Source organism: Thiopseudomonas sp. SA1F2-1K (assembly GCF_057443035.1).
Map to the genome: position 1 here is coordinate 1,005,001 of NZ_CM172014.1, position 55,783 is coordinate 1,060,783.

Annotated in this window: 58 protein-coding genes, 2 tRNA genes and 2 rRNA genes (2 of these 62 running past the window's edge); 34 read left to right on the forward strand and 28 right to left on the reverse strand. The window is 47.3% G+C overall.

The annotated features are described in order from the left end of the window. The 8 genes from AC2T15_RS04795 to purT form a co-directional block, all read left to right on the forward strand. Positions 1-65 (forward strand) — tRNA-Ile (locus tag AC2T15_RS04795); it begins 12 nt to the left of the window's first position. Positions 66-227: 162 nt separating this feature from the next. Beyond that, positions 228-303: transfer RNA gene (locus AC2T15_RS04800), tRNA-Ala, on the forward strand. A gap of 265 nt (positions 304-568) precedes the next feature. After that, positions 569-3,460 (forward strand): 23S ribosomal RNA (locus tag AC2T15_RS04805). Between the two features lie 156 nt (positions 3,461-3,616). After that, positions 3,617-3,732, forward strand: a 5S ribosomal RNA gene (rrf, locus tag AC2T15_RS04810). Between the two features lie 172 nt (positions 3,733-3,904). After that, on the forward strand, positions 3,905-4,504 hold the full coding sequence (locus AC2T15_RS04815; protein ID WP_053099422.1) for a CoA pyrophosphatase: 600 nt from the start codon (positions 3,905-3,907) through the stop codon (positions 4,502-4,504). 4 nt (positions 4,505-4,508) lie between these two features. Beyond that, complete coding sequence (locus AC2T15_RS04820; RefSeq protein ID WP_053099423.1) at positions 4,509-5,030, forward strand: gamma carbonic anhydrase family protein; 522 nt, start codon at positions 4,509-4,511, stop codon at positions 5,028-5,030. 8 nt (positions 5,031-5,038) lie between these two features. After that, on the forward strand, positions 5,039-5,215 hold the full coding sequence (locus tag AC2T15_RS04825) for a DUF1289 domain-containing protein (protein WP_486778874.1): 177 nt from the start codon (positions 5,039-5,041) through the stop codon (positions 5,213-5,215). An 80-nt stretch (positions 5,216-5,295) separates the two neighbouring features. Further along, positions 5,296-6,477 carry a formate-dependent phosphoribosylglycinamide formyltransferase gene (gene purT / locus AC2T15_RS04830; RefSeq protein ID WP_486778875.1) on the forward strand — a complete coding sequence of 394 codons (1,182 nt, stop codon included), beginning with the start codon at positions 5,296-5,298 and terminating at the stop codon, positions 6,475-6,477. Between the two features lie 84 nt (positions 6,478-6,561). On the opposite strand, the gene AC2T15_RS04835 is transcribed toward purT, so the two are convergent. Together AC2T15_RS04835 and nth are read right to left on the reverse strand one after the other, a co-directional pair. After that, positions 6,562-6,747 (reverse strand): PA3496 family putative envelope integrity protein, encoded by a 186-nt coding sequence (locus AC2T15_RS04835; RefSeq protein ID WP_486778876.1) that lies wholly within the window; start codon positions 6,745-6,747, stop codon positions 6,562-6,564. A 105-nt stretch (positions 6,748-6,852) separates the two neighbouring features. Then, a complete protein-coding gene (nth, locus tag AC2T15_RS04840) occupies positions 6,853-7,488 on the reverse strand; it encodes an endonuclease III (RefSeq protein ID WP_053099427.1) in 636 nt (211 codons plus the stop codon). 146 nt (positions 7,489-7,634) lie between these two features. On the opposite strand from nth, the gene AC2T15_RS04845 reads away from it, so the two are divergent. After that, positions 7,635-9,005 (forward strand): alanine/glycine:cation symporter family protein, encoded by a 1,371-nt coding sequence (locus tag AC2T15_RS04845; protein ID WP_486778877.1) that lies wholly within the window; start codon positions 7,635-7,637, stop codon positions 9,003-9,005. 18 nt (positions 9,006-9,023) lie between these two features. Continuing rightward, complete coding sequence (tpx, locus tag AC2T15_RS04850; RefSeq protein WP_053099429.1) at positions 9,024-9,524, forward strand: thiol peroxidase; 501 nt, start codon at positions 9,024-9,026, stop codon at positions 9,522-9,524. A 36-nt stretch (positions 9,525-9,560) separates the two neighbouring features. Here the strand turns inward: tpx and AC2T15_RS04855 are convergent, their stop codons facing one another. Both AC2T15_RS04855 and AC2T15_RS04860 read right to left on the reverse strand, forming a co-directional pair. Then, positions 9,561-9,743, reverse strand: coding sequence for a hypothetical protein (locus tag AC2T15_RS04855; RefSeq protein WP_486778878.1), 183 nt, complete (start codon positions 9,741-9,743; stop codon positions 9,561-9,563). Positions 9,744-9,996: 253 nt separating this feature from the next. Further along, complete coding sequence (locus AC2T15_RS04860; protein WP_486778879.1) at positions 9,997-10,686, reverse strand: crotonase/enoyl-CoA hydratase family protein; 690 nt, start codon at positions 10,684-10,686, stop codon at positions 9,997-9,999. A 249-nt stretch (positions 10,687-10,935) separates the two neighbouring features. Between AC2T15_RS04860 and tusA the strand changes: the two genes are divergently transcribed. From tusA to AC2T15_RS04915, 11 genes are all read left to right on the forward strand, one after another. Beyond that, positions 10,936-11,205, forward strand: coding sequence for a sulfurtransferase TusA (tusA, locus tag AC2T15_RS04865; RefSeq protein WP_053099432.1), 270 nt, complete (start codon positions 10,936-10,938; stop codon positions 11,203-11,205). A 58-nt stretch (positions 11,206-11,263) separates the two neighbouring features. After that, on the forward strand, positions 11,264-12,154 hold the full coding sequence (locus tag AC2T15_RS04870) for an NAD(+) kinase (protein WP_053099433.1): 891 nt from the start codon (positions 11,264-11,266) through the stop codon (positions 12,152-12,154). Beyond that, a complete protein-coding gene (locus AC2T15_RS04875; RefSeq protein WP_486778880.1) occupies positions 12,154-13,116 on the forward strand; it encodes a metallophosphoesterase in 963 nt (320 codons plus the stop codon). The genes AC2T15_RS04870 and AC2T15_RS04875 overlap by 1 nt, the downstream gene beginning before the upstream one ends. Positions 13,117-13,150: 34 nt before the next feature. Then, positions 13,151-14,014: a rhomboid family intramembrane serine protease gene (locus AC2T15_RS04880; RefSeq protein ID WP_486778881.1), complete on the forward strand. Its 864-nt coding sequence runs from the start codon at positions 13,151-13,153 to the stop codon at positions 14,012-14,014. A 6-nt stretch (positions 14,015-14,020) separates the two neighbouring features. Next, complete coding sequence (locus AC2T15_RS04885) at positions 14,021-14,296, forward strand: YeaC family protein (RefSeq protein WP_053099436.1); 276 nt, start codon at positions 14,021-14,023, stop codon at positions 14,294-14,296. Next, positions 14,296-15,144, forward strand: a complete 849-nt coding sequence (locus AC2T15_RS04890; RefSeq protein WP_053099437.1) for a DUF2797 domain-containing protein — start codon at positions 14,296-14,298, stop codon at positions 15,142-15,144. Before AC2T15_RS04885 ends, AC2T15_RS04890 begins: the two co-directional genes overlap by 1 nt. 33 nt (positions 15,145-15,177) lie before the next feature. Further along, the gene (pepN, locus tag AC2T15_RS04895) at positions 15,178-17,817 is read left to right on the forward strand and encodes an aminopeptidase N (RefSeq protein WP_486778882.1); all 2,640 of its coding nucleotides are present in this window, start codon (positions 15,178-15,180) and stop codon (positions 17,815-17,817) included. Positions 17,818-17,843: 26 nt separating this feature from the next. Continuing rightward, positions 17,844-18,962 (forward strand): S-(hydroxymethyl)glutathione dehydrogenase/class III alcohol dehydrogenase, encoded by a 1,119-nt coding sequence (locus AC2T15_RS04900; protein WP_053099439.1) that lies wholly within the window; start codon positions 17,844-17,846, stop codon positions 18,960-18,962. Positions 18,963-19,065: 103 nt separating this feature from the next. Continuing rightward, a complete protein-coding gene (fghA, locus tag AC2T15_RS04905) occupies positions 19,066-19,908 on the forward strand; it encodes an S-formylglutathione hydrolase (protein WP_486778883.1) in 843 nt (280 codons plus the stop codon). A 79-nt stretch (positions 19,909-19,987) separates the two neighbouring features. Continuing rightward, on the forward strand, positions 19,988-20,461 hold the full coding sequence (gene greB, locus AC2T15_RS04910) for a transcription elongation factor GreB (RefSeq protein WP_053099441.1): 474 nt from the start codon (positions 19,988-19,990) through the stop codon (positions 20,459-20,461). A 68-nt stretch (positions 20,462-20,529) separates the two neighbouring features. Continuing rightward, positions 20,530-21,189 (forward strand): hypothetical protein, encoded by a 660-nt coding sequence (locus tag AC2T15_RS04915; protein WP_053099442.1) that lies wholly within the window; start codon positions 20,530-20,532, stop codon positions 21,187-21,189. Between the two features lie 26 nt (positions 21,190-21,215). Here the strand turns inward: AC2T15_RS04915 and AC2T15_RS04920 are convergent, their stop codons facing one another. From AC2T15_RS04920 to AC2T15_RS04935, 4 genes are all read right to left on the reverse strand, one after another. Continuing rightward, positions 21,216-22,145, reverse strand: coding sequence for a pirin family protein (locus tag AC2T15_RS04920; RefSeq protein WP_231692714.1), 930 nt, complete (start codon positions 22,143-22,145; stop codon positions 21,216-21,218). Between the two features lie 104 nt (positions 22,146-22,249). Continuing rightward, positions 22,250-22,879, reverse strand: a complete 630-nt coding sequence (gene ycaC / locus AC2T15_RS04925) for an isochorismate family cysteine hydrolase YcaC (protein WP_486778884.1) — start codon at positions 22,877-22,879, stop codon at positions 22,250-22,252. A 214-nt stretch (positions 22,880-23,093) separates the two neighbouring features. Continuing rightward, positions 23,094-25,583, reverse strand: coding sequence for an ABC transporter permease (locus AC2T15_RS04930; RefSeq protein WP_486778885.1), 2,490 nt, complete (start codon positions 25,581-25,583; stop codon positions 23,094-23,096). Next, entirely contained in the window at positions 25,583-26,257 is a 675-nt protein-coding gene (locus AC2T15_RS04935; protein WP_373331684.1) for an ABC transporter ATP-binding protein, read from the reverse strand. Before AC2T15_RS04935 ends, AC2T15_RS04930 begins: the two co-directional genes overlap by 1 nt. Positions 26,258-26,267: 10 nt before the next feature. Here AC2T15_RS04935 and AC2T15_RS04940 point away from each other — a divergent pair, with 10 nt between their 5' ends. Then, on the forward strand, positions 26,268-26,888 hold the full coding sequence (locus AC2T15_RS04940; RefSeq protein ID WP_486778886.1) for an arylesterase: 621 nt from the start codon (positions 26,268-26,270) through the stop codon (positions 26,886-26,888). Positions 26,889-26,950: 62 nt separating this feature from the next. On the opposite strand, the gene AC2T15_RS04945 is transcribed toward AC2T15_RS04940, so the two are convergent. The 10 genes from AC2T15_RS04945 to pyrC all read right to left on the reverse strand — a co-directional run bounded on the left by AC2T15_RS04945 (position 26,951) and on the right by pyrC (position 36,201). Further along, on the reverse strand, positions 26,951-27,286 hold the full coding sequence (locus AC2T15_RS04945; RefSeq protein WP_053099447.1) for a hypothetical protein: 336 nt from the start codon (positions 27,284-27,286) through the stop codon (positions 26,951-26,953). 27 nt (positions 27,287-27,313) lie between these two features. Further along, positions 27,314-28,639, reverse strand: a complete 1,326-nt coding sequence (locus tag AC2T15_RS04950; protein WP_486778887.1) for a TRZ/ATZ family hydrolase — start codon at positions 28,637-28,639, stop codon at positions 27,314-27,316. Positions 28,640-28,897: 258 nt separating this feature from the next. Continuing rightward, the gene (locus tag AC2T15_RS04955; RefSeq protein ID WP_053099449.1) at positions 28,898-29,179 is read right to left on the reverse strand and encodes an HU family DNA-binding protein; all 282 of its coding nucleotides are present in this window, start codon (positions 29,177-29,179) and stop codon (positions 28,898-28,900) included. 34 nt (positions 29,180-29,213) lie between these two features. After that, on the reverse strand, positions 29,214-29,918 hold the full coding sequence (locus AC2T15_RS04960; protein ID WP_053102310.1) for an ABC transporter ATP-binding protein: 705 nt from the start codon (positions 29,916-29,918) through the stop codon (positions 29,214-29,216). Positions 29,919-29,920: 2 nt separating this feature from the next. After that, complete coding sequence (livG, locus tag AC2T15_RS04965; RefSeq protein WP_486778888.1) at positions 29,921-30,688, reverse strand: high-affinity branched-chain amino acid ABC transporter ATP-binding protein LivG; 768 nt, start codon at positions 30,686-30,688, stop codon at positions 29,921-29,923. After that, positions 30,685-31,941: a high-affinity branched-chain amino acid ABC transporter permease LivM gene (locus AC2T15_RS04970; RefSeq protein WP_053099452.1), complete on the reverse strand. Its 1,257-nt coding sequence runs from the start codon at positions 31,939-31,941 to the stop codon at positions 30,685-30,687. The genes livG and AC2T15_RS04970 overlap by 4 nt, the downstream gene beginning before the upstream one ends. Further along, positions 31,941-32,867, reverse strand: coding sequence for a high-affinity branched-chain amino acid ABC transporter permease LivH (livH, locus tag AC2T15_RS04975; RefSeq protein ID WP_053099453.1), 927 nt, complete (start codon positions 32,865-32,867; stop codon positions 31,941-31,943). Before livH ends, AC2T15_RS04970 begins: the two co-directional genes overlap by 1 nt. A 108-nt stretch (positions 32,868-32,975) precedes the next feature. Beyond that, positions 32,976-34,100 carry a branched-chain amino acid ABC transporter substrate-binding protein gene (locus AC2T15_RS04980; RefSeq protein WP_053099454.1) on the reverse strand — a complete coding sequence of 375 codons (1,125 nt, stop codon included), beginning with the start codon at positions 34,098-34,100 and terminating at the stop codon, positions 32,976-32,978. Positions 34,101-34,471: 371 nt separating this feature from the next. Beyond that, the gene (rnt, locus tag AC2T15_RS04985; protein ID WP_053107765.1) at positions 34,472-35,158 is read right to left on the reverse strand and encodes a ribonuclease T; all 687 of its coding nucleotides are present in this window, start codon (positions 35,156-35,158) and stop codon (positions 34,472-34,474) included. Then, positions 35,155-36,201 (reverse strand): dihydroorotase, encoded by a 1,047-nt coding sequence (gene pyrC, locus AC2T15_RS04990; protein WP_486778889.1) that lies wholly within the window; start codon positions 36,199-36,201, stop codon positions 35,155-35,157. The genes rnt and pyrC overlap by 4 nt, the downstream gene beginning before the upstream one ends. A 188-nt stretch (positions 36,202-36,389) precedes the next feature. Here pyrC and AC2T15_RS04995 point away from each other — a divergent pair, with 188 nt between their 5' ends. Next, the gene (locus AC2T15_RS04995; protein ID WP_053099457.1) at positions 36,390-37,604 is read left to right on the forward strand and encodes an argininosuccinate synthase; all 1,215 of its coding nucleotides are present in this window, start codon (positions 36,390-36,392) and stop codon (positions 37,602-37,604) included. A 78-nt stretch (positions 37,605-37,682) separates the two neighbouring features. Then, positions 37,683-38,075: a lactoylglutathione lyase gene (gene gloA / locus AC2T15_RS05000; protein ID WP_486778890.1), complete on the forward strand. Its 393-nt coding sequence runs from the start codon at positions 37,683-37,685 to the stop codon at positions 38,073-38,075. Positions 38,076-38,129: 54 nt separating this feature from the next. On the opposite strand, the gene AC2T15_RS05005 is transcribed toward gloA, so the two are convergent. From AC2T15_RS05005 to AC2T15_RS05040, 8 genes are all read right to left on the reverse strand, one after another. Next, entirely contained in the window at positions 38,130-38,276 is a 147-nt protein-coding gene (locus tag AC2T15_RS05005) for a hypothetical protein (protein WP_158487747.1), read from the reverse strand. After that, positions 38,260-39,477, reverse strand: a complete 1,218-nt coding sequence (locus tag AC2T15_RS05010; RefSeq protein ID WP_486778891.1) for an MFS transporter — start codon at positions 39,475-39,477, stop codon at positions 38,260-38,262. The genes AC2T15_RS05005 and AC2T15_RS05010 overlap by 17 nt, the downstream gene beginning before the upstream one ends. 64 nt (positions 39,478-39,541) lie before the next feature. After that, positions 39,542-40,186 carry a lipopolysaccharide core heptose(II)-phosphate phosphatase PmrG gene (gene pmrG / locus AC2T15_RS05015; RefSeq protein WP_286593703.1) on the reverse strand — a complete coding sequence of 215 codons (645 nt, stop codon included), beginning with the start codon at positions 40,184-40,186 and terminating at the stop codon, positions 39,542-39,544. A gap of 117 nt (positions 40,187-40,303) precedes the next feature. Next, on the reverse strand, positions 40,304-41,047 hold the full coding sequence (locus AC2T15_RS05020) for a YciK family oxidoreductase (protein WP_486778892.1): 744 nt from the start codon (positions 41,045-41,047) through the stop codon (positions 40,304-40,306). Between the two features lie 24 nt (positions 41,048-41,071). Beyond that, positions 41,072-41,755: an HAD family hydrolase gene (locus tag AC2T15_RS05025; protein ID WP_053099462.1), complete on the reverse strand. Its 684-nt coding sequence runs from the start codon at positions 41,753-41,755 to the stop codon at positions 41,072-41,074. Further along, positions 41,752-42,453 (reverse strand): bifunctional 2-polyprenyl-6-hydroxyphenol methylase/3-demethylubiquinol 3-O-methyltransferase UbiG, encoded by a 702-nt coding sequence (gene ubiG / locus AC2T15_RS05030; protein WP_053099463.1) that lies wholly within the window; start codon positions 42,451-42,453, stop codon positions 41,752-41,754. Before ubiG ends, AC2T15_RS05025 begins: the two co-directional genes overlap by 4 nt. Before the next feature lie 130 nt (positions 42,454-42,583). After that, positions 42,584-43,591 (reverse strand): sulfate ABC transporter substrate-binding protein, encoded by a 1,008-nt coding sequence (locus AC2T15_RS05035; RefSeq protein WP_486778893.1) that lies wholly within the window; start codon positions 43,589-43,591, stop codon positions 42,584-42,586. Positions 43,592-43,782: 191 nt separating this feature from the next. Beyond that, positions 43,783-45,075, reverse strand: a complete 1,293-nt coding sequence (locus tag AC2T15_RS05040) for an NCS2 family permease (protein WP_486778894.1) — start codon at positions 45,073-45,075, stop codon at positions 43,783-43,785. 191 nt (positions 45,076-45,266) lie between these two features. Between AC2T15_RS05040 and sodC the strand changes: the two genes are divergently transcribed. Then, entirely contained in the window at positions 45,267-45,827 is a 561-nt protein-coding gene (gene sodC / locus AC2T15_RS05045) for a superoxide dismutase [Cu-Zn] SodC (protein WP_486778895.1), read from the forward strand. A gap of 31 nt (positions 45,828-45,858) precedes the next feature. Here sodC and AC2T15_RS05050 read toward each other — a convergent pair whose 3' ends face one another. Continuing rightward, positions 45,859-46,737, reverse strand: a complete 879-nt coding sequence (locus tag AC2T15_RS05050; RefSeq protein WP_053102323.1) for a LysR family transcriptional regulator — start codon at positions 46,735-46,737, stop codon at positions 45,859-45,861. 179 nt (positions 46,738-46,916) lie between these two features. On the opposite strand from AC2T15_RS05050, the gene leuC reads away from it, so the two are divergent. The 4 genes from leuC (at position 46,917) to asd (ending at position 51,317) form a co-directional block, all read left to right on the forward strand. Next, a complete protein-coding gene (leuC, locus tag AC2T15_RS05055) occupies positions 46,917-48,341 on the forward strand; it encodes a 3-isopropylmalate dehydratase large subunit (protein WP_053099467.1) in 1,425 nt (474 codons plus the stop codon). Positions 48,342-48,351: 10 nt separating this feature from the next. Further along, positions 48,352-48,999 carry a 3-isopropylmalate dehydratase small subunit gene (gene leuD, locus AC2T15_RS05060; RefSeq protein WP_053099468.1) on the forward strand — a complete coding sequence of 216 codons (648 nt, stop codon included), beginning with the start codon at positions 48,352-48,354 and terminating at the stop codon, positions 48,997-48,999. Positions 49,000-49,053: 54 nt separating this feature from the next. Next, complete coding sequence (gene leuB / locus AC2T15_RS05065) at positions 49,054-50,136, forward strand: 3-isopropylmalate dehydrogenase (protein WP_053099469.1); 1,083 nt, start codon at positions 49,054-49,056, stop codon at positions 50,134-50,136. Positions 50,137-50,204: 68 nt separating this feature from the next. Next, a complete protein-coding gene (asd, locus tag AC2T15_RS05070) occupies positions 50,205-51,317 on the forward strand; it encodes an aspartate-semialdehyde dehydrogenase (RefSeq protein ID WP_486778896.1) in 1,113 nt (370 codons plus the stop codon). Positions 51,318-51,381: 64 nt separating this feature from the next. On the opposite strand, the gene AC2T15_RS05075 is transcribed toward asd, so the two are convergent. Continuing rightward, entirely contained in the window at positions 51,382-52,521 is a 1,140-nt protein-coding gene (locus AC2T15_RS05075; RefSeq protein ID WP_486778897.1) for a cation diffusion facilitator family transporter, read from the reverse strand. A 143-nt stretch (positions 52,522-52,664) separates the two neighbouring features. Here AC2T15_RS05075 and AC2T15_RS05080 point away from each other — a divergent pair, with 143 nt between their 5' ends. From AC2T15_RS05080 to AC2T15_RS05100, 5 genes are all read left to right on the forward strand, one after another. Beyond that, on the forward strand, positions 52,665-53,072 hold the full coding sequence (locus AC2T15_RS05080) for an MliC family protein (RefSeq protein ID WP_486778898.1): 408 nt from the start codon (positions 52,665-52,667) through the stop codon (positions 53,070-53,072). A gap of 63 nt (positions 53,073-53,135) precedes the next feature. Continuing rightward, positions 53,136-53,972, forward strand: a complete 837-nt coding sequence (locus AC2T15_RS05085) for a mechanosensitive ion channel family protein (RefSeq protein ID WP_486778899.1) — start codon at positions 53,136-53,138, stop codon at positions 53,970-53,972. 268 nt (positions 53,973-54,240) lie between these two features. Continuing rightward, complete coding sequence (gene ccmA / locus AC2T15_RS05090; RefSeq protein ID WP_486778900.1) at positions 54,241-54,846, forward strand: cytochrome c biogenesis heme-transporting ATPase CcmA; 606 nt, start codon at positions 54,241-54,243, stop codon at positions 54,844-54,846. After that, complete coding sequence (gene ccmB / locus AC2T15_RS05095) at positions 54,846-55,514, forward strand: heme exporter protein CcmB (protein ID WP_053102328.1); 669 nt, start codon at positions 54,846-54,848, stop codon at positions 55,512-55,514. The genes ccmA and ccmB overlap by 1 nt, the downstream gene beginning before the upstream one ends. Positions 55,515-55,571: 57 nt before the next feature. After that, positions 55,572-55,783 carry the 5' portion of a heme ABC transporter permease gene (locus AC2T15_RS05100; RefSeq protein WP_053099476.1) on the forward strand. The gene runs 538 nt beyond the window's last position, so 212 of the gene's 750 nt are visible here — the first part of the coding sequence; its start codon is at positions 55,572-55,574; the stop codon falls past the right edge of the window.

Sequence of the window (55,783 nt, forward strand, 5' to 3'; positions counted from 1 at the left end):
CAGTTGGTTAGAGCGCACCCCTGATAAGGGTGAGGTCGGCAGTTCAACTCTGCCCAGACCCACCAATTTTGCGTAAATCGTCGTTATTTTACTGCTTGCTTAGTTTACTAAGCGGCGCACTAAAATGCCTTGCTTTACACAAAATTCAGTGTTCTAAGTACTTGTTAATAAGTGCTTAAATACTGTCAGTTATCAGATGGGGTAACGGTTCTTCAATACGTTGTATTGGGGCCATAGCTCAGCTGGGAGAGCGCCTGCCTTGCACGCAGGAGGTCTGCGGTTCGATCCCGCATGGCTCCACCAATACATTACATGTAACTGTGACGAGAGATCAGAAATGAGTATTTCTTTGCTTGATTGAAATATTGATTTCTGATTTTTTAATCAGAACTGTTCTTTAAAAATTTAGGTATGTGATAGAAGTAAAAAAGACTAATTCATTACTTTCACTGGTAATGATTAGGCTAAGGTAAAATTTGCGAGTTCAAGCGAATTTTCGGCGAAAGTATCAAACCATTCACGACTGACTTTGAATAATCGCTGTGAAGCAGATTGTTTGGGGTTATATGGTCAAGTGAATAAGCGCATACGGCGGATGCCTTGGCAGTCAGAGGCGATGAAAGACGTGATAGCCTGCGATAAGCTTCGGGGAGGTGGCAAATAACCTTTGATCCGGAGATCTCTGAATGGGGAAACCCACCTAACATAAGTTAGGTATCTTGTACTGAATACATAGGTGCAAGAGGCGAACCCGGGGAACTGAAACATCTAAGTACCCGGAGGAAAAGAAATCAATTGAGATTCCCTTAGTAGTGGCGAGCGAACGGGGACCAGCCCTTAAGCTTCTTTAACGTTAGTAAAACACGGTGGGAAACGTGACCATAGTAGGTGATAGTCCTGTATACGAAAACGTTATAGAAGTGAAATCGAGTAGGACGGAGCACGAGAAACTTTGTCTGAATATGGGGGGACCATCCTCCAAGGCTAAATACTACTGACTGACCGATAGTGAACCAGTACCGTGAGGGAAAGGCGAAAAGAACCCCGGAGAGGGGAGTGAAATAGAACCTGAAACCGTATGCGTACAAGCAGTAGGAGCAGACTTTGTTCTGTGACTGCGTACCTTTTGTATAATGGGTCAGCGACTTATATTCAGTGGCAAGCTTAACCGAATAGGGAAGGCGTAGCGAAAGCGAGTCTTAATAGGGCGAATAGTCGCTGGGTATAGACCCGAAACCGGACGATCTATCCATGGGCAGGTTGAAGGTTGGGTAACACTAACTGGAGGACCGAACCCACTAATGTTGAAAAATTAGGGGATGACCTGTGGATCGGAGTGAAAGGCTAATCAAGTCCGGAGATAGCTGGTTCTCCTCGAAAGCTATTTAGGTAGCGCCTCATGTATCACTGCTGGGGGTAGAGCACTGTTTCGGCTAGGGGGTCATCTCGACTTACCAACCCGATGCAAACTCCGAATACCAGCAAGTGCGAGCATGGGAGACACACGGCGGGTGCTAACGTCCGTCGTGGAAAGGGAAACAACCCAGACCGTCAGCTAAGGTCCCAAAGTTATGGTTAAGTGGGAAACGATGTGGGAAGGCTTAGACAGCTAGGAGGTTGGCTTAGAAGCAGCCACCCTTTAAAGAAAGCGTAATAGCTCACTAGTCGAGTCGGCCTGCGCGGAAGATGTAACGGGGCTCAAACCATACACCGAAGCTACGGGTGCACTCTTTTGAGTGTGCGGTAGAGGAGCGTTCTGTAAGCCTGTGAAGGTGAGTTGAGAAGCTTGCTGGAGGTATCAGAAGTGCGAATGCTGACATGAGTAACGATAATGGGAGTGAAAAACTTCCACGCCGAAAGACCAAGGTTTCCTGCGCCACGTTAATCGACGCAGGGTGAGTCGGCCCCTAAGGTGAGACTGAGAAGTGTAATCGATGGGAAACAGGTTAATATTCCTGTACTTCTAACTATTGCGATGGAGAGACGGAGAAGGCTAGGCCAGCGCGGCGTTGGTTGTCCGTGTTTAAGGCAGTAGGCTGAGATCTTAGGCAAATCCGGGATCTTAAAGCCGAGAGCTGATGACGAGTCCTCTTATGAGGATGAAGTGGTTGATGCCATGCTTCCAAGAAAATCTTCTAAGCTTCAGATAGTTAGGAACCGTACCCCAAACCGACACAGGTGGTCGGGTAGAGAATACCAAGGCGCTTGAGAGAACTCGGGTGAAGGAACTAGGCAAAATGGCACCGTAACTTCGGGAGAAGGTGCGCCGGCTAGGGTGAAGGACTTGCTCCGTAAGCTCTGGCTGGTCGAAGATACCAGGCCGCTGCGACTGTTTATTAAAAACACAGGACTCTGCAAACACGAAAGTGGACGTATAGGGTCTGACGCCTGCCCGGTGCCGGAAGGTTAATTGATGGGGTTAGCGCAAGCGAAGCTCTTGATCGAAGCCCCGGTAAACGGCGGCCGTAACTATAACGGTCCTAAGGTAGCGAAATTCCTTGTCGGGTAAGTTCCGACCTGCACGAATGGCGTAACGATGGCGGCGCTGTCTCCACCCGAGACTCAGTGAAATTGAAATCGCTGTGAAGATGCAGTGTATCCGCGGCAAGACGGAAAGACCCCGTGAACCTTTACTATAGCTTTGCACTGGACTTTGAAGTTGTTTGTGTAGGATAGGTGGGAGGCTTTGAAACTGTGACGCCAGTTGCAGTGGAGCCATCCTTGAAATACCACCCTGGCAACTTTGAGGTTCTAACTCAGGTCCGTAAGCCGGATCGAAGACAGTGTATGGTGGGTAGTTTGACTGGGGCGGTCTCCTCCTAAAGAGTAACGGAGGAGTACGAAGGTGCGCTCGGGCCGGTCGGAAATCGGTCTAAGAGTATAAAGGCAAAAGCGCGCTTAACTGCGAGACCAACAAGTCGAGCAGGTACGAAAGTAGGTCTTAGTGATCCGGTGGTTCTGTATGGAAGGGCCATCGCTCAACGGATAAAAGGTACTCCGGGGATAACAGGCTGATACCGCCCAAGAGTTCATATCGACGGCGGTGTTTGGCACCTCGATGTCGGCTCATCACATCCTGGGGCTGAAGCCGGTCCCAAGGGTATGGCTGTTCGCCATTTAAAGTGGTACGCGAGCTGGGTTTAGAACGTCGTGAGACAGTTCGGTCCCTATCTGCCGTGGACGTTTGAGATTTGAGAGGGGCTGCTCCTAGTACGAGAGGACCGGAGTGGACGAACCTCTGGTGTTCCGGTTGTCACGCCAGTGGCATTGCCGGGTAGCTATGTTCGGAAACGATAACCGCTGAAAGCATCTAAGCGGGAAGCGTGCCTCAAGATGAGATCTCACTGGGATCTTGAATCCCCTAAAGGGCCGTCGAAGACTACGACGTTGATAGGTTGGGTGTGTAAGCGCTGTGAGGCGTTGAGCTAACCAATACTAATTGCCCGTGAGGCTTGACCATATAACACCCAAACAATTTGGGTCTGGTTGATACCAAAACAACGAAAATTTAGTTGAACTCAAAACACCGAATCAACTACTATTACATACCTAATTCGAAGGCACGACCAAGCCGAGGCACAATTGCCCAGCCCACAACGGAACTTCTAAAGAATTGCTTGACGACCATAGAGCGTTGGAACCACCTGATCCCTTCCCGAACTCAGTAGTGAAACGATGTATCGCCGATGGTAGTGTGGGGTTTCCCCATGTGAGAGTAGGTCATCGTCAAGCGCCAAACAAAAATCCCCTGTACGCTCATCGCGACAGGGGATTTTTTTTGCTTAGGATTTATTAGTTTTTAAGGTTAACTTTTCATTTGCTATATTTTAAAGCGTTCGGCTTACTCATTAGTTTAGTTTTCTCAGCGTGTAAAGCATGGCATGATGAAACAAAAAGGTGGGCTATGTTAGATCAAGTGGTAAATAAAGTTAAAACGCATCGGCCAAGACAACTAGCAGCTGCTGCTCGAGCGGAGGCAGCTGTCCTAGTGCCTATGACTCGCACAGAATCCCCTGAAATTATTCTGACCTTGCGAGCGAGTGGCTTGTCTACGCATAGTGGTGAGGTAGCCTTTCCTGGTGGTCATCAAGATGCAACAGATCCTGACTTGATATACACCGCGCTACGGGAAGCGGAAGAAGAAATCGGCTTGGCTCCAGGCCTTGTCGAAGTAGTGGGGCCAATGAGTCAACTGGTCTCTTTGCATGGGGTGAAAGTCACGCCTATTGTCGGTATCGTGCCTAGTTTTTTAGAATATAAGGCCAATGAAGCTGAAATCGCTTCAGTGTTTAGTGTGCCGCTGGATTTTTTTGCCAATGACCCTCGTAGTATCACTCATCGTATCGATTACTTAGGTGAAAGTTGGTACGTGCCAAGCTATTTTTTCCAAGGCTACAAAATTTGGGGGCTAACCGCAGTCATGATCGTTGAGCTGATCAATGTGATTTATGGGCTCAATATTGATTTGCGGGTCCCTCCTGCTCAACTTACAGAAAGAGAATAATAAAATGCTTTATGCTTTAAATGAGAATACTCCTGAGATTGATCCTAGCGCTTGGGTTGCTGAAACAGCAGTGGTAATTGGTAAGGTGCGTTTAGCACAAGACAGTAGTGTTTGGTTTGGTGCGGTGTTGCGTGGCGATAATGAGTTAATCCAGATCGGTGTCGGCAGTAATGTCCAAGATGGCGCGGTTATGCATACCGATATGGGATATCCCTTGACCTTAGGTCAGCATGTTACAGTCGGCCATAATGCAATGCTGCATGGCTGTAGCGTCGGTGATGGGAGTTTAATTGGAATTAATGCGGTGATCTTAAATGGGGCGATCATCGGCAAAAACTGCATCATTGGTGCTAATACTTTAATTGCTGAGGGTAAAGAAATTCCAGACAATAGTTTGGTGGTTGGTTCACCGGGTAAAGTGGTTAAGCAGTTAACTGAACAGCAGGTTACTCAATTGAAACTGAATGCTATCCATTATGTGGAAAATGCTAAGCGCTACCAACAGAGTTTAATCCGATTAAAATGAGTGCTGAGATGAATAGTAAAGAACGTCCAGTGAAATCGCCTTGTGTCAGTATTTGTGCTTTAGATATTAATGATATTTGTATGGGGTGTTTACGTTCTGGGCAGGAAATTAGCCAGTGGGGGAAGATGAATAACGAACAGCGTTTGGCCGTTTTAGAAAGAATTAAGCAACGGGCACAAAAGTAGTCAACTGACTTATTGGTTATTTCTAACTAGGCTTTATTTGGTGTATTGTACTGCCATGTTTACGGTACGTTGAGGAATGTATGCCCTGTTTAGGAACGCCGCTATCTGATAGCGCAACGCGAGTTTTACTCTGTGGCTCAGGTGAGCTAGGTAAAGAAGTAACTATTGAACTGCAGCGATTAGGTGTGGAAGTCATTGCCCTTGATCGTTATGCCAATGCGCCGGCCATGCAGGTAGCGCATCGTAGCTATGTAGTCGATATGCTTGATGGTGAAGCGCTACGCGCAATTATTGAGCAGGAGGAGCCGCATTTTATTGTCCCAGAAATTGAGGCGATTGCGACTGAGACCCTTAAGCAGCTAGAGGATGAGGGTTTCACCGTTATTCCTACCGCGCGTGCTGCTCAGCTCACCATGGATCGGGAAGGTATCCGTCGTTTAGCTGCAGAAACACTCGAGTTACCTACTTCTCCCTATTTTTTTGCTGATGATTATGATGACTATCAGTTAGCCGTAGAGAAACTCGGTTATCCTTGTGTGGTTAAGCCGTTAATGAGCTCTTCTGGTAAAGGTCAAAGCGTACTGCGTAGTGCTGCAGATTTAGCCAGTGCTTGGCAGCACTCACAAGAAGGCGGGCGTACAGGAGCTGGGCGTGTCATTGTTGAAGGCTTTATTGACTTTGACTATGAAATTACTTTACTCACAGTGCGTCATGCGCAGGGCACCTTATATTGTGAACCTATTGGGCATCGTCAAGAAAATGGTGACTATCAGTCGTCTTGGCAGCCTCAAGCAATGTCTACAGTTGCCCTTGAACAAGCGAAATATATTGCTAAAACCATTACCGATGATTTAGGCGGACGCGGGGTATTTGGTGTCGAGCTATTTGTGAAAGGTGATGAAGTATGGTTTAGCGAAGTCTCGCCACGGCCCCACGATACAGGTTTAGTCACGCTGATTTCGCAGGATCTCTCAGAGTTTGCATTGCATGCGCGGGCTATTTTAGGTTTACCGATTCCCAATATTGTCCAGCATGGCCCCAGCGCCTCTTCAGTGATTTTAGCCAGCGGCTGTTCTGAAGAAGTGAGCTTTGCTAACTTAACCGTGGCTTTATCTGAACCAGATACCAGCTTGCGTTTATTTGGTAAGCCAGACGTTGATGGCGAGCGACGCATGGGCGTTGCTTTAGCAAGAGCGGAGAGCATTGAATCAGCGGTTGCTAAAGCAGAAAAGTCTGCTAAAAGTGTTCGCATAGAGCTTTAACTCAGGCACGGCTGGAAACTCGGCTCAATAACGGCGAGTTTCCTAGCTAGCAGCAGATTAATAGCGTGATTCTACTCAGGTTGATTAATCGTCAAAGTCGAAATCAAAGTCTGCAAGTTCTTTTTGTAGACGTCTTTCTTCAAGTAAGTTATCTATAACTCGGCGTCTGGTTAGACTGCTTTTACTGGTTTCTGCTGGTGTGTCTTCTTCAACTACGGGATCTGCATCATCATCTAAAAAATCGTCATCTAGCTCAATATCATCACTCATATTTATCTCCTAACGGCGGGCGTTGGCGCACCTTATATCTATTATTTTTATCTAGGTAAATATGAAAAAATCTATCGGTTCTATTAATTTATTAGATTAGATTAATTAATCAGAGGTTTTCTCTTTGAACTCGCATAGATCCTCAATCCGGCAGCTCCCGCAGCGTGGTTTCCTAGCCTGACAAACGTAACGGCCATGCAGGATTAACCAATGGTGTGCATCTAGTAAAAACTCTTTAGGCACCAAGCGTAGAAGTTTTTTTTCAACCTCTAATACGTTTTTACCCGGTGCAATTCCGGTGCGATTACTTACTCGAAAGATATGAGTATCAACAGCCATGGCGATTTGCCCAAAGGCGGTATTAAGCACCACATTTGCCGTTTTTCTGCCTACGCCAGGTAGCGCTTCTAGTTCAGCCCGAGTTTGCGGCACTTGACTGTTGTGCTGCTCGATCAGTATTTGGCAAGTTTTAATAATATTTTTGGCTTTGGTTGGATAGAGGCCAATGGTTTTGACGTATTCGCATAACCCATCATAGCCTAAGGCAAAGATTGCTTCTGGGGTGTTAGCTACGGGAAATAGCTTATCGGTGGCTTTATTAACACCTACATCGGTGGCTTGTGCCGATAAGATTACGGCAATCAGTAGCTCGAAAGGGTTGCTGTAGTTAAGCTCGGTTTCTGGCTTAGGATTATCTTCGCGAAAGCGACTAAAAATTTCGTAGCGTTTTTGCGCATTCATAATAGATTGTCCATGAAAAGGAGCGATCTTACTAAAAAACGGACAGTTTTGCTGCTGCACAGCTGAAGAAAAAATACCAGATAGAACTTGACCCGATAAAATCCTGCTGCAAACTACTGAGCTGTCTTTATGAGTGGGTGCAACTAATGGAATTGATTTCGGAGTGGGTAACAACGATTAACGGCTTGGTCTGGGGTGTTCCCATGCTGATTGCCTTGTTGGGTACCGGGTTTTATCTAATGCTGCGTTTAAAAGGCATGCCGCTGTTAAGGATCAGTTTGGGCTTTAAAGAGCTATGGCGAGGCCGTGAAACAGGGGCGGCGCACTTGGGACATATCAGTCCTTTTGCCGCACTTATGACGACGTTAGCCGCTACGGTGGGCACGGGAAACATTGCTGGAGTGGCGACAGCAATTGCCTTAGGTGGGCCGGGTGCGCTGTTTTGGATGTGGTGTACAGCATTGGTTGGCATGGCAACAAAATATGCAGAAGTGGTCTTAGCCGTACATTTTCGGCAGAAAAATGCTCAAGGAGAGTTTGTTGGAGGGCCGATGTATGCCATTAAAAATGGTTTACATCAGCGCTGGGCTTGGTTAGGCGCAGCCTTTGCTTTATTTGGCGGTTTAGCCAGTTTTGGGATCGGTAATCTGGTGCAAGTCAACAGCATGGCCGATGCCTTAGCCAATGTGTTTGCGGTGCCATTATGGATAACCGGTTTAATCGCAATGGTTGCAGTAGGCTTAGTCGTACTGGGTGGCATTAAGCGCATTGGGGGAGTGGCTCAAACTTTAGTGCCCTTTATGTGTGTAGCCTATGTAATGGCCGCCTTGGTGGTGCTGGCGATTAATTATACGGCAATTCCAGGGGCATTTAAGCTGATTGTAGAGTCAGCCTTTAATGGTCATGCGGCCGTAGGTGGTTTTGCTGGTTCAGCAATGATTGTGGCGATTCAAATGGGCGTGGCTCGGGGGATCTTTTCTAACGAAGCAGGGCTGGGTAGTGCGGGGATTGCCCAGGCCGCTGGCACCAGTAATAGTCCTGTGCGCTCTGGCTTAATTGGCATGATGGGAACCTTTATTGATACCTTAATTGTATGTAGCATGACTGGCTTAGCCATTGTTTGTACTGGTGTTTGGAGTTCAGGTGAGAGTGGTGCAGTGCTGTCTTCTGCGGCATTTGAAAGTGCTTTGCCTGGAGTTGGCGGCTATATTCTTACACTGGCCTTAGTGGTGTTTGCTTTTACCACGATTTTAGGTTGGTGCTATTACGGTGAGCGCTGCTGGGAGTATTTGCTTGGGACTAAAGCGGTAGTTCCGTACCGCGTGCTGATGGTGTTAGCGTTGCCGATAGGCGCCTTAGTTAAGCTGAAGTTTGTCTGGCTGTTGGCCGATACTCTGAACGGATTAATGGCGTTGCCAAACTTGCTGGCTTTACTCTTATTAAGTCCTTTAGTCATTCAATTAACCCGCCAATATTTTGCGGATCAAAGCCATAGTATTTCTTCCAATCAACGATAACTGTTTAAGGTGAGTGGTATGTCTCAAGTAACATTTAAAAATAGCCCAGTACGCATTGATGGCAACTTTCCACGACCAGGCGATACCGCGCCAGGCTTTAGCTTGGTCGGCTCTAATTTGGAGGAAGTGAGTCTTGCTAGTCTAGATGGACAGCGTAAAATTATTAGTATTTTTCCAAGTATTGATACACCGACCTGTGCTACTTCAGTGCGTAAGTTTAATGAGAAAGCGTCGGAGTTAAAAAATACCCGCATTTTGTGTATTTCAGCGGATTTACCCTTTGCTCAAGCGCGCTTTTGTGGCGCCGAAGGCTTAGAGCGAGTGGTGATGTTATCCACTATGCGTGATCCAGACTTTTTTCAAGCCTATGGAGTTGATATTGCCGAAGGGCCGTTAGCCGGTTTAGGTGCGCGGGCGGTGATTGTGCTCGATGAAGATAACGAAGTGCTTTACAGTGAGTTAGTAGCAGAAATTACTGAAGAGCCAGATTACCTAGCGGCATTGGCGGCACTGGCTTAGTCCAGCGTTTGGCGGTGATCTGAGCTGGGGTAGCCGTTAGAAGACAAAGGTTTCATCCTCTTCAGCGTATGCTACTTCAGCCTCAGGCAAGACAAACTCGCTCTGGGGTTGCAAGGTGGTGGTACTGAGTTGTTCGGTAAGGGCGGGAAGATGGTGGGTGAGTTGCGCTTCGATAGCTGTTTCAGGGGGGTGTGAAATCAGCTTCAGCCAAGCAGCCATGCAGTAATAAACAGGTTAATAGCAAATAGCCTAAACGCTCTGCGGCTGCAGGAAAGCAAATTCTCATAACAGTCTCCTTTTCTGCATAATGACTCTATGGTTTCCTAAACAGCTTTGTAGCTGATTTGCTAAGAGAAAGCTACTCTCAGCCGACTAAGCAACCTTAAGGTAACGATCAAAATGCAGTAAAGGAGCTAATATCTAGCTCCTTATTCTATTTCGGAATAACTGTATAAGAATAAACGCGCTAGAATTAACCTAAGTGCGCTTTATCTAACTCTACCGCTTGGGCGAGATCTGCTAAAAGCTGCTTGCGTACTTTGAGTTTAGTGTTTTTATGTGCATTCATATTCAGCTTTTTCATCATTTCTGCTGTGGCTTTTGCAGTGGCCATCAGTGCTTCAGGGGCGACTACCTGATCTAAAAAGCCTGCAGCGACTGCTTGCTCTGGGCTAAAGGGTTCGGCATTAATCACCGAGCGTTCAAAGCTAGCCGGTGTTAAGCGATTTTTCGCCAACTCAATACCGGCATGGTGCATGGTCATGCCAATTTGCACTTCATTTAGTTGAATATTGAAAGGACCGCTGACACCAATGCGATAATCAGCACTGAGCAGTAAAAAAGCGCCTTTAGCTACCGCATGTCCAGAGCAGGCCACAATGACAGGAAACGGATGGGCCAATAAACGGGCTGAGAGGGTGGAGCCTAGGCTGACTAAGTTTACTGCGTGCTCAGGGCCGGAAGTCATTACTTTAAGATCGTAACCGCCTGATAAAATACCTTCTTTACCAGTGATGATCACTACGGCACGGTCTTTTTCTGCTTGATCTAAGCACTGATTAAAGCAGGCAATTACATCAGGTGAGATGGCATTCACTTTACCGTTTTGCAAGGTTAGGGTGGCAATGCCATTGTCTAGGGAGTAATCAACAAGTTCGGTCATGGTTCATTCTTCTTTCATGCTGTAGATTAATGCTCTGCCGATGCAGACAGGCAGAGGAAGGGATAGAATGAGGCTAACCTTACCGAGGTCTAATGTTTTGGTAAAGACCATAAGCTGACTATTTAGTCTGATGTGGTCACAGATATACGGCATCAAACGTGACGGGCGTCGGTTGAATCAGTTGCGGGCGATGGCGAGTAGTCAGCCAGCCGCTGGGCGCGTGAATTAATATAATGTAGTGAGTACCGTATGAATCATAACCAACAAGCAGTGGATCCCCAGCAACTAATGATTGCCAGCGAATTAGACGCGCGAGGCTTGTTTTGTCCTGAGCCAGTGATGATGCTGCATAATAGTGTGCGCCAATTGCAGGCGGGTGAAGTGTTACACGTCATTGCTACTGACCCTTCAACCCAACGTGATATACCTAAATTTTGTACATTTTTGGGGCATGTGTTGTTGGCACAACAAGTGCAAGACTCAGAGTTTGAATATTGGATTCAAAAGAAAGCTGACTAAGTGGTTGGCGTGAGCCGCTGAGTATTCATTATTTTTCTTCGAGCTGGGCAGGAGCCTTATGGAACAGTTTCGTAATATTGGCATTATTGGGCGCATGGGCAGTGCGAAGGTACTGGAGACTATTCGTCGACTCAAGCGCTATTTGCTCAGTCGGCATTTGCATGTGATTTTAGAAGACACCATTGCCGAGCTGTTGCCCGGTCATCATTTGCAAACCTGCTCCCGAAAAATGTTAGGTGAAATCTGTGACTTAGTCATTGTCGTTGGTGGTGATGGCAGTATGCTTGGCGCAGCGCGGGCTTTGGCCCGCTCTAAAGTGCCGGTGCTCGGGATTAATCGTGGTAATTTAGGTTTTTTGACCGATATTGCGCCCGATGAAATGGAAGAAAAAATTGCCGAGGTATTATCTGGGCGTTATACCACCGAACAGCGCTTTTTACTGGAAACCGAAGTGCGCCGTGATGGTCAGCCAATTGGACAAGCCGATGCGCTGAATGATGTAGTGCTGCATCCAGGTAAATCAACGCGTATGATTGAGTTTGAGCTATTTATTGATGGCCAGTTTGTGTACAGCTTAAAAGCCGATGGACTCATTATTTCTACGCCAACTGGCTCTACGGCTTATGCTTTGTCTGCAGGCGGCCCGATTATGCACCCTAAGCTAGATGTCATCGTGGTGGTACCGATGTATCCGCATACCTTATCTAGTCGCCCAATTGTAGTCAGTGCAGACAGTGAACTGAAAGTGGTGGTGTCAACGGATTTAACCATTTACCCCTTGGTGTCTTGTGATGGGCAAAACCATGTTACCTGTGCACCAGGCGATACGCTGCATATTCAGCGTAAACCACAAAAACTGAACTTAATTCATCCCCTTGATCATAATTACTACGCAGTCTGCCGCGATAAATTGGGTTGGGGCAGTCGATTAGGTAAAGGGCAAGACTAATGTGGTTAGATTCTGCTCGTGGCTATGATGTAGTAGGTGACATCCATGGATGTGCCGCTACCTTAGTGCGTTTATTAGAGCAGCTGGGGTATCGGCGAATTAAAGGCATTTGGCAGCATCCAACGCGGCAAATGCTGTTTCTAGGCGATATTATTGACCGTGGCCCACAGATTCGTGAAGCCTTGCACCTAGTCCATGACATGGTGGATCGAGGGCAGGCGCATTGTATTATGGGCAATCATGAATTTTATGCACTGGCGTGGAATACGCCAGCGCCAGCTGGTAGCGGTAAACTTTTTGTGCGAGAGCATACTAAACGTCATGCCCGTTTACAGGCGGAAACCCATACGCAGTTTGTTGCCCATCCTTATGATTGGAAGGATTTTGTCACTTGGTTTCATAGCTTACCGTTATTTCTTGATGCGGGGCGTTTTCGTTTAGTTCATGCTTTATGGGATCAGCCTTTAATTGATACGCTGCGTAGCAGTTATCCTGATGGACGAATTGATCGTACGTTTTTACAGCAAGCAGCCTTTCAAGGCAGTTTTGCTGATCAAGTGTTTAACCGATTATTACGTGGCATTAATTTACGGTTACCCCATGGCGCATCACAAGTCAGTAGTGATGGCTATATTCGCTCGTTTTTTCGCAGCAAGTTTTGGGAAGAGGAGCAAGAGCCTGAAACTTACGGTGATTTAGTGTTTCAGCCGGATGCACTACCTGAGGCGATTGCCAATGAGCCTTTGCCTATGAGCTATCGTGCATCTTTGATGCGCTATGATCGTTTGCAGCCGATATTGTTTGTTGGTCATTATTGGCGTAAAGGGCATCCAACGATGATTCGGCCTAATGTGGCGTGCTTAGATTACAGTGCAGTCAATGGGGGTAAGTTAGTCGCTTATCGACTTGATGCAGAAGACGTCTTGCTACCCAATAAGTTTGTTTGGGTGAATGCGGTTTAATTTTAGGATGCTTGGCATCAGCTAAAGAGGGTGTATGCAGTTTGTAAAAGCGTTAGCGCTACCACTGGATCAAGATCTAAGCCCATTACTGGCTTTACTTAATGCGCAGCAGATTATGCATCGGGTGATTGAGCATGCAGGGCAGCAAGAACTATGGATACTGCAGGCTCAGCAACAGCAAGTAGAGGCTTTGTACCAAGCGTGGCAAGCCGGGGAGTTGACGCATACCCAAACCTATCAGCGTTCATCGCTGACTCGTCCTGTATTAGGCCAATTAAAACGTGCGCCTATGACAACGACTGTTTTAATACTGACGGCGTTAGTTGCATTAATCACCCAAGTGGGCGAGAACTTTCACACCTTAAGCTATTTCAGTTTTACTGACTTTTATGTACAAGCCCCTTACCTATATTTTTCAAGCTTAAATGCTAGCTTAGAAAGCGGGCAGTGGTGGCGATTAATCAGTCCGATTTTGATTCACTTTGGTTTTTTACACTTGGCAATGAACAGTCTGTGGTTTTGGGAGCTAGGTAAACGTATTGAGTTGCGGCATGGCGGCTTATTTCTCTTGCTATTAACTCTAGTTGCCGGTGGACTATCGAACTACGCGCAATATTTTTTTTCTGGACCCAGTTTATTTGGTGGGTTGTCTGGCGTGCTGTATGCCTTACTGGGCTATTGCTGGTTGTATCAGCGGCAAGTGCCGAGTGCCTTTACTAGTTTGCCTAAAGGCGTGGTCGTCATGATGTTAGCTTGGTTAGTGTTATGCTTAACCGGCATTGTGACTTGGCTCGGTTTTGGGGCAATTGCCAATGCGGCGCACGTCAGTGGGCTTATCGTAGGATGCTTAGCTGGCGCAGTCGGCGGCTGGCGAGCAAAACAACAACAGGTGCGGTAATTATCTATGCAGAATTTTTTAGCGATGATTCAAAATATTACTCCTGAAATCTATCAAGAGTTAAAGTTAGCAGTGGAGATTGGCAAGTGGTCGGATGGCCGTAAACTAACCCAAGAGCAAAAAGAAATTAGCTTGATGGCAATGATCGCCTGGGAGCAAAAAAACTTACCTGAAGAGCAACGCACTGGGTATATGGGCGGACAAGCCTGTGCCTCACAGAGTAAAAAACTAGCCGAAGTAGATGACAGCTTGTTTGCACCGGCTGCAGGTACGCTCCATTGATGCAAGAGTTAAGCCGTGGAACGTTGCATAAAATGCACATTGCCCTTGGTGATCCAGTGGCAGAGTACCAGCTCAATTTAGGCAATCAAACGATTGCGATGAACGAGCTGATTGGTAAGCAGTTAAAACTGACGCATTTAGGTGAGATTCATTGCATTCACTGCCAGCGAAAAACCAAAAAAAGTTTTGCCCAAGGTTATTGCTGGCCATGCTTTAAGGCTTTACCGCAATGCGATACCTGCATTATGAGCCCTGAAAAGTGCCATTTTGATCAAGGCACTTGCCGTGATGAAACTTGGGCTAGCCAGTTTTGCATGACCGAGCACATTGTGTACTTGGCTAATTCGACTGGGGTTAAAGTAGGTATTACGCGAGCTAACCAAGTGCCGACGCGTTGGCTAGATCAGGGCGCTGCTCAAGCCTTGCCGATTTTTCGCGTAGCGACTCGCCAACAATCGGGATTGGTAGAAGATATTTTGCGCAGCCAAGTCACCGATCGCACGAATTGGCGTGCTTTGCTACGGGCAGAAGCAGAACCTTTAGATTTGCCGCAGATACGCGATCAGATTACCCAAACTTGTCAGCCAGCACTGACTGAACTCCAACAACGCTTTGGTCTCCAAGCCATTCAGCCGATTAACAGCGCAACTGTGTTAGAAATTAGCTATCCCGTTGAGCAGTACCTGAGCAAGATCAGTAGTTTTAATTTAGATAAGCAACCCGCGGCTGAAGGTACATTGCTGGGTTTAAAAGGGCAGTATTTAATTTTTGATACTGGCGTCATTAATTTGCGTAAATATACCGCTTACCAAACGGCACTCAGCGTGCAAGCGTCTGTGAGTGTCTAAACGATTGTTATCTTATTTCGCAACGAGGAACCTATGCGTACAGAACAACCGCAAATGATTCGTTTAAGTGCTTATCAGCAGCCTGATTACTTAATTAACGAAACCCATCTTACGTTTGAGTTATACGAAGAGTACGCGTTAGTTCATGCGCAGCTGGTAATGCAGCGTAACCCCGCTTTAGACACGAATTTACCGCCGTTACATTTAGACGGACAGGAACTCAGTTTGCAGCGGCTGGCACTGAATGATCGTGAGCTCAGCGCCGACGAGTATCAGCTCAGCCCTTATCAGCTTAGTTTGCAGCCTGATAGTGAAGCCTTTGTGATCGACAGTACCGTGCGTATTGAGCCGCAAAACAATACCGCGCTTGAGGGTTTATATAAGTCCGGCGGTATGTTCTGCACCCAGTGTGAGGCGGAAGGCTTCCGTAAAATTACCTATTACCTTGATCGTCCAGATGTCATGAGTCGCTTTACCACGACCTTAAGTGCGGATAAAAACCGTTATCCGGTCTTACTCTCAAATGGCAATTTAATTGCTAGTGGTCAAGCTGAGGAGGGACGGCATTGGGCGACCTGGGAAGACCCATTTAAAAAACCAGCGTATTTATTTGCTTTAGTCGCTGGTGATTTATGGTGCGTTGAAGATCGCTTCACTACGCTCAGTGGTCGTGAGGTGACACTGCAGCTGTATGTCGAACCAAAGAATATTGATAAATGCCAGCATGGTATGGATAGCTTAAAAAAATCCATGCGCTGGGATGAAGAAAAGTATGGGCGTGAATACGATTTAGATATTTTTATGATCGTGGCCGTGGATGATTTCAATATGGGCGCAATGGAAAACAAAGGGTTAAATATTTTTAACTCCAGTTGCGTGTTAGCTAAGCCCGAAACCGCGACTGATGCGACTTATCAGCGAATTGAAAGCATTGTGGCCCATGAATACTTTCATAACTGGTCAGGTAACCGAGTAACCTGTCGTGATTGGTTTCAACTATCACTAAAAGAAGGCTTTACGGTCTTTCGTGATATGCAATTTTCCGCGGATATGAACTCGAAAGCGGTAAAGCGAATTGAAGATGTAGCTTATCTGCGTACCCATCAATTTGCTGAAGACGCGGGTCCCATGGCGCACCCAGTGCGACCAGAGGAATATCTAGAAATCTCCAACTTCTATACCTTAACCATTTATGAAAAAGGTGCTGAAGTTGTTCGGATGATTCATACCTTGTTGGGTGAGCAAGCCTTCCGTCAAGGTTCGGATTTGTATTTTGCAAGGCATGATGGGCAAGCTGTTACTTGTGATGACTTTATTGCCGCCATGCAAGATGCTAGCGGGCAAGATTTAACCCAGTTTAAGCGCTGGTATAGTCAAGCCGGTACGCCTGTATTAAACGTGACTGATCACTATGATCCACAGCAGCAGGTTTATCGCCTTAAGGTAAAACAAAGTTGTCCAGCGACTCCGGGGCAGCCTGATAAAGCGCCCCTGGTGATTCCTTTAGCTGTGGGACTCTTAGATGCTAAGGGGCGTGATTTACCGTTACAGCTGGCAGGCGAGACTCAGGCGAGCATTGGTACTCGAGTATTGGTCGTTACTGAAGCAGAACAAACATTTGAGTTTATAAAGGTAACAGACGCGCCGGTGCCCTCATTGCTGCGCGATTTTTCTGCCCCGGTAAATTTAATCTTTGCTTATAGCACTGAACAATTAGTATTTTTGCTCAAGCATGATAGTGATGGCTTTAATCGTTGGGAGGCAGGACAGCAATTAGCGGTTAGGGCGATTAAAGCGTTGATGGCTGATGCCAAAGCCGATCTTAGCGTTTTTATTCACGCGTTGGGAGCCGTTGCTCAAGATCCAACCCTGGATGTGGCTTTAAAAGCTGAAATTTTTAGTTTGCCAAGTGAAAGCTATCTGATTGAGCAGTTCACTCAAGCAGACGTGCAAGCCATTCACCAAGCGCGTGAGGCGTTACGCTTGCAAATAGCGGTACAGTTAAAAGATGTGCTGTGGACTCGTTATCAGTCGGCCCGTCATATTTCACAAGAAGTGGAGTATTCAGCCCAGGCTGACCATGTGGCGCGCCGCCGCTGGCAGAACGTAGCACTTAGTTATTTAATGCTCACTGAGTTACCTGAAATTGTTTTAGCCTGCGTTGATCAGTTTGAGCATGCCGATAATATGACCGAGCGCTTCGCTGCGTTAACCTGCCTGGTTAACTCCAGTCTATGCTATGAGAAACAGCAAGCATTAGCGGCATTTGAGCGGGAGTTTGCCGATGATGCGCAAGTCATGGATCAATGGTTTAGTGTGCAAGCGGGTAGCTTTTTAAAGGGTGGTTTAGGGCGAGTGAAAACCTTGATGCAACACCCTAAATTTAGCATTAAAAATCCGAATAAAGTGCGTTCAGTAATAGGTGCTTTTGCCAATCAGTCCTTAGTGAACTTTCACCAAGCTGATGGCAGTGGTTATGCTTTCTTAGCTGAGCAAATTTTACAATTAGATCGATTAAACCCACAAATGGCGGCTAGGATACTTGCTCCGCTAACGCGCTGGCAGCGCTTTGCTGAGCCGCAACGCAGTGCGATGAAAAAACAGTTACAACGCATTCAACAGGCCGCGCAGTTATCGCCTGACGTGTATGAAGTAGTGAATAAAAGCCTGTAATTAACAGACTGTATCGGAGAGTGAAGATGAAAACGATTAAATCCCGTGCGGCCGTGGCCTTTGGTCCAAAGCAACCTCTAGAAGTGGTTGAAGTGGATGTGGAAATGCCTAAAGCAGGCGAAGTCTTAGTCAAAATTGTCGCTTCTGGGGTGTGCCATACTGACGCTTACACCTTGTCTGGAGAAGACCCAGAGGGAGTGTTTCCTGCGATTTTAGGCCATGAAGGGGGCGGAATTGTCGAAGCTGTGGGTGAGGGCGTCACGTCACTTGCGGTAGGCGATCATGTAATTCCTTTGTATACCGCTGAATGCCGTACCTGTAAGTATTGCACGTCCGGTAAAACTAACTTATGCCAAGCCGTACGCGAAACCCAAGGTAAAGGCTTAATGCCGGACGGCACCACGCGCTTTTCCTATAAGGGAGAGCCCATTTACCACTATATGGGCACCTCAACCTTCTCGGAGTACACGGTAGTTCCTGAGATTTCATTAGCTAAAGTGCCAAAAGAAGCGCCATTAGAGAAAGTCTGTTTATTGGGCTGCGGCGTTACCACAGGTATTGGTGCTGTGATTAACACCGCTAAAGTTGAAGCCGGCGCTACTGTGGCGATCTTTGGCTTAGGCGGTATTGGTTTAGCGGCGATTATCGGCGCCAAAATGAATAAAGCTAGCCGGATTATTGCGATTGATATTAATCCAAGTAAGTTTGATATCGCCAAAGAGTTAGGTGCTACCGATTTTGTTAATCCAAAAGATTATGACAAACCGATTCAGGAAGTGATTGTAGAAATGACTGACGGTGGTGTGGACTACTCATTTGAATGTGTCGGTAACGTGCAACTAATGCGCGCTGCCCTTGAGTGTTGCCATAAAGGGTGGGGTGAGTCGACCATTATTGGCGTGGCGGGTGCGGGCCAAGAAATCAGTACGCGTCCATTCCAGCTAGTGACTGGCCGCGTTTGGCGTGGCAGTGCGTTTGGTGGTGTAAAAGGTCGCACTGAGTTGCCTAATTACGTAGAAAAAGCTCAGAACGGCGAAATTCCTCTGGATACCTTTATTACCCATACCATGGGGCTGGATGAAATTAATGAAGCCTTTAAATTAATGGAAGAAGGTAAAAGTATTCGTAGTGTGATTCATTTTTAATTCGCTCGTTTGAGAAATGAAGCGCTGCTGAGTTAAGTGACTAAGCAGCGCTTTAAAAGCACATTCTTAGCCAGGTAAGGCGTTAATGTTTTGGGGGAACAGTATGTCTTTAGAAAAACTTAGCTCTAACCTTTGCTTTGGTGGCGAGCATCATCGTTACCGTCATCAGTCCAGCAGCCTTAATTGCTCTATGGAGTTTGCAGTATTCTTGCCGCCACAAGCGCTGCAAGGTGAAGCTTGCCCGGTTTTATACTGGTTGTCTGGCTTAACCTGCACCGATGAGAACTTTATGCAAAAAGCCGGAGCGCAACGCGTCGCTGCTGAGCTGGGAATTATCATTGTGGCGCCTGATACCAGTCCGCGCGGTGAGCAGGTGGCTGATGATCCTGAAAAGGCGTGGGATTTTGGCTTAGGTGCAGGTTTTTATCTCAATGCAACCGAGCAGCCCTGGCAGGCCCATTACCAAATGCATGATTATGTGGTGCAGGAATTACCAGCGCTAATTGAGCAGCAGTTTAAGGTAACCGATAAGCGCGGTATCAGTGGCCACTCGATGGGCGGGCATGGAGCGTTAGTTTGCGCGATGCGGAACCCAGGACGTTATCAATCGATCTCGGCCTTTGCTCCAATTAGCAATCCAATCAATTGTCCTTGGGGTGAAAAAGCATTTAGTCACTATTTGGGCGAAGATCGTCAAACATGGAAGGCGTGGGATGCCTGTGAGTTAATGGCTCAAGCCAAAGAAAAACTGCCAACCTTAGTAGATCAAGGCACTGCAGATAGTTTTTTAACTGAACAACTCAAACCCGAAGTTTTAGCTAAAATCGCAAAAGCAGCTGACTATCCACTTAAACTGCGTATGCAAGAAGGCTATGATCATAGCTATTACTTTATTGCCAGCTTTATTGAAGATCACTTGCACCATCATGCAAAGCATTTACGCTAAGTAATTGGTTTAGTCGGCAAGCGTCTAGACAGCTAGGCGCTTTTTTTATTGTCTATTCTAGGGTTTGAGGTTAGCCATCTTGAAGCATCGAACATTACTGACTGCCGAAGGCTACGATAAATTAAAAAACGAACTCAGTTATCTAATACGTGAGCATCGTCCTGAAATAACCCAAATAGTCTCTTGGGCGGCGAGTTTAGGAGATCGTTCAGAAAATGCCGATTATCAATACAATAAGCGAAAATTAAGGGAAATTGATCGGCGTATTCGCTATCTCACTAAATTATTTGAGGTGGCTGAACGAATTGAGTACCACCCCGTGCAAGAAGGTAAGGTATTTTTTGGTGCTTGGTGCGAGCTAGAAAACGATCAGGGAGAAAGTTTGACCTTTAGAATTGTGGGGGATGAAGAGGTGTATGGTGAAAAAAACTATATTTCTCTTAAGTCACCTATGGCTAAGGCGTGCTTAGGTAAAACCTTAGATGATGAAGTTATCGTGCGTACCCCTAGTGGTGAGGCGCATTGGTATATTGTTGGCATTCGTTACGCTTAATTCGTTGCTTGCTGGCGCTGAGGGGGCACCATAGCTGTTGGGTGTAGGAAGTGGGCGGGAGTAGGGTAATGAAAAGTTGTGTTTACGGTTTGTTTAGCCTTAGCAGCTTAAGTTTATTGGGGTGCAGTACAGTAATGCCTTTAAGCCTGCATAGTTTGCCTGATCCGCAGTATCAATTTAACTACACCGCACCCGTATTGGTGCAAGCAGAGGGTCAAGGGGCTGAAGCATTAAAAGCGCGTTATTATTTACCCAAAGTGGCTGACGGTCTTCGGCAGCTTGGCTTTCAGCAGGTAATGGTCGCTAGCGCTCAGCAGTCTGTAGATAATGTGCAGCTTATTTTCCGACTGAGTGTTAGCACAGAGCAGCAAGCCTATAGCTATCAGGCTACGGATTATGGTTATACCCATACTGAATACTTCAGCCACTGTTACAGTGATGAGCAAGGTGGGCGTGCATGCAGCCAAAGTGCTCGCCCAGTTTACGGCCCAGTCGGTACTTCCGAGCGAGTAGGTTACACTCGCTATTCCGAATTTAAATTAACTGGAATTGATCCTGCGAGTCAGCAAACAGTACTTAGCGTTATTGCCAGCTCAAGTAACATCCACTGTAAAGATAAAAAAGTTGAAGACTTTTTGGTCGAGCGAGCGTTGGGCTATGTCGATCTCAGTCAGCGGCAAGAGCTGGCATTTAAAGTTAAAATGCCAGAAGGCTATTCCTGCCAGTAATGGCGGCAACAATAGCCTTAGATTGCTTAACGCAAGTCTGGTGCAGCTAAAGGCTTGCCCTCATAACCAACGACTTGGCCGAAGTGATCGGTTTCTTTCCAAAGCTGGATAAACTCTAACACTTCGGTTTTATTACGTGCGACAAAATTCCAGTACAGCATGATTTCTTCAGTAAAGGGCTCACCGCCAATTAGAATGATTTGACTGGCCTCTAACACTGCTAAATCAATCTGGCTTCGACCTTTTCCTAAATACAGCAAAGTGCCCGGTTGTAATTGCTGATCTTCTACTCTGGCACTGCCGGTGAGTACCGCAATGCCATACTCAAATGCTGGATTAAGTGGCAAGTTAAGGGTGGTTGCTGCTTGGCTCGTAATATCAGCGCCGAGCAGTGGAGTATGCACTGCAACGGGTGAAACGTGACCGAACATTTCCCCTACCAGTAACGTTAACTGGGCTTGTTCCAGTGCAACCTTAGGTAGCTCTGGGTAATGCTCAAATGCGGGCTCGATAAAGCGTTTTTCATCTGGTAGGGCTATCCAAAACTGGGCCAGTTGTAATTGCGGCGAACGTTGCTCTGGGGACTCTTCAGAGTGAGAAATACCACGTCCTGCAGTCATCAGATTAACTTGGCCTTGGGTGAGCAATTGTTTTACCCCTAGACTGTCACGATGCAAAATTTCGCCTTCGATCATCCAACTAAAAGTTTGCAAGCCTGTATGAGGATGTGGCCCAACACGTACCCCGGAGCCTTGACTTACATCAGCGGGACCGGCGTGATCAAAGAAACACCAAGCACCGATCATGCGCTGCTGGCGGTGGGGTAATAAGCGGCGAATTTTCATTCCTTCGCCCAGCGTAGCCTCCCGCGCGGTTAAGGCTAAAGGCGGAGTGATCTGACTATGATGCCGACATTCAGCGTATTGTTCTGGGGTCATATGGATAGATGAACTCATCGGTTACTCCTTAATCCTGACAGGCGGTGATTGTGTCATTGAGCGTACACTAAAAAGCATCACAGTAGGCAAGCCACTGTGATGCTGAGTTAGCACAGCAGTAATTAGCTATTGTGCTGTAAAGTGTCGTCGCGGCTTTGAATTAAGTTGGAATAGGCCGGTAAATGGCCTGCCAAAATACCACCAAAGCCTTCAATGTCATTACGCCAATCGCGATGCAGTTCACAGCCTACGCCAAACCAGCTCATTAATTGTATGCCAGCCGCTGACATACGATCCCAAGCGGCATCACGGGTGGTTTTATTAAAGGTGCCCGATGCATCGGTGACCACAAACACTTCATACCCTGCTTCAATGGCAGAAAGTGCTGGGAAAGCCACACAGACTTCAGTGACGACACCGGCAATAATCAGTTGTTTTTTACCGGTTGCTTCAACTGCTTTAACAAAGTCTTCGTTATCCCAGGCATTGATTTGACCAGGGCGGGCAATGTAAGGCGCATCTGGGAAGGCACGCTTTAGTTCTGGAACTAAAGGGCCGTTAGGGCCCTGCTCAAAGCTGGTCGTTAAAATAGTCGGTAATTCAAAAAAGTTGGCAATATCCACTAATGCCATAACGTTATTTTTAAATTCGTCGGCATTAAAATCACGGGCTAAAGACAGTAAGCCTGCTTGGTGATCCACTAGCAGAACCGCAGCGTTATCTTTATCTAAACGTTGGTATTGAAATGACATATACACCTCGCATCATCGAGTCACAGGGATTGAATTAGTTACGGTGATGCAACTAATTCAACTTCAGCATCGATAGTAGTTAACCTTGTAGCTCAAGATTAGAGGGTTGAATAAGGACGGACTGTTTTAATGATGGAACGCTAGAAGCTCTTTAAGTAACAAACGCTAACGGCTTGGCATGAGTCAGCAGCTTAAACTAGGCTATTCCCTTTATTTATCCCTGGCGTAAGGTTTGCATTGGGCTGGTATTAAGTACTTTACGGGTTCCTAAACTACCGGCAGTTAAAATCACGACCGCGCCTAACAGCGGCACTAACAGTAACCAAGGATGCGGAGACCAAGTTAAATCAAAAGCATAACGGTACAGCACCCAGCTGCTGAGCTCGGTGCCAAGCCAAGCTAAGCTGCCACTGATAAAACCAATTAAGGCAAATTCGTAGCGTCTCGTTTTGACTAGCAAAGCCCGCTCGGCACCTAAGGCTCTGAGCAAGCCTGCTTGTTGGGTGCGTTCGGCTAGGGTGCTTTGTAATCCGGCAAATAACACGGTTAAGCCTGCAGCCAAAACGAACAGTAAAATAAATTCTACCGCTAGTGTGACCTGCGCCAGAATACTGCGGAGTTGTTCAATAATAGCGTCCACTTGCAGCAGAGTAACACTTGGGAACTGCTGATTTAGTGCTGCCAAATCCTGTTGCTCGTCAGCGGCTAGATAAAAGCTGGTCATCCAGGTAAAGGGAAGCTGGTTTAGGCTATCGGGTGAAAAAATCACAAAGAAATTAGGTTGCATACTGTTCCAATCAACCGATCTTAAGCTGGTAATGGTAGCTGTTTTCTCAACCGCGCCAAAGGTAAAGGTTAAGCGATCACCTAGGCTTAGGCCTAAACGCTTAGCAAACTCTTGCTCGACTGATATTTCTGCACCCTGAGCGCTTGCTTGCCACCACTGGCCGCTGGTTATCGCGTTGGCGCTAGGGAGGTGTTCTGTCCAGGTCACGTTAAGGTCACGCTGCAGACTCTGCATGCCTTGTGAGCCTGCTGCCACAAACTCGCTGGCTGGTTGTTGGTTAATCTGACTTAAGCGTGCAGGCAGCATAGGAAACAGCGTTGCTGGCCGAGGATCAAAACGTTGGATATGTTCAGCAAAAGCCTGCTGCTCATGGGGCAAAATATTAATTGCAAAAATATTAGGTGCATCGCTGGGTAATTGGGCTTGCCAGCTATCCAGCAGCTCACCGCGTAATAGAGCAATCAAAGCCATGGAGAGCAAAATTAATCCAAACGCCAAGACTTGACCAATTGCAGCAAGTGGCTTTCGTAATAACTGGCCAAAACCTAAGCGCCATGCCAGTTGTCGTGTAGCGAGTAGCCGGCGCAAGCCCGCTAAGCTAAACCAGACTAAGCTACCGAGCATTGTCGCTGCCACAAGTCCACCGCCTAATAAAGCTAGGGTTAAACTCCAATCTAAACTAAGCCGCCACATCAGTAGCATTAAGGCGAATAACGCTAAGCCATAAATAAAGAGCTGGCTAGCTGCAGGTGGCATCGCAGATTGGCGTAATACCCGAATGGGCGGTACGCGACCAAGGGCCAACAGTGGTGGTAAAGCAAAACCAAATAGGGTAATGAACCCAGTGCCCATGCCAGTAATAGAAGGCGCAGCAGAAAGTGCGGGTAGGGGAGTATTGAGCAGTTGGCTGAGGGCGGTAAATAATCCTGCCTGAATTGCTATCCCCATTAATGCCCCTAAAACGCCAGCACTCAGCCCTAAAAACAGCAGTTGGAATAAGAAAAAAAGCAGCGTATGTGCACGACTTAGGCCTAGACAACGCAGTAAAGACGCATGGTCTAAGCGCCGTTGGGCAAAATGATTAGCTGATAAGGCAACGGCTACAGCCGCCAACAAAATGGCAGCCAGGCTAGCAAGGTTTAGGTAGCGCTCAGCGCGCAGCAAGGCATTGCCTACTTGCTGATTACCATCATTTAGGTCTTCAAACTGCTGCTGAGCGGTTAGAGCAATGGCTTGCTTATAGGCAGTTAAATTAGTTTCATCTCCGGCCCATAACTCCCGATAGCGCACACGACTGCCCGGCTGAACCACTTGGCTGGCCGCTAAGTCATCTAGGTGCATGATACCCCGCGGCGTTAGGTTAGCAAAACTAGCACCACGATCGGGCTCATAGGTCAGCGCTCGAGTAGCTTTTAATTGAATAGCACCTAAGTCAACTAGATCACCGACACTGATCTTGAGGGCGGCAAATAGTCTGGGCTCAAGCCAGATTTCACCAGCTTGCGGCGCATCACCTTTAACTTCATTGCCATACACTTCAGTGCTGCTGCCTAGCTCACCGCGCAGCGGATAATGCTGACTGGCCGCTTTAACGCTGACTAATTGTAGCGCCTCTTCGCTGGCCAGCATGGTAGCAAACTCGACAGTTGAGGCATGGCGTAACTGATGGGCAACACCGGTTTGAATTTGCGCGGCAGTCGCTGGCACCGTACCAGATAGCACTAAGTCAGCGGCTAAAAACTCGCCAGCCCGTGATTGCATCGCTCCTTGTAGACGCTCAGCAAAATGGCCAATTGCGCTGCTCACAGCCACCGCAATTAAGAGGGCAAAAAATAACACCCGAACTTCGCCGGCTTTAGTTTCACGCAATAATTGCCGTAGAGCTAAGAATAGTACTGAGAAGATGGATTGCGGCATCACAAAGCTACCTGTTGGCCAGCTTCTAAGCGCAACTGCTGCTGGCAGCGCTGGGCTAATTGTTCATCATGGGTAACAAGGACCAAAGTCGTGCCTTGCTCTTGGTTTAAGGCGAAAATCAGATCACTAATATGCTGCCCCGTTTTGCTATCCAAATTACCGGTAGGCTCATCGGCAAATAAAATTTGTGGGCGCGCGGCAAAAGCGCGAGCAATGGCAACTCGTTGCTGTTCACCACCAGATAGTTGGCGGGGGGTGTGTTTAGTACGGTGAGCTAATCCAACTCGTTGCAGAAGTTCTAAGGCCTGTTGCGCTGCATTATTTGTCCCTGCTAGCTCCAGTGGCAGCATCACATTTTCTAATGCGCTCAAGGTGTCCAGTAATTGAAACGCTTGAAATACAAAACCCACATGGGCTGCGCGAACTGCTGCCCGCTGATCCTCATTCAGTGTTTCAAGCAGATGGCCAGCCAGCTTGACCGAGCCTTGACTTGGCGTATCTAAGCCGGCCAATAAGCCCAACAAGGTTGATTTACCTGAGCCAGAACTGCCAGTAATAGCTAAACTATCGCCTTGATTAAGACTAAATGAGATGTTTTGCAGAATGTTCAAACTGCCTTCTTCGGTAGTCACATCTTGGTAAAGTTGGCGTACGGTCAAAATCTGTTCAGACATGGAGCACTCAATGAAAAAGTGGTTAAGCAAGATTGCGCTAGTAGCTTATTTAGCGGTTGGATTAGTCAGTGCCGCGTTTGCGCAAACAGTGTTAGTGGTAGGGGATAGTATCAGTGCCGCTTACGGACTGGAAACTCAGCAGGGCTGGGTTGCCTTGTTAGAGCAAAAAATTAAGCAAGCAAATATTTCAGCCAGGGTCGTAAATGCCTCAATCAGTGGCGATACCACGGCCGGAGGCTTACAGCGTTTACCGCAGTTATTAGCTGAGCACCAGCCAAGTGTGGTGGTATTGGAGCTAGGTGGAAATGATGGTTTGCGCGGTTTATCGCTGGATGCTATGCGCGCTAATTTACAGCAGATGATTGAGTTGGCGACAGCGCAACAGGCTCAGGTAGTGCTATTAGGTATGCAGTTGCCGCCCAACTATGGGCCGCGCTATACGCAAAACTTTGCCAAGGTCTATCAGCAGCTGGCAACAGAGCATGAGATTAGGTTAGTACCGTTCTTTTTAGAGGGGATAGGTGGTGTAGCGGGTATGATGCAAGCCGATGGGATTCATCCCGTGGCAGAGGCGCAGCCGATCTTGTTGGCTAATGTGTGGCCTATTCTAGAGCAGGTATTAATGCCTTAAGCGTTTATCGCGGCTGAGTTAACGCTTGACTGACGATGGCGCAGTCAAGCGTTGGGTTAAAGCTAGTTGAGAACGTGCCAGTTTCCATTTTCCCCTTGCACAAAATGCACCTGACTTTGCTTAGTTGATTCGCCTAATAATGGCGCCTTAGTGGTGACGGCAATTTGGCAGGTATAGCCGGCAGCGGGTTTGGCGTTGTGGCAGCTGAGTTTTTCTACCTTAAGTACTTCAAGCTTTGCCTCATTGCCTAAAAAACCAGTGGTGAGGTTATTTAGTTGTTGTAACTCTTGCTCGAGCGCTTGTTGCATTTGGCGGCTGTTGGGCTCTGAACTACAGGCGCTGAGTAACAACCCGCTGCAGCTCAAGAGGGCTAGCAGTAACGATCGCTGATTTAACATGCTGTATTCCTTAAAAGTATTCAATGATTATAAGCGCTGGGGATTGATTTTATCAGCCCACTGATTGACAGCATGCACTAAGTGGGCCTCATCGACTTGTAGTAATTCGCCTTGTTTGAGCAGCTGCTTGCCATTGACCCAAACGTGCTTAACCTGGCTGCTATTACAGGTATAAATTAGCTGGGAGACAGGATCATACACCGGTTGCTGGGCCACTCCTGATAGATCAACAGCCATAATATCCGCCTGTTTACCCAGTTCTAAACTGCCAGTTTGGGTATCTAGATTCAGCGCTTTGGCGCCATTTAAGGTGGCCATGCGTAATGCTTGGTGGGCATTAAGGCTAGTGGCAGAGTGGGTAGTCACCTTAGCCACGAAAGCAGCACTACGAGATTCGCTAATCAGATCCAGATCATTATTGCTTGCGGCACCATCGGTACCCAAGGCAACATTGACTCCTGCTTCGAGTAATCGATTGACTGGGCAAAAACCGCTGGCTAGTTTTAGGTTGGATTCAGGGCAGTGAATAACTTGGGTTTGTGTGGAGACTAATAAGGCTAAGTCTTCTTCATTTACTTGGGTCATGTGCACGGCTTGAAATTGTGGACCAAGCAATCCTAGTCGCTGTAAACGTGCGAGCGGTCGCTCTTGATAACGAAGTAAACTGTCTTTAATTTCCGTCTGAGTTTCGTGCACGTGCATTTGGATCGGCGCATCCAGTTGATTGGCGATCATAGCGATTTGCTTAAGCGCATCGTCGTGCACAGTGTAGGGAGCATGGGGACCAAAGCCAATGTGTAAGCGTGGATGATGGCGCAGCTCATTAAATAAAGCGATGGTTTGTTGAATCGAGTCATCTAGATCACGGGCTCCGGGCGCCGCAAACTCTAACATGGGTACGGTAATTTGCGCTTTAATGCCACTTTGATGGACTTCATCGCAGGCAATTTTTGGATAAAAGTACATATCGGAAACGCAGGTAATTCCGCTTTTTACTTGCTCGGCTAACGCCAAGCGGGTGCCAATGCGGACAAAGTCTTCATCCACCCAGCGCGCTTCAGCTGGCCAAATATGGTTTTCTAGCCAAGTATGTAACGCCAGGTCATCGGCCAAACCTCTAAATAAGCTCATGGCAGCATGCCCATGGGCATTAATTAAGCCAGGAGTCAGTAACATATTGGGTAAATCAATACGTTGTTGTGTGATGCGCTTGCTGGCCTGCTCGAGCGGCTCTAAGCAGGCAATTACGCCATCTTTAATACCCAGCGCATAGTTTTTAAATACCACTCCAGCCGGCTCAACAGGGGCAATCCATGTTGGCACCAGTAATAAGTCCAGAGAGGTTTCGGGCATAGTGGGGCTTCCTAAATCAAGATAAAAATAAAGCCAGAGCAGTTATTGCTAGGTAGTCATTACTCGTCTTTTCCCCTCTGAAAATCAGGGGGTAGAGCATCAGAGTTGCTAAGACGAGGTGGGTAAGGGAGAGGGCACATTTAAAGAGTAATTTTTTAGCTAAATGCACAAAGCCTCAAACCAGCCTCTTACTAAAAACGACCAAGCGTTATGAGCAGGCGTGGTTTGAGGCTTTAAAGGTGCCGCAAATAGTTTAAATTATTTATTTAAACTATCTACCAGTGCTTTAGCTGCCACTAGCTTAACCACTTTTTTTGCTGGAATTTCAATGGTTTTTCCAGTTTGCGGATTGCGGCCAGTGCGGGCGCTACGTTCCGCTGCTTTGAGTTTACCAACGCCAGGTAGGGTGATTTCGCCATCATTTTCTAAGGCGTCTTGGACGATTTGCGCTAACTGATCGAGCATTGCACGTGCAGTGGTTTTAGTTACTTCGGTAGACTCTGCGATTTCACTAATGAGTTGGTCTTTAGTCAGTGCCATAGATCTAGTTCCTTGTGTTCAATAGTAAGCGGCATTAACCGCCCAGATAGGCTTTTTTTACATCTTCATTGGCTAATAAATTAGCGCCTGAATCTTCTAAAACAATGTGACCATGCTCCATCACATAGCCACGATCCGCTAGTTTGAGCGCTTGATGCGCGTTTTGTTCTACGAGAAAGATAGTAACGCCTTCCTCGCGTAACTGCTCAATAATCTGGAAAATTTGCTGGATGATAATAGGTGCCAGCCCCAAAGAGGGCTCATCTAAGAGTAAAAGCTGTGGCTGGCTCATCAACGCACGGCCAATGGCGAGCATTTGTTGTTCGCCACCGGACATGGTGCCCGCGCGCTGTTGAAAGCGCTCTTGAAGCCGTGGAAAGAGTTCAAGAACATGGGCTAAACGGCGCTGGCGCTCATCTTTGTCATCACAAAAAAAAGCGCCCATGGCAAGATTTTCTTCAACCGTTAGCCGAGCAAATACTCGGCGTCCTTCGGGCACAATGGCTAAGCCTTTACGCATAATCTGCGCAGTGGAGTAGCGAGTTATGTCTTCACCTTGATAAATCACTTGTCCTGATTGGGCTTGAGGATCGCCGCAGAGTGTCATCATTAAGGTGGTTTTACCGGCACCATTGGCGCCAATAAGCGTCACAATTTCGCCTTGCTTAACCTTCACGGTAACATTATGCAATGCTTGAATTTTACCGTAATAGGTATTGATATTGCGCATTTCTAACATGATTATTCCTCACCTAAGTACGCTTTAATCACGTCAGGATTGTTTTTGATCTGATCCGGTGTGCCGTCAGCTAACGGAGTACCTTGGTTAATCACAAAAATTCGATCCGAGAGGTGCATCACCAGTTTCATATCGTGCTCAATCAGAAGCACACTCATCTGATCTTGCTCGCGTAACTCTAAAATCAGATGCTTGAGGTCTTCGGTTTCGCTAGGGTTTAAGCCAGCGGCAGGCTCGTCAAGCATCAGTAAGCGTGGTTGGGTGACCATGCATCGAGCAATCTCTAAGCGCCGCTGCTGCCCATAGGCTAGGGTGCCGGCTTCACGATTGGCGTGGGCTAATAAGTCGACACGCTCTAACCAGTTAGCCGCACGTTCACGGGCTTCACGCTCAGCGCAGCGGTAGCTAGGCGTGTTAAATAACCCCGCAAGAAAGTGTGTGTTGAGGTGTTGATGCTGCGCAACTAATAAATTTTCTAGCAAGGTCATTTCTTTAAAAAGACGTACATGTTGAAAGGTACGGATCATGCCTTTACGAGAGATTTTATAGCCATTGAGCTGCTGAATAGGCTCGCCCTCAAATAAAATTGTGCCGCCCGTGGGCTGATAGAAACCCGTTAAACAGTTAAAGACGGTCGTTTTCCCCGCTCCATTGGGGCCAATCATCGAGACAATCTGCCCTTTATTAACGGTAAGAGCTACTTGGTTGACTGCCAGTAGCCCACCAAAGCGCATGGATAAATCCTGAACCTGGAGAATTGGCTGGGTCATTGGCGTAACTCCATTTGTGGGCGTTTCATTGGCAATAAACCTTGGGGACGCCAAATCATCATCAATACCATCATCAGGCCAAAGAGCAGCATGCGGTATTCATTAAATTCGCGGGCGAGCTCTGGTAACACTGTCATGGCGATTGCCGCTAAAATCACGCCTAACTGTGAGCCCATTCCGCCTAGTACGACAATGGCCAAAATAATAGCCGACTCGATAAAGGTAAAAGACTCCGGACTAATAAAACCTTGGCGAGCGGCAAAGAAGCTGCCAGCGAAACCTGCAAAAATTGCACCAATGGTAAAGGCTGAGAGCTTAATGGTGGTGGGGTTTAACCCTAGAGCTCGGCTAGCAATTTCATCTTCGCGAATAGCTTCCCAGGCGCGGCCGATGGGCATGCGCATCAGGCGATTGATAACAAATAAAGTAATCAAAACTAAAACTAATGCTAAAAGATATAAAAAGATAACGCGGTGCCCAGCATTAAAAGCAATACCAAAAAACTCGTGAAACGTTTGACTGCCTTCAGGGGCTTTGCGGCTAAACTCTAAACCAAACAAAGTAGGTTTAGGAATGTTGCCAATACCTCGCGGGCCACCCGTTAAAGACGTGAGGTTGTTGAGTAAAATTCGAATAATTTCACCGAACCCCAAGGTCACAATCGCTAGGTAGTCGCCGCGTAATCGCAGTACGGGAAAGCCCAAAATAAAGCCAAAAAATGCGGCCATCACACCTGCTGCAGCAAGTCCAGTCCAGAAACCGACACCAAAATACATCGCTAGCATGGCGTAAGTATAAGCACCCACTGCATAGAAGCCGACATAGCCTAAATCAAGTAAACCAGCTAAGCCCACCACAATATTCAGCCCTAAGCCCAGCATCACATAAATTAATACTAAGGTGCCTAAGTCAACTTGGCTGCGGTTAGCGATAAAAGGAAAAAGTATTGCAGCGGCAATGGCAAAGCACCAAAACAAAACAACCAGCGGCTTATTTTTACGCAGCGCTGCCAGTGGCTTGTCTGCTGAAGGCAAACGAGGCAGATGTTGGCCGAGGCCAAACAACAGATCTTTAAATAGGTTAAAACAAAAAATAAAGCCAGCGGCTAGGCTGAGTGTCCACCAAGTGCTGGTTTCAGCCCCTACAAGGGTTAATTGGGTGCCCACTTGAGTGAGGCGCACACCCAGTAGCAAGCCGCCTAAAACAAACACCACCACCGCGGAAAACAGGGCCGCTTTAATAGGTAAACGCATTAGACTTTCTCCACTTCAGGGCGGCCTAAAATACCGGAAGGTCTAAATAACAAAATGAGGATGAGTAAACTGAAGGCTACGACATCTTTATATTGGCTGCTGAAATAACCTGATGTCATGGCTTCAGTAACCCCTAATACCAATCCACCCAGTACCGCTCCTGGAATACTGCCAATCCCACCCAATACTGCCGCGGTAAAGGCTTTAAGACCTGCCATAAAACCAATATAAGGATTAACTACACCGTAGTATAAACTGAGTAAAACCCCAGCTACCGCTGCTAAAGCGGCGCCAATAACAAAGGTGATGCTAATGATGGCGTTACTATTGATGCCAAGAAGCCCGGTCATTTTGATGTCTTCGGCACAGGCACGGCAGGCACGACCAGTGCGTGAGCGTGAAATAAACCAACTCAGCGCCAGCATGCTGACTAAGGTAGTAACAAAAATAATGCCTTGCATATAAGACAGGCTGGTGTGATAGCCCTCAGGATCGCCTAAAGTCCAGCCACCAGAAATTAAGCTAGGCATTGCTATATCGCGCGCACCTTGGGCGATACGGACAAAGTTTTGCAGTAAAATTGACATCCCAATGGCTGAAATCAGTGGAATTAAGCGGTTACTGCCGCGAAGCGGGCGATAAGCGACACGTTCAATACTAAAGCCGTAGGCAGAGGTCACAATAATACTAATGGCAAAGGCGGCAAAAATCAGTAGTGAGACGCTTTCAACGCCCAGCATCGCCAGCCCAGTCAGCACAATAAAGGTGATGTAACTGCCGATCATATACACTTCGCCATGGGCAAAGTTAATCATGCCAATAATGCCGTACACCATGGTGTAACCAATGGCAATCAGCGCATAGGTACTGCCAAGGGTTAAGCCATTGAGCAGTTGCTGAATAAAATAAAAAAAAGACTCGCCCATAACAACAACCTTAACTGAGTGGTAAGAAGGGAGCTCCCTTCAACTCTAAAACTGCAGCTCAGTGGGGCTGAGCTGCAGCGGTGTTACCTAGTGTGACGCAGAGTGGAATTACTCTGTTTTTGCCGTTTTACTGCCATCGGCGTGCCACTCATACACCACAAAGTTAAAGTCTTTTAAATCACCCTTTTCGGTGAACTCAAGGGTGCCAGTTGGCGTATCAAAGCGGCCCTGGCGAATTGCTTCAGCCACTGTTTCTGGGTCATCACTCTTGCTTGACTTCATCGCATCAGCCATTACTTGAACCGCAGAATAAGCTGGGAAGACAAAGGCACCACTAGGATCTTGTTTTTTAGCTTTAAAGGCCGCTACTAAATCAGCGTTTTTAGGGTCTTGGTCAAAAGCTTTCGGTAAAGTGACCAGCATTCCTTCGGACGCTTTACCCGCAATGGCAGTAATATCGCTATTACCTACGCCTTCAGGACCCATAAACTTGGCATTGAAGTTATTTTCTGCCGATTGACGCAGCAGCATGCCCATTTCTGGGTGGTAAGAACCAAAGTAAACAAAGTCAACGTTTTCTTTTTTCATCTTAGCGATTAACGCAGAAAAGTCTTTATCACCTGCAGTCACCCCTTCAAAAAGAGCGACCGGAATTTTAGCTTCATCTAAGGCGTGCTTCACCGCAGTAGCGATGCCTTCACCGTATTGTTGCTTATCATGTAACACGGCTACCCGCTGCGGTTTAACCTGCTCGACAATGTATTTGCCAGCAGTGGGGCCTTGCATGTTATCTAACCCAATGGTGCGAAAGATCATGCTGTGACCGCGCTCGGTGAGCTCTGGAATCGTAGAGGCAGCGGTAATCATTAAGATACCTTCTTCGTCATAAATATCAGAAGCAGGTTGGGTTGAGCCTGAGCACAGGTGACCGACTACAAACTTCACACCGTCATTAACAATTTTGTTAGCCACCGCGACCGCTTGTTTGGGGTCACACGCATCGTCATAGACCACTGCCTGCAGCTGTGAGCCATTCACGCCACCGGCTTGGTTAATTTGCTCGATCGCCATATTGGCCCCCATAGCCTGCATATCACCATATTGGGCAACAGGGCCTGTCACGGGACCAGCTAAGGCAATTTTGATTGGATCAGCAGCGAGGCTGTAATGGGCAAAGCCTGCCATAGCCATTGCGGCTAATACTTGAGTGACGCGTTGAGTTGGCTTACGCATAATGTTTCTCCACCTTGTTTAATTTGTTCTTAATCCTTGGTTAGCCCTCAGGAGTGCACGGGCACTCTAATAAGAGGTAACGTTGCAGCGAGTGTATGCAACTTGTTTAGCAAGGGGAACAAGCCATAAGTCATAGGCTCGGCAAAAACCTGGGTAAGGCTAAAAAAAATCAGAAAAAAGCAGGGTTAAGCGCTTGGCTTAGTCGATAGTCTTAGAGGAGAAAATAAATTGTCGGGCAGATTGCTAAGGAGCGGCTAGCCTGCAATGGTATTTGTGCGCGATGGCAAGTGCAGACAAGGGAGAAAGGAGGGTGTTTGGGGCTGACACTGAGCGAGCAGTGCCAGTCTCCAGAACTCAAAAGTGGGGGCGGGTTAATCGTTCCAGCCGCCCATTTCTTTCCAGCGATTAACAATGCCGCAAAATAAGTCGGCGGTTTTTTCGGTATCGTAGCGCGCATTGTGTGCTTCTCTGGCATCAAAGCTCATGCCCGCAGCATCACAGGCTTTAGCCAGCACTGTTTGACCGTAAGCCAATCCAGCTAAGGTAGCAGTATCAAAACTAGAGAAGGGATGGAAAGGATTGCGTTTAATACCACAGCGTTCAGCAGCGGCATTGACGAAGCCTAGGTCAAAGTGACTGTTGTGGCCGACTAAGATTGCTCGCTTACAGCCACTGCTTTTGAGCGATTTGCGTACGCTTTTGAAAATCTCTGCCAGCGCGTGCTCCTCACTGACCGCCATCCGTAGCGGATGATCAAGCTTAATGCCGGTAAAATCCAGCGCCGCTTGTTCGATGTTAGCCCCCTCAAAAGGCTCTACACGATAAAACAACGTGTGCTCGGGGTAGAGCTGACCGTCTTCATCCATATTCAAAATGACAGCGGCAATTTCTAGCAGAGCATCAGTTGCGCTATTGAATCCACCAGTTTCCACATCAATCACAACCGGTAGATACCCACGAAAGCGATTGGCTAGCGCGGTTTTTTTAGTGGTGCTTTTTTTCGGCTCAGGAGCTTGGGCGTAGTCCTCGAAAGAGTCAAAGTCAAAATCTTGGCTCATGCCTGAGCCTCCAGCACCCGCCAGTTAATTGCTTCACCGGCTTTTAAGGGAACCACTTGGGTATCTGCAAACGGCAGGCTGGCAGGTGCTGTCCAGCTGTCACGCACTAAGGTGATGTGGTCAGTATTACGTGGTAAACCGTAAAAGTCAGGACCAAACAAGCTAGCAAAGCCTTCGAGCTTGTCCAGTGCGTTGCGTTGTTCAAAGGCTTCAGCGTATAACTCAATCGCTGCATAAGCGGTGTAACAACCGGCACAGCCACAGGCACTTTCTTTGGCTGATTGCGCGTGGGGGGCGGAGTCAGTACCTAGGAAAAACTTAGGGCTACCGCTGGTAGCGGCATCTAATAGCGCTTCTTGGTGGGTATTGCGCTTAAGAATCGGCAAGCAGAAGAAGTGCGGACGAATACCACCTACGAGCATGTGGTTACGGTTGTATAGCAAATGATGCGCAGTGATAGTGGCGGCAATATTGCTGCCAGCTTCGCTAACAAATTGCGCAGCATCCGCGGTCGTAATGTGCTCAAAGACAATTTTAAGCTGCGGAAAACGCGCTACCAGTGGTAACAGTTTTTCATCAATAAATTGTTTTTCACGATCGAAAATATCTACGTGTTGATGAGTGACTTCACCATGCACCAATAATGGCATGCCCACTTCACTCATGGCTTCTAAAGCAGGGTAGATATTGGCTAAATCACTCACGCCTGAATCTGAGTTAGTGGTTGCGCCAGCAGGATATAACTTGGCAGCAAAAACGAAACCAGAAGCAGCCGCTTGTTTAATATCTTCAGCACTCGTTTTGTCGGTGAGATACAGCACCATCAGTGGCTGAAAAGTATTGCCTGTTGGACGCGCAGCAAGAATGCGTTGGCGATAGCTATCTGCCTCTGCTGCATTGCGTACCGGTGGAACCAAGTTGGGCATAATGATAGCGCGCGCAAATACGCGAGCCGCGTCGGGCACCGTTTGCTGTAAGGCAGCGCCATCGCGCAAGTGAATGTGCCAGTCGTCTGGACGCAACAGGGTAAGGCGATCAATCATGAAAATTTCCAATCCAATTCAACGTGGGCTAATCCTACCTGAAAAGGCTTTTTTCAGCATCCGCAAATAAAGGAATTGCTTTATTTAATCGATAAACCGCTGAACTCTGTGCTTAGCCCCTATAAAAAAAAGCTGATCAGCAGTAGAATCAATGCTTTATTCAATCGTAATCCTTTGGAGCTGAAGGCATGACAGACGTTAACAAGGTGGTTCTAGCCTATTCTGGCGGTCTAGACACTTCGGTCATTTTGAAATGGCTGCAAGACACCTATAACTGTGAAATAGTCACTTTTACCGCGGACTTAGGTCAAGGTGAAGAAGTTGAGCCGGCGCGTGCAAAAGCAGAAGCGCTTGGTGTTAAAGAAATCTATATTGATGACTTGCGCGAAGAGTTCGTGCGTGACTTTGTCTTCCCGATGTTCCGTGCTAACACCATCTATGAAGGCGAGTATCTATTAGGTACTTCAATTGCTCGCCCGCTTATTGCTAAGCGTTTAGTTGAAATTGCCAATGAAACCGGTGCCGATGCCATTTCCCATGGTGCAACTGGTAAAGGTAATGACCAAGTACGTTTTGAGCTAGGTGCTTACGCGTTAAAACCAGGGGTTAAAGTGATTGCGCCATGGCGTGAGTGGGATTTGTTATCCCGCGAAAAACTGCTCGCTTATGCTGAAAAGCACAATATTCCGATTGAGCGTCATGGTAAAAAATCCCCTTATTCGATGGATGCTAACTTACTGCATATCTCCTATGAAGGTGGCGTGTTAGAAGATACTTGGTCTGAGCATGAAGAAGATATGTGGCGTTGGAGTGTTGCTCCAGAAAACGCACCGGATACCCCAACCTACTTAGAGCTTACGTACCGCAAAGGAGACATTGTTGCCATTGATGGTAAGGAAATGACACCAGCCCAAGTATTAACTTACTTAAACAAAGTGGGTGGTGATAATGGTATTGGCCGTGTAGATATTGTAGAGAACCGTTACGTAGGTATGAAAGCACGTGGTTGCTACGAAACTCCTGGCGGTACTATTATGCTGAAAGGCCATCGTGCGATGGAGTCAATCACCCTAGACCGTGAGGTGATGCATTTAAAAGATGAGCTAATGCCAAAATATGCCTCACTGATTTATAACGGTTATTGGTGGAGCCCTGAGCGTCATATGTTGCAACAAATGATTGATGCTTCGCAGGCCAATGTAAACGGAGTGGTTCGTTTAAAACTGTATAAGGGCAATATTATGGTGGTTGGACGTAAGTCTGATGACTCATTGTTTGATGCAGCGGTAGCCACTTTTGAAGATGATGCGGGTGCATACGATCAGCAAGATGCTGAAGGCTTTATTAAGCTAAACGCTTTACGTTTACGTATTGCCGCTAGCAAAGGTCGCTCACTGCTATAAGTGTAAAATTAAGGTAGCGTAGTCCAAGCAAAGCCCCTTAATTTGGGGCTTTGTTGTTTAGTATTAGGAGAATAATCAATGCGTATATTGCACACTATGTTGCGCGTGGGTGATTTAGATAAATCAATCGCGTTCTATACCGAAGTTTTAGGCATGCAGTTGCTGCGTCGTAACGACTACCCAGAAGGTAAGTTCACCTTAGCTTTTGTTGGTTACGGTAGCGAAGCAGAAAATGCAGTGATTGAACTAACCCATAACTGGGATACCAGTAGCTATGATCTAGGAAATGGTTACGGGCATATTGCACTTGAAGTGCTTGATGTCTATAAAGCCTGCGAATTGATTCGGGAAAAGGGCGGTAAAATTACCCGTGAACCAGGTCCAATGATGCATGGCAACAGTATTTTAGCCTTTGTTGAAGATCCAGATGGCTATAAGATCGAACTGCTCTCGCCAGATCGTAAAGACTAAGTGCTGTCCCCTAAAAAACTCCCTATCTGGGAGCTTTTTAGTTAAGAGGCTTAGTTAACAAACGCCTAAGCCGAGTTGTAGTAATGCCATGCCAGAATGAGACCAGCCCCACCACGCCAACCCTAAAATGGCGGCTAAGGATAAACCCAAAGCAATCAAAAGCAGGGTGCGCATAGCCAGCCGCTTATGAGGTGATGGCATGCGCTTGCTCCTTACTGGGTGTTCTAAATTCTTTAATCGGAAAATTGCACAGCGCCGCCACCACGCTTAATGCAATCGATACCTGCCAGATCAAGTCATAGCTACCTGTGCGATCAAAGACCAATCCGCCTAACCAGCCGCCTAAAAAAGAGCCTACTTGGTGAAAGAAAAACACAATGCCTGCCAACATCGACAAATTACGTATACCAAACATACTGGCTACTGTGCCGTTAGTTAAGGGCACCGTTGAAAGCCAGAGCAGTCCCATGGCAATGCCGAATAAGTAGGCCGATAACTGGCTAATCGGTAAGTAAAAAAACAAGGCAATCACTAAGCCGCGAATTAAATAGAGCCAGCCTAAAAGTTTGGGCTTAGAGTAGCATCCGCCTAACCAGCCCGCTAACCAGGTGCCAACAATATTAAACAAGCCTACAAGCGCCAATACCGTAGTGCCAACACTAGCCGGTAGCTGACGATCAATCAAGTACGAAGGAATATGCACGCCAATAAACACTACTTGAAAGCCACAGACAAAAAAGCCAAAGGCCAATAGCCAAAAGCCTTTTTCTTTAACCACTTGGTTGAGTGCTTGCTTTACACTTTGTTCAAAATCGTCTGTAGTATTTGGCTGTGGTGTTTCTTTTAGCATAAAAGCTAAGGGTACACATAGGCAGATTAGGGCAGCAGTGACTAACATTGCACTCGACCAGCCCAGCCACTCAATTAAGCCAAGAGTGCCTGGCAACATCACAAACTGTCCAAGTGAACCTGCTGCGCTAGCAATTCCCATGGCCATGCTACGCTTTTCGGCTGGCACCGAGCGACCAATAGCGGAGAGTAGTACCGCAAAAGAAGTCCCGGAGAGTCCAAAACCAATGAGTAAACCAGCACTTAACGTGAGATCCATTGGTGTGCTGCTATTGGCCATTAAGTACAGCCCGCACGCATAGGCAAGCGTGGTAATAATAACGGTGGGTTTTAATCCGTAGCGATCAGCAAAAGCGCCGACAAAGGGTTGTACGCCGCCCCATACTAAGTTCTGTACTGCGATAGCAAAGGAAAAGATTTCACGTTCCCAGCCAAACGCTTGGCTTAGCGGGTTGAGATAGAGACCAAAGGCATGCCGGATCCCTAGCGATAAAGCCAATATGATCGAGCTGCCAATCATTAGCAGCAAGCCTGTGCGCAAAGCTGAATGCATAAATCCGCCTAGAATAAAGCCAGTGGCTGGTTGATTGTTATTGTTAGTTGTCCAGGGGCAAGTGTTAGGTGCGAGGACTGAGGGTGCGTGCCCAGTCGTCGGCATCGACAAAGCCTAACACCTGTTGCTCCTTTAAATTTTCCACGTTAACAAATACCGTAGCTCCGTATTCAAAATCTACCTCAGCATGGGCAAAGTGCTCAGTCAGTTCATCTAAGCAGCTGCTATGGGTGACTAAAAATAGGTTGCGACCTTCTTGCTTAATATTGAGAGCTTGCTTGAAGAAGTCTGGCTGGCATTTAAATAAAAAATCTTTACTGGCGATTTCTTGAGCAAAAATAGCTTGGCTGGTTTGTTTGGTGCGGGTGAGTGGGCTGGTGTAGATATCCCCGTTGGCTAGGCCTAAGTTGGATAAATAGCGCCCCATTTCAAGGCCGGTAGTAACCGAGCGTTGGGTGATACCGCTTGGTTCCGCTAAGCAGGCGGCATCGACTCGACTACAACGCTCTAAATGACGAATAAAAACAATAAGATCACCATCTTGCCATTCTTTAACTAAGGTTTGCGTTAGTTGAAAAGGGCTTTCGGATAGATCGGCAGGTAAAGGTTCACGCCACAGTGGTGAGGTTTCCCAAGCGGTACCGGTAATTAGTGCAGCAAGTGTCAGCGTTTTGACATTGAGCAGTTTTTTTAAGAAGTTAATTTTCATAAACAGTCAATAAAGGGGGGCCAATAAGTAACGCCTGGTTAATACACAGGGATAATACGGCGCAGTAGCGCAGACAGCGTATTATCCCAAAAGTGCGTACAACTCGCCTGTTAGGTTTTATCCTTTGCGAGCATTTAGCGCTTGTCCATTTTCTGTCTGGCTATCAGGCCCCATGAGGTACAGATAAATTGGCATAATTTGCTCTGGCGTGGGGTTGGTTTCTGGGTGCTCACCAGGATAGGCTTGGCTGCGCATTTGGGTGCGGGTAGCACCAGGATTGACTGAGTTACTGCGCACATTGGTACCCTCTAACTCGTCGGCTAATACTTGCATCAACCCTTCGGTGGCAAACTTAGATACGGCATAGGCTCCCCAGTAGGCACGTCCTTTACGACCCACGCTGCTAGAGGTGAAAATAATGGAGGCGTCTTCTGAGAGTCGGAGCAGGGGCAGTAACGCGCGGGTTAAAGAATAGGTGCCATTGACGTTAACCTGCATAACTTTGGCGAAGTTCTCATCGGATAATTGCTCAATTGGAGTGCGCGGTCCCAAAATAGAGGCGTTATGCAAAATGCCATCCAGACGACCAAAGGCTTCTTCAATCATCGCGCCTAGTTCTTCAGACTGATTACTAGTGATGTGTTGTAAGTCCATGGGCACAACCACCGGGGTTGGATGACCTGCAGCCACAATTTCGTCATACACCTGATCAAGGTTGGTTTCGGTTTTACCCAGCAGCAACACCGTTGCGCCATGGGCGGCGTAAGCTTTAGCGGCAGCCGCGCCGATACCGCGCCCCGCACCGGTGACTAAAATAACGCGATTTTCTAGTAAATTAGGACGAGCAACATAATCAAACATGAGATTCCTCAATAATGACTGCTATTAACAGCCACAAATAACTTGTTCTAATAAATTTAATAAGGCTTCAGGACTGGCAACGACTTGATTGGCACCCCACAGCTGCGGATTATCGCTAGCGGCATGATAACCATAGGTGACGGCAATGCTTGGCATATCAGCGGCCTGGGCGGCCTGAATATCACGTAGGTCATCTCCGATATACACAATTTTTTCAGGGCTAAGGGCTAATTGCTCAGCCGCTTTGTAGAGCATATCGGGCGCCGGCTTGCTCTTTTCAACATGTTCAGGGCAGAGCAGCGCTGCGCAACGCTGATCCAGTTGCAGGGCCTGCATAAGTGGTTCGGCAAAGAGCGCGGGTTTGTTAGTCGCCACCCCCCAAGGCACCTGCATTTTTTCTAAAAACTGCAGTACTTCTGGCATGCCGGCAAATAAAGTGGAGTGCTGAGCAAACTGCGTCTGATATCGCTGTAAAAAGTCCAGCTTCAGTAAAGCCGCTTGAGCATCATCAGGCGCTAAATTAAACCCATAATTAACCATGGCTTGCGCGCCTTGGGAGACCACTTGGCGAAAGCCCGCTGTTTGCTCTTGATTAAGTGGGGCTAGTCCTTGCTCGTTACGCATGGCCTGAATAATGGCAATAAAATCACGTGCACTATCAACTAGCGTTCCATCTAAATCAAACAGTACCGCCTGGATTCGACTCATGCTTGAGCCTTAGTGGTGCGCAGCATGTAGTTGACGTCAACATCGGCTTCGAGTTTGTAGATCTTAGTCAAGGGGTTATAGGTCAGGCCAATAATATCTTGGACTTGAAACCCAGCTTGGCGGCACCAAGCCCCTAGCTCAGAAGGGCGAATAAACTTTTTAAAATCATGGGTGCCACGCGGCATTAAACGCAAGACATATTCTGCGCCAATAATTGCGAATAAATATGACTTGGGATTGCGGTTAATCGTCGAAAAAAATACTTGTCCGCCGGGTTTTACCAGTTGATAACAGGCTTGGATAATTGAAGCCGGATCTGGGACGTGCTCCAGCATTTCAAGGCAAGTCACTACATCAAACTGCCCAGGCATTTCCGCGGCTAAGGCTTCGGCGGTGACTTGGCGATACTCAACCTCAACCCCGGACTCCAGTTTATGTAATTCCGCCACCGACAGTGGCGCTTCGCCCATATCAATACCCATAACGGTAGCTCCGCGCTGGGCCATGGCCTCACTTAAAATACCGCCACCACAGCCTACATCCAATACTTTTTTACCCGCTAGGCCGGCGTGCTCATCAATCCAGTTCACTCGCAGTGGGTTAATATCATGTAATGGTTTGAACTCGCTTTCCCGATCCCACCAACGGTGCGCCAAGGCTTCAAATTTAGCAATCTCAGCATGATCAACATTGGACATAGTGTTTCCCCAAACGGTAGTACTAAAAATGACTACATAATGCCATGTTAGGGGCTAAAAGCCTATGAAAACCAAGGGGCTTGCTCATCAATTTAAGCCAGAAAAAAGCTTAACTGCAGCGCTTGCTCGGTTACTTAGCGCCTTGTTGAAGCTGATCAAAAATGCCGCCATCATTAAAAAACTTGGGTTGGGCGTGCGCCCAGCCGCCAAAAAACTGATCAATGGTCACTAAGTTCAGCTGAGCAAACTGTCCACTAAACTCTTCAGCTATTTTAGGGTTGCGTGGTCGATAAAAGTGCTTAGCAGCAATCCGTTGGCCTTCATCGCTATATAGATATTCAAGATAGGCAGTGGCTAATTCGCGGGTGCCTTTGCGTTCAACATTACGCTCAACAATGGCCACTGGTGGTTCAGCTAGGATTGAAATGGAGGGGGTGACAATCTCGAACTCCTGCTCGGGATGTTGCTGCAAACTAAGGTAAGCCTCATTTTCCCAAGCAAGTAACACATCACCTAAGCCATTACTGGCAAAGGTATTGGTTGCGCCTCTGGCTCCACTGTCAAGTACAGGCACGTTACGGTAGAGTTGTTGCACAAACTCATGTGCCTGCTGCTCATCGCCGAGTGTTTTTTGCGCATAAGCCCAAGCTGCAAGAAAATTCCAACGAGCACCACCTGAGGTTTTAGGATTAGGGGTAATGACTTCAATGCCAGACTGTATTAAGTCATCCCAGTCTTTGATCTGCTTTGGGTTACCTTTACGCACTAAAAAAACAATGGTTGAAGTGTAGGGGGTGCTGCTATGGGGTAAACGAGTTTGCCAGTCTTTAGGCAGCCAATTACCGGTGCGGTGGAGTTCATCAATATCACCGGCTAAAGCTAAGGTCACCACATCAGCTGCTAAACCTTCGACTACCGCCCGCGCTTGTTTGCCTGAGCCACCATGGGACTGACGAATCTGTACTGCTGGGTGTCCTTGAGCTTGCCAGTATTGATTAAAGGCGCGGTTGTAGTCGTTATACAACTCACGGGTAGGGTCGTAAGAGACGTTTAATAAGCTTTGTGCATGCAGGCTAAAACTACTAGCGATCAATACTAAAGCGGTTAATGGGCGAGTAAACCAAGGCTGAGTCGACATCTGTAAGCTCCTAAGCTAAATGTGTAATGCCTACGATAGATAGGCGAAGTGTTAGCTTAGGTGAGCTTGGATAGAACGAAAAAGACTGTTTTTACCTTTGCTTAGAGAGATTTGATTGGTGGAAAACTGGGCTCAGTAGTAAGCAGAGCCCAGTATTTTTAGCGAAAATAGTGGCAGAGCTGATCTTATGTCTAAGGAAAAAAGCCAAGCTTTAAGACAAATAAGCTGGAAAGTACCCACATAGCAAGATTTAAATCCTTATAGCGGCCACTCATCACCTTGATTAAGGTCCAGCTAATAAAGCCAAAGGCGATGCCATTGGCAATCGAAAATGTCAGCGGCATGGCCAGTGCAGCGACTACCACTGGAGCTGCAACTGTGATGTCCTCCCAGTTAATATGAGCTAGGCCACTGGTCATCAGTACCGCGACAAAAAACAGTGCAGGAGCCGTTGCATATAAAGGAATAGCAGCGGCCAGCGGTGAGAAAAACAGGCTCAGTAAAAAGCAAACAGCAACCACACAGGCGGTGAGCCCGGTGCGTCCACCTACCGCAGTGCCCGCAGTTGATTCAACATAACTGGTAGTGGTGCTGGCACCAATCATCGAGCCGGCCATGGTGGCAGTGCTGTCGGCTAGCAGTGCACGGCCTAAGCGTGGCAAGTTACCCTGTTCATCAACCAGCTTGGCCCGTTGCGCGACTCCAATTAAAGTACCAGAGGTATCAAATAGATCGACAAACAAAAAGGCAAAAATTACGCTGATCAGGCCTACATCTAAGGCGCCAGCAATATCCAGTTGCATAAAGGTGGGTGCGAGGCTGGGTGGCATACTTATGACGCCATTTAACTGGGTATCACCTAAGGCTAAAGCAGCTGCCGTTACAGCCAAAATTCCGATCATAACAGCGCCAGTTACTTTGCGGTAAGTTAAGGCGACAATGAGAGCAAAGCCAAAAGTAGCCAAAAGCGGAGCGGTTTTGTTTAGCGCGCCAAGACCGACTAGGGTGTCGGGATTAGCCACTACAATTTCTGCTTTGGTTAAAGCAATTAAAGCCAGAAATAACCCAATTCCCGCACTGATCGCCGAGCGCAAAGGCAGTGGAATGCTATTAATAATCCATTCGCGAATTTTAAAAATCGACATGCAAAAAAAGATTAAACCCGATAAGAAAACGGCACCCAGCCCCACTTGCCAGGTGTAGCCCATGGTCAGCACCACGGTGTAGGTAAAGAACGCATTTAAGCCCATACCAGGGGCCAAAGCGATAGGGTAATTAGCCAGTAACCCCATAATCGCAGAACCAATCGCCCCTGCTAAGCAAGTGGCAACAAACACTGCCCCTTTATCCATCCCTGTTTCTGCCAGCATATTGGGGTTGATAAAGAGAATGTAGGCCATCGTTAAGAAGGTGGTCACGCCCGCTAAAATTTCAGTTTTAATGGTCGTGTTATGGGCTGAGAGTTTGAAATACTGTTCCAGCATGTCTGTTTCCAGAAGCAAAAAAGAAAGCATGATACCAGAGCCCGGCTAGCTCAACACCCCGCATAGCAATGAGTACTAAGATGTTTTGCCGACTTAACTTTTATTAGGTTCGACTAGCACAGATTTTGTCGAACTTTGTAGTAAATGCCGCTTCCATATTGAGATTATTTTAATTGGTGAGGAAGGTTGTTATGTATAACGTTAAATGTTTGTTGCCAACGTTCGCGTTAGCTATAGCTGGAATCGGCGCTAATCCATCTGTTTTGGCTGCTGATCGCTCAGAACGCTTAACCATTGAGGTGCATGCCACGAGTGAGCAGGGGCAAGGTGCGGCCTTAGGGACGATTAACATTGAGCCAACGCCCTATGGTTTATTGTTTACACCAGAGCTTAAGGGGTTAGCAGCAGGACTTCATGGGTTTCATATTCATGAGCATGCAAATTGCGCTCCAAGTACAGATGATCAAGCTAAGGTAGTTCCGGCTGGAGCTGCTGGTGGGCACTTTGATCCAGAAAAAACGGGGCAACATCTTGGGCCTTATAATAGCGCAGGGCATTTAGGTGACTTGCCAGCCCTTTACGTTAATGCCGAAGGCGTAGCCGATTACCCAGTACTGGCGCCAAAGCTGCGGGAGTTAGCACAAATTAAAAATCGCTCAATTATGATTCATGCTGGAGGCGATAACCATAGTGATCATCCCGCGCCCTTGGGCGGCGGTGGTGCGCGCATGGCCTGTGGCGTGATTAATTAACGGTCATTGTTAGCGCCGAGTCAGGGCTGCTTTACTCGGCGTTTTTATAGCTATGTAAAATATCAATAAAGGCATTAACTGCATTTGAGGCAGTGCGTTGTTGATGCTGAATATAGCCCAGTGGACGAAGTAAACTAGGAGTCTGTACGTTGAGTTGTATTAGCTCTGTGTCGAGCATAGTTTTCGGCAGAACACTCCAAGCCAATCCGATAGAGACCATCATTTTAATGGTTTCCATATAGTTAGTACTCATACTGATGCAAGGAACTAAGCCTTGCTGATCAAATAACTGCTGGGCAATTTTTTGGGTAAAGGTGTGACTGCCAGGAAAAATAGCAGGGTGGCTGGCTAGCTCAGATAAGGTAAGCGGTGCTTGCTCTGCTAACGGATGATCCTTAGCGGCGACAAAGACCAGTTCATCATTCCATAACAGATGGGCTGCCAGTGGGGGTAGCGTGTGGGGAGAGAGGGTAATAATCGCTAACTCGCAGCGCCCTTGGAGCACTTCCTCATAAGCCACCTCAGAATCTAAGAAACGAATATCTAGCTGTACCTCAGGATAGCGCCGCGTAAACTCTCGCAAAATAGGCGGCAAACGATGCAGGCCAATATGGTGGCTGGTGGCTAAGCTCAGCGAGCCGCTGACCTGGTGCTCAAGATTATGTAACGCGCGTTGAGTGTCTTTAAGTTCATTAATTAAGCGATAGGCTCTAGGCAATAAGGCTTTACCGGCGTCAGTTAATAGAATGTCGCGGTTTATTCGATCAAATAAGCGCACGCCCAATTGCTGCTCAAGGGCAGAAATACGTTTACTCACCGCCGGCTGAGTAACGTGTAATTGCTCGGCGGCCAACGAGAAGCTTAGCTGCTCAGCTGCAGCGACAAAGGTATTGAGGTGAGTAAGATCCATAACAGCGCCCGTGAAGTCCTAGTCTGAAATGTATTCCAAAATGGAATGCAATCGATGAAAAAATAAAATTTGAGTTATTTGAGCAAAGTTTCTAGGATAAAGCTATAAGCACATTCAGTGCGGGGCGATACAGCCTAGAAAATTATACCGCAGCTAAGATAAATGATGAGGGTAAGCCAATGACCGGCAAGACACTGTATGACAAGTTATGGGATATGCACGAAGTAAAGCGTCGTGATGACGGTTCTTCGTTAATTTACATTGATCGTCATATTCTGCATGAAGTGACATCACCCCAGGCATTTGAGGGGTTACGTCTTGCAGGGCGTCAGCCATGGCGTATTGATGCCAACATTGCTACCCCTGATCACAACGTACCAACCACGAAAAAAGAGCGTGAGGGTGGAATTGCAGCCATTGCTGATGAAACCTCACGTATTCAGGTGCAAACATTAGATGCTAATTGCGATGAGTTTGGCATTGTTGAGTTTAAGATGAATGATATCCGTCAAGGGATTGTTCACGTAATTGGGCCAGAGCAGGGTGCTACCTTGCCAGGAATGACCGTGGTTTGCGGTGACTCCCATACCTCTACCCATGGTGCTTTTGGTGCCTTAGCTCATGGCATTGGGACTTCAGAAGTTGAGCATGTGCTGGCTACTCAGTGTTTAGTGGCCAAAAAAATGAAAAATATGCAAGTACGGGTTGAAGGCCAGTTAGGAGCAGGCGTGACTGCCAAAGACGTCGTGTTGGCGATCATTGGTAAAATTGGTACCGCAGGGGGTACCGGTTATGCCATTGAGTTTGCCGGTAGTGCGATCCGTGATTTATCGATGGAAGGTCGGATGACCATTTGTAACATGTCGATTGAAGCCGGTGCGCGTGTTGGTTTAGTCGCTGTCGACGAGAAAACTATTGATTATGTGAAAGGTCGTCCGTACTCACCTAAGGGGCAGGATTGGGAGCAAGCGGTTACCGTTTGGCAAGGGTTAGTTTCAGATGCAGATGCTCAATTTGACAAAGTCGTTGAACTGCGTGCTGAAGACATTAAACCACAAGTGAGCTGGGGCACCTCGCCAGAGATGGTCTTGCCAGTGGATGCTAATGTACCTGATCCCGCTCAAGAAGCAGATCCTGTGAAGCGTGACTCGATTCAGCGAGCCTTAAATTATATGGGGCTGAGAGCCAATCAAGCGATTACCGACATCAAAGTTGACCGGGTATTTATTGGTTCTTGCACCAACTCACGGATTGAAGACTTGCGGGCTGCGGCTGAGGTAGCTAAAGGGCGCAAAGTGGCAGCTAACGTGCTTCAGGCCATGGTGGTGCCAGGTTCTGGATTAGTTAAGCAACAAGCCGAAGCAGAAGGTTTGGATAAAATCTTTATTGAGGCAGGCTTTGAATGGCGTGAGCCTGGTTGCTCTATGTGCTTAGCGATGAACCCTGATAAATTAGGCAGCGGTGAGCACTGTGCCTCGACCTCTAACCGTAACTTTGAAGGACGCCAAGGCAATGGCGGACGCACCCATTTAGTCAGTCCTGCAATGGCTGCAGCGGCCGCAGTTCAAGGTCATTTTGTTGATGTGCGTGAATTATTAAATTAAGGAGAGTTCCATGAAAGCTTTTACTCAACATACGGGATTAGTGGCTCCTTTGGATCGCGCCAACGTAGACACTGACCAAATTATTCCTAAGCAATTTTTAAAATCGATTAAGCGCACCGGTTTTGGCCCGAACTTGTTTGACGAGTGGCGTTATTTAGATGAAGGCTATCCGGGGCAAGACAATAGTCAACGTCCGATAAACCAAGACTTTGTACTGAACCAAGCGCGTTACCAAGGGGCGAGTGTGTTATTGGCGCAAGAAAACTTTGGCTGCGGTTCTAGTCGTGAACATGCGCCTTGGGCGTTAGATGAATATGGTTTTCGCTGTGTGATTGCACCGAGCTTTGCGGATATTTTTTACAACAACAGCTTTAAAAATGGCTTGCTGCCGATTGTATTAGAACAAGCAGAAGTGGATGCGTTGTTTGAGCAAGTGTTTGCTGAGCCAGGCTATCAGTTAACGGTAGACCTTGAGGCGCAAACGGTCACCCGTCCTGATGGCGTCAGCTACAGTTTTGAGGTGGATGCATTCCGTAAGCACTGCTTGCTCAATGGTTTGGATGATATTGGTTTAACCTTGCAAGACGAAGCAGCGATTAAAGATTTTGAAGCTAAGCACCAAGCGGCGCAGCCTTGGTTATTTGGCGCAATTAAGTAAATTAATTTGATCGAGCTGGCGCTTAGCGTCAGCTCCAGTAAGAAGAGAAAGCAAATGAGCAAAACAGTATTAGTGTTTCCAGGTGATGGGATTGGTCCTGAAATTACCGCTGAAGCGGTTAAAGTATTAGAACTGGCTAATCAAAAATACAGTTTGGGTTTAACCCTGCAACAGGATGTGATTGGTGGCGCAGCCATTGATCAGCACGGTGTCCCTTTAGCTGATGAAACCTTGGCTCGTGCCCGTCAAGCCGATGCTGTGCTGTTAGGTGCTGTGGGCGGGCCTAAGTGGGACACCTTGGATCGTGCGATTCGTCCTGAGCGTGGCTTGTTGAAAATTCGCTCTGAATTAAAACTGTTCGCAAACTTGCGCCCAGCACTGCTGTATCCACAGCTAGCTGAAGCCTCTACCTTAAAGCCAGAAGTGGTATCAGGCTTAGATATTTTAATCGTGCGTGAACTAACCGGTGGGATCTATTTCGGTAGCCCGCGCGACACAGTAACTTTAGAGAATGGCGAACGCAAAGCCTTTGATACGCTACCCTATAGCGAAAGTGAAATTCGTCGTATTGCTAAAGTAGGCTTTGAGATGGCACAGTTACGCAACAAAAAGCTGTGCTCAGTAGATAAAGCAAACGTTTTAGAGTCCAGCCGTTTGTGGCGTGAAGTGGTTGAAGAAGTGGCAAAAGACTACCCAGAAGTAGAGTTAAGCCACATGTACGTAGATAACGCCGCCATGCAATTGGTGCGTGCGCCAAAACAGTTTGATGTCATAGTTACAGATAACATGTTTGGTGATATTCTCTCGGATGAAGCTTCAATGCTGACTGGCTCGATTGGTATGTTGCCCTCAGCCTCCTTGGATGCAAATAACAAAGGTATGTATGAACCTTGTCACGGTTCAGCACCGGACATTGCAGGTCAAGGCTTAGCAAACCCGCTGGCAACCATTTTGTCGGTATCGATGATGTTGCGTTATACCTTTAATCAGGTAGCTGCAGCAGATGCTATTGAGCAGGCGGTCAGTGACGTCTTAGATCAAGGCTTGCGTACTGGAGATATCTGGTCGCAAGGAATGGAAAAAGTAAGTACAAGCGCTATGGGTGATGCAGTGGTTGCAGCACTCGCAAAGCTATAACGTGCTTCTCTTTGCCCTAGCTAATCGTTGATTGGCTGGGGCAACTTATTTATAAGGTGTAGTTACAGATGAAACGTGTAGGTCTGATTGGTTGGCGTGGAATGGTTGGTTCGGTCTTAATGCAGCGTATGCAAGAAGAGCGAGACTTCGATTTAATTGAACCGGTATTTTTCACTACCTCAAACGTAGGGGGTGAAGCGCCGAGTGTTGGGCGCGATGTGCCAACCTTAAAAGATGCTTACGATCTTGATGAGTTAAAAGGATTAGATATCATTTTGACCTGTCAAGGTGGCGACTACACCTCAGAGGTTTTCCCAAAACTGCGCGAAGCGGGTTGGAAGGGCTACTGGATTGATGCGGCGTCCACCTTACGGATGGATGACAACGCCGTTATTGTGTTAGATCCAGTGAACCGCCGTGGCATCGACAAAGCGATTGATGCGGGACAAAAAGAGTTTATTGGCGGCAACTGCACCGTGAGCTTAATGCTCATGGGGTTAGGTGGTTTATTTGAGGCAGGCTTGGTGGAATGGATGAGCGCCATGACCTATCAGGCCGCCAGTGGTGCTGGTGCGCAAAACATGCGCGAACTGATTAAGCAAATGGGCGCGATTCAGCAATCAGTTGCCACTGAGCTTGATGATCCTGCCTCGGCTATTTTAGAAATCGATCGTAAAGTAGCCCAGATGCAGCGCAGCGATGCCTTTCCTACCGACCATTTCGGCGTGCCATTAGCCGGCAGCTTGATTCCATGGATTGACTCTGAGTTACCTAATGGCCAAAGCCGTGAAGAGTGGAAAGCTCAGGCTGAAACTAACAAAATTTTAGGCCGTTTTAAAAATCCAATTCCAGTGGATGGCCTCTGCGTACGTGTAGGAGCGATGCGCTCTCACAGCCAAGCGCTGACGATCAAACTAAACAAAGATGTGCCAATTAGTGATCTAGAAGACCTTATTAGTCAACATAATCCATGGGTTAAGCTAATTCCTAATCAGCGTGAAGCAACCATGAAAGAGCTGACGCCAGCGGCTATTACGGGCACCATGAATATCCCTGTGGGACGTTTACGTAAGTTGAATATGGGCTCGCAATTTGTTGGCGCCTTTACTGTTGGTGACCAATTGCTATGGGGCGCGGCAGAGCCATTGCGCCGTATGCTGCGGATTTTACTCGAGCGCTAAGTGAGTAAGTAATTAAAAAGCCCATCAAACGATGGGCTTTTTTGTGTGGATCGCATTGTGCCTTTTAGTGTGCTTGATAGCTAATGCGTACAGTACGTAGCTTAAGCGCAGTGGGGGCTTTTTGCCGTAATTGTTCGGCCAGTTGCGGTTCAATGACTTCAGGCAAGGGAAGTAATAAATCAACTTCGATCTGTCCGCTTAAATAATGCAAAGTTGCGCTGCCTAGTACGGCAGGCGCAATGACTCCTTGCCAGCTAATCGCCAGCTGTTCAAGCACATGGTGGCGTAGCGGTAGGTCAGCACACAGGTCAGAAAGTGCATCATCTTCAGGATCAATATGAATCATCACATCGCCAATGCTTTCGTGCTCTTCCATTAGACGCATTCTCACATAGTCACCAATATGGTGGCCTTCAGATACACTGAGATGCGAGTCTACTTCAATATGCACATCAATTAAGGAGGTACCAGCCATACGCCGAGAGCGTAGCATATGCATGCTTTTCACACCCTCAACTTGCTTAATGACTCGTTTAATGGCTTTGATTTTTTGTGGTTCTAATCCGGTATCAATCAGTTCGCGAACCGCACTCCAGGTTTGATCCCAGCCGATTTTAACAATCATCACAGCCACAGCTAGGGCGGCAAAGGCATCTAAATAAGGGAAACCTAATAAACTGCCACCCACACCGATAAACACGACAATCGAAGAAATAGCATCTGAGCGGTGGTGCCAGGCATTCGCTGCTAGCAGGCTGGATTTGGTTTGCTTAGCGGCGCGCATGGTGTAGTGATACAGCCATTCATTAGCGGCAATCGACAGTGCGGCTACCCACAGCACAATTTGGGTAGGAATCAGTAGTGTTTCAGGCTCAAGTAAACGCTTACCGGCATCCCACATAATGCCAGCAGCAGTCACCATCAAGACCACACCCAAGAGTACAGTAAAGGCGGTTTCAATTCGGCCATGCCCGTAAGGGTGCTCTTGATCTGCTGGCTGGTTGCTGTATTTGGCCGCAAACCACACCATTAAGTCAGTACTAAGATCGGCCAGTGAGTGCAAACCATCGGCTAATAGCGCATGGGAGTGACCAATAAAACCAAAAATAATTTTGCCAAAGGTTAGCGTAGCGTTAACTAAGGCACCCACTAAGCTGGTATTGCACATAGCTTTTTGCCGCGCCTGAATGAGTTCTTTGTTCATGTCTTACCCACATTGCTAGCAGAGAATTGTAGGCACGGTACGCAGTCTGCAAAGCTTTGTCTAGTAAGGCTTTGCCAGAACTTTTAGATGGGTTTGCATCTAATAATCATTGCTAATTTAATCAAGCGTAAGGTGGGTAATTTATGAGACAAACACTCAGCACAAAAATACGGGCACTAGTCATGGTCATCGGTGGTCTGCCGCTACTGGGAGTAGCCAGCCAAGCCGCTAGCAATTCAGCTCAGGCCGCGCAGGGTGACACGATGGTACAAAAAATCTATCAGTGTGAGCGGGGCTTAGTATTGCCAGTGAGTTATATCAATACCCAGTCGGGTGGAGCCTTTGCTGTGCTGCAGGTAGAAGGGAGACAAATACCCATGCAAATTACCAGTAGCGGTTCAGGTGCGCGCTATCTCTCAATTAATCAAGAGTTACGCTATAGCTGGCACACTAAAGGTGAGTTGGGAGTTTTATCCTGGATTAGCTCCAATAAAAAAGCCCCAGAAGAAGAGCAAGGGCTATTAAAAGATTGTAAAGAGCTGCTTAGGTAACGCAAAATTATCCTAGGCGAGGCATTGTTCGCAGATTTATCACTTAATAAACAAGAGGTTTTCATGGGTAGCAGTATCCAGCAATGGACAGAGCAAGCGAAACAAAACTGGTGGCCATGGCTGCTTGAATACGGCAGTCATGTGTTATTTGCCCTAATCACCTTAGTGGTGGGCTGGTGGCTGATTAATCAAGTGGTTAATGCCATTGAGCGCTTCACTCAGCAGCGCCACGCTGATCCGATGCTCAGTGGCTTTATTAGCTCGTTGGTCAGTGCGCTACTGCGCATCATGCTGTTGATTAGCGCAGCTGGCATGCTCGGGATCCAAACAACTTCTTTTATTGCTTTGCTCGGTGCGGCTGGTTTGGCTGTTGGTATGGCATTGCAGGGCAGTCTGTCAAACTTTGCAGGCGGCGTGTTGATTTTGTTTTTACGACCGTTTCGGGCTGGCGATTACATTGAGGCCCAAGGCACTGGTGGAACGGTAGAAAGTATTATGATTTTTCATACTGTGTTAAAAACCGGAGATAATAAAACCGTAATTTTGCCCAATGGCGCATTATCTAACGGCAGTATTGTGAACTTTTCACGCAAGCCTACCCGCCGAGTTGATCTTAATTTAGGGATTGATTATGGCGACGATTTACAACAAGCCCGCGCAATCTTATTAGCGATTGCAAATGCCGATGAGCGCGTACTGCAAGAGCCAAAGCCTGTGGTGTATCTGACCTCGCTGGGTGATAACTCGGTTAATATCTCGTTGCGAATGTGGGTGAAAAGTGCCGATTATTGGGGCGTATTCTTTGAGCTACAAGAGCAAGCAAAAGAGCGCTTTGACGCGGAGGGAATTAATTTCCCATTCCCACAACGCACCGTGCATCTAGCCAAACAGGCGGACTAGCAGAACAATATGACGGCCTGATTAAAAAATAGCCACTGCTCGGCAACTGAGTGCTGACAGTGGCTGCAGCGTATTTTTTGAAGTTATTCACAGACCCTTCCACACTTTTTGTGAGTAATCCCTTGGTCGTATAAAGTCAGAAAAATGATAGGAATCAAGCTGTAACAAACTGTTGAAGAAGATTCCGCCGTGCTTACATAAGGCTGCTATAATCCGCGCGGTTATACCTTTATTACATGTCTTCTGATTGGGTTAGTGTGAGCTTGCTGTGAGCCATCTTTTATTCTCTGCCGAAAACCTTAGTTGTGAGCGCGACGGTCGTTTGCTGTTTCAGCAGCTGAGTTTTACCGTGCAGGGAGGCGATATGCTGCAAGTGGTTGGACCGAATGGCAGTGGTAAATCAAGTCTATTGCGTTTAGTGACCGGCATGCGTCAGCCCAGCTCAGGCCACATTCAGCGGCAAAGCTCTGGAATTTTATGGATTGGCCATGCACCAGGGATTAACGGTTTATTGAGTGCGGAAGAGAACCTAAGTTGGTTGTCAGCATTAACCGGTGTTAAGGCCAGTGCGGTGCAAATTCAGCAAGCACTAACTGCAGTTGGCCTGCGCGGTTTTGAGGATGTGCCTTGCCACACCTTATCAGCTGGGCAGCAGCGGCGTGTGGCTTTAGCTCGTTTGTATTTGCCAGCTGCCGCACTGTGGGTATTGGATGAGCCCTTTACAGCACTAGATAAAGCCGCAGTGGCTCAGCTTGAACAGCATTTAGCTGCGCATTGTGAGCAAGGAGGTGCTGTGATCTTAACTACGCACCATGACTTACAGCATAAACCCCAACAGTTTGCTGAAGTAGATCTAAGTAAGGCAGGGAGTTGATGTCATTATTTTTCTTATTATTTCAACGAGAAGCGCGCTTACTATTTCGTCGAGTTTCTGACTTGATTAACCCGCTGATTTTTTTTGCTATTGTAGTTGCGCTGTTTCCATTAGCGGTTGGGCCAGAGGTCGGGTTATTGCAGACACTATCGCCTGGTTTGATCTGGGTAGCGGCACTGTTAGCTGTGCTGTTGTCCCTAGATGGTTTGTTTCGCGCAGACTTTGAAGATGGCTCCCTAGAGCAATGGGTAGTTTCCGAGCGTTTTTTACCTTTGCTGTGTTTGGCCAAGGTGGCTGCGCACTGGCTATTTTCAGGGTTAGCCTTGGTCTTATTAGCGCCTGTTTTAGCCTTGATGCTAGGACTGCCTGCAGCTTGCATTCCTGACTTATTACTGTCGTTATTGCTCGGCACCCCAGTGCTTAGCTTGCTAGGAGCAGTGGGCGCGGCACTAACCGTTGGTCTAAAACGGGGTGGATTGCTCTTGGCGTTATTGATTTTACCGCTTTATATTCCGGTGCTGATTTTAGGCAGTGGTACTTTACAAGCCGCACTGCAAGGCTTGCCCACCACTGGTTATCTGCTGTGGATGGCCTGTTTAACCGTATTAAGTATTACCTTAACTCCTTTTGCGATAGCTGCAGGGTTAAGTATTAGTGTGGCAGAATAGCCGGCTAACAAACGTGATGATTAAGCTCCCACTGAATGAAGAAGGTAGAAAAAATCAATGAATTGGGCATGGTTTCATAAATGGGGTTCACCTAAGTGGTTCTATGAAAAAAGTGGTAATTGGTTACCTTGGCTAGTCATTGCATCAATTATCTTATTAGCTGTAGGGATGGTGTGGGGACTCGCGTTTGCCCCTGAGGATTATCAGCAAGGTAACAGCTTTCGGATTATTTATATCCATGTTCCTGCGGCATTTCTAGCCCAGTCAAT

Excerpts from the sequence above, each read along its gene's own strand:
- AC2T15_RS04815 (WP_053099422.1), top strand. The coding sequence starts at position 3,905 with ATGTTAGATCAAGTGGTAAATAAAGTTAAAACGCATCGGCCAAGACAA.
- AC2T15_RS04820 (WP_053099423.1), top strand. The coding sequence starts at position 4,509 with ATGCTTTATGCTTTAAATGAGAATACTCCTGAGATTGATCCTAGCGCT.
- AC2T15_RS04825 (WP_486778874.1), top strand. The coding sequence starts at position 5,039 with ATGAATAGTAAAGAACGTCCAGTGAAATCGCCTTGTGTCAGTATTTGT.
- purT (WP_486778875.1), top strand. The coding sequence starts at position 5,296 with ATGCCCTGTTTAGGAACGCCGCTATCTGATAGCGCAACGCGAGTTTTA.
- AC2T15_RS04835 (WP_486778876.1), bottom strand. The coding sequence starts at position 6,747 with ATGAGTGATGATATTGAGCTAGATGACGATTTTTTAGATGATGATGCA.
- nth (WP_053099427.1), bottom strand. The coding sequence starts at position 7,488 with ATGAATGCGCAAAAACGCTACGAAATTTTTAGTCGCTTTCGCGAAGAT.
- AC2T15_RS04845 (WP_486778877.1), top strand. The coding sequence starts at position 7,635 with ATGGAATTGATTTCGGAGTGGGTAACAACGATTAACGGCTTGGTCTGG.
- tpx (WP_053099429.1), top strand. The coding sequence starts at position 9,024 with ATGTCTCAAGTAACATTTAAAAATAGCCCAGTACGCATTGATGGCAAC.
- AC2T15_RS04855 (WP_486778878.1), bottom strand. The coding sequence starts at position 9,743 with ATGGCTGCTTGGCTGAAGCTGATTTCACACCCCCCTGAAACAGCTATC.
- AC2T15_RS04860 (WP_486778879.1), bottom strand. The coding sequence starts at position 10,686 with ATGACCGAACTTGTTGATTACTCCCTAGACAATGGCATTGCCACCCTA.
- tusA (WP_053099432.1), top strand. The coding sequence starts at position 10,936 with ATGAATCATAACCAACAAGCAGTGGATCCCCAGCAACTAATGATTGCC.
- AC2T15_RS04870 (WP_053099433.1), top strand. The coding sequence starts at position 11,264 with ATGGAACAGTTTCGTAATATTGGCATTATTGGGCGCATGGGCAGTGCG.
- AC2T15_RS04875 (WP_486778880.1), top strand. The coding sequence starts at position 12,154 with ATGTGGTTAGATTCTGCTCGTGGCTATGATGTAGTAGGTGACATCCAT.
- AC2T15_RS04880 (WP_486778881.1), top strand. The coding sequence starts at position 13,151 with ATGCAGTTTGTAAAAGCGTTAGCGCTACCACTGGATCAAGATCTAAGC.
- AC2T15_RS04885 (WP_053099436.1), top strand. The coding sequence starts at position 14,021 with ATGCAGAATTTTTTAGCGATGATTCAAAATATTACTCCTGAAATCTAT.
- AC2T15_RS04890 (WP_053099437.1), top strand. The coding sequence starts at position 14,296 with ATGCAAGAGTTAAGCCGTGGAACGTTGCATAAAATGCACATTGCCCTT.
- pepN (WP_486778882.1), top strand. The coding sequence starts at position 15,178 with ATGCGTACAGAACAACCGCAAATGATTCGTTTAAGTGCTTATCAGCAG.
- AC2T15_RS04900 (WP_053099439.1), top strand. The coding sequence starts at position 17,844 with ATGAAAACGATTAAATCCCGTGCGGCCGTGGCCTTTGGTCCAAAGCAA.
- fghA (WP_486778883.1), top strand. The coding sequence starts at position 19,066 with ATGTCTTTAGAAAAACTTAGCTCTAACCTTTGCTTTGGTGGCGAGCAT.
- AC2T15_RS04915 (WP_053099442.1), top strand. The coding sequence starts at position 20,530 with ATGAAAAGTTGTGTTTACGGTTTGTTTAGCCTTAGCAGCTTAAGTTTA.
- AC2T15_RS04920 (WP_231692714.1), bottom strand. The coding sequence starts at position 22,145 with ATGAGTTCATCTATCCATATGACCCCAGAACAATACGCTGAATGTCGG.
- ycaC (WP_486778884.1), bottom strand. The coding sequence starts at position 22,879 with ATGTCATTTCAATACCAACGTTTAGATAAAGATAACGCTGCGGTTCTG.
- AC2T15_RS04930 (WP_486778885.1), bottom strand. The coding sequence starts at position 25,583 with ATGCCGCAATCCATCTTCTCAGTACTATTCTTAGCTCTACGGCAATTA.
- AC2T15_RS04935 (WP_373331684.1), bottom strand. The coding sequence starts at position 26,257 with ATGTCTGAACAGATTTTGACCGTACGCCAACTTTACCAAGATGTGACT.
- AC2T15_RS04940 (WP_486778886.1), top strand. The coding sequence starts at position 26,268 with ATGAAAAAGTGGTTAAGCAAGATTGCGCTAGTAGCTTATTTAGCGGTT.
- AC2T15_RS04945 (WP_053099447.1), bottom strand. The coding sequence starts at position 27,286 with ATGTTAAATCAGCGATCGTTACTGCTAGCCCTCTTGAGCTGCAGCGGG.
- AC2T15_RS04950 (WP_486778887.1), bottom strand. The coding sequence starts at position 28,639 with ATGCCCGAAACCTCTCTGGACTTATTACTGGTGCCAACATGGATTGCC.
- AC2T15_RS04955 (WP_053099449.1), bottom strand. The coding sequence starts at position 29,179 with ATGGCACTGACTAAAGACCAACTCATTAGTGAAATCGCAGAGTCTACC.
- AC2T15_RS04960 (WP_053102310.1), bottom strand. The coding sequence starts at position 29,918 with ATGTTAGAAATGCGCAATATCAATACCTATTACGGTAAAATTCAAGCA.
- livG (WP_486778888.1), bottom strand. The coding sequence starts at position 30,688 with ATGACCCAGCCAATTCTCCAGGTTCAGGATTTATCCATGCGCTTTGGT.
- AC2T15_RS04970 (WP_053099452.1), bottom strand. The coding sequence starts at position 31,941 with ATGCGTTTACCTATTAAAGCGGCCCTGTTTTCCGCGGTGGTGGTGTTT.
- livH (WP_053099453.1), bottom strand. The coding sequence starts at position 32,867 with ATGGGCGAGTCTTTTTTTTATTTTATTCAGCAACTGCTCAATGGCTTA.
- AC2T15_RS04980 (WP_053099454.1), bottom strand. The coding sequence starts at position 34,100 with ATGCGTAAGCCAACTCAACGCGTCACTCAAGTATTAGCCGCAATGGCT.
- rnt (WP_053107765.1), bottom strand. The coding sequence starts at position 35,158 with ATGAGCCAAGATTTTGACTTTGACTCTTTCGAGGACTACGCCCAAGCT.
- pyrC (WP_486778889.1), bottom strand. The coding sequence starts at position 36,201 with ATGATTGATCGCCTTACCCTGTTGCGTCCAGACGACTGGCACATTCAC.
- AC2T15_RS04995 (WP_053099457.1), top strand. The coding sequence starts at position 36,390 with ATGACAGACGTTAACAAGGTGGTTCTAGCCTATTCTGGCGGTCTAGAC.
- gloA (WP_486778890.1), top strand. The coding sequence starts at position 37,683 with ATGCGTATATTGCACACTATGTTGCGCGTGGGTGATTTAGATAAATCA.
- AC2T15_RS05005 (WP_158487747.1), bottom strand. The coding sequence starts at position 38,276 with ATGCCATCACCTCATAAGCGGCTGGCTATGCGCACCCTGCTTTTGATT.
- AC2T15_RS05010 (WP_486778891.1), bottom strand. The coding sequence starts at position 39,477 with ATGCATTCAGCTTTGCGCACAGGCTTGCTGCTAATGATTGGCAGCTCG.
- pmrG (WP_286593703.1), bottom strand. The coding sequence starts at position 40,186 with ATGAAAATTAACTTCTTAAAAAAACTGCTCAATGTCAAAACGCTGACA.
- AC2T15_RS05020 (WP_486778892.1), bottom strand. The coding sequence starts at position 41,047 with ATGTTTGATTATGTTGCTCGTCCTAATTTACTAGAAAATCGCGTTATT.
- AC2T15_RS05025 (WP_053099462.1), bottom strand. The coding sequence starts at position 41,755 with ATGAGTCGAATCCAGGCGGTACTGTTTGATTTAGATGGAACGCTAGTT.
- ubiG (WP_053099463.1), bottom strand. The coding sequence starts at position 42,453 with ATGTCCAATGTTGATCATGCTGAGATTGCTAAATTTGAAGCCTTGGCG.
- AC2T15_RS05035 (WP_486778893.1), bottom strand. The coding sequence starts at position 43,591 with ATGTCGACTCAGCCTTGGTTTACTCGCCCATTAACCGCTTTAGTATTG.
- AC2T15_RS05040 (WP_486778894.1), bottom strand. The coding sequence starts at position 45,075 with ATGCTGGAACAGTATTTCAAACTCTCAGCCCATAACACGACCATTAAA.
- sodC (WP_486778895.1), top strand. The coding sequence starts at position 45,267 with ATGTATAACGTTAAATGTTTGTTGCCAACGTTCGCGTTAGCTATAGCT.
- AC2T15_RS05050 (WP_053102323.1), bottom strand. The coding sequence starts at position 46,737 with ATGGATCTTACTCACCTCAATACCTTTGTCGCTGCAGCTGAGCAGCTA.
- leuC (WP_053099467.1), top strand. The coding sequence starts at position 46,917 with ATGACCGGCAAGACACTGTATGACAAGTTATGGGATATGCACGAAGTA.
- leuD (WP_053099468.1), top strand. The coding sequence starts at position 48,352 with ATGAAAGCTTTTACTCAACATACGGGATTAGTGGCTCCTTTGGATCGC.
- leuB (WP_053099469.1), top strand. The coding sequence starts at position 49,054 with ATGAGCAAAACAGTATTAGTGTTTCCAGGTGATGGGATTGGTCCTGAA.
- asd (WP_486778896.1), top strand. The coding sequence starts at position 50,205 with ATGAAACGTGTAGGTCTGATTGGTTGGCGTGGAATGGTTGGTTCGGTC.
- AC2T15_RS05075 (WP_486778897.1), bottom strand. The coding sequence starts at position 52,521 with ATGAACAAAGAACTCATTCAGGCGCGGCAAAAAGCTATGTGCAATACC.
- AC2T15_RS05080 (WP_486778898.1), top strand. The coding sequence starts at position 52,665 with ATGAGACAAACACTCAGCACAAAAATACGGGCACTAGTCATGGTCATC.
- AC2T15_RS05085 (WP_486778899.1), top strand. The coding sequence starts at position 53,136 with ATGGGTAGCAGTATCCAGCAATGGACAGAGCAAGCGAAACAAAACTGG.
- ccmB (WP_053102328.1), top strand. The coding sequence starts at position 54,846 with ATGTCATTATTTTTCTTATTATTTCAACGAGAAGCGCGCTTACTATTT.